Annotated in this window: 49 protein-coding genes and 2 tRNA genes (1 of these 51 cut by a window edge); 7 read left to right on the top strand and 44 right to left on the bottom strand. The window is 70.8% G+C overall.

Translation table 11 applies throughout. The features are described 5' to 3' along the window. Positions 1-84: 84 nt before the first annotated feature. From ACFYYB_RS10265 to ACFYYB_RS10275, 3 genes are all read right to left on the bottom strand, one after another. The gene (locus ACFYYB_RS10265; protein WP_389434464.1) at positions 85-1,824 is read right to left on the bottom strand and encodes a LytR C-terminal domain-containing protein; all 1,740 of its coding nucleotides are present in this window, start codon (positions 1,822-1,824) and stop codon (positions 85-87) included. 24 nt (positions 1,825-1,848) lie between these two features. Then, entirely contained in the window at positions 1,849-2,466 is a 618-nt protein-coding gene (nadD, locus tag ACFYYB_RS10270) for a nicotinate-nucleotide adenylyltransferase (RefSeq protein ID WP_243334788.1), read from the bottom strand. A gap of 89 nt (positions 2,467-2,555) precedes the next feature. Beyond that, positions 2,556-2,723 carry a hypothetical protein gene (locus ACFYYB_RS10275; protein ID WP_266877591.1) on the bottom strand — a complete coding sequence of 56 codons (168 nt, stop codon included), beginning with the start codon at positions 2,721-2,723 and terminating at the stop codon, positions 2,556-2,558. A gap of 141 nt (positions 2,724-2,864) precedes the next feature. Here ACFYYB_RS10275 and ACFYYB_RS10280 point away from each other — a divergent pair, with 141 nt between their 5' ends. Continuing rightward, a complete protein-coding gene (locus ACFYYB_RS10280; RefSeq protein WP_389434467.1) occupies positions 2,865-3,992 on the top strand; it encodes a M48 family metallopeptidase in 1,128 nt (375 codons plus the stop codon). Here ACFYYB_RS10280 and ACFYYB_RS10285 read toward each other — a convergent pair. The 7 genes from ACFYYB_RS10285 to ACFYYB_RS10315 all read right to left on the bottom strand — a co-directional run bounded on the left by ACFYYB_RS10285 (position 3,976) and on the right by ACFYYB_RS10315 (position 10,694). After that, on the bottom strand, positions 3,976-5,157 hold the full coding sequence (locus tag ACFYYB_RS10285; protein WP_389434469.1) for a hypothetical protein: 1,182 nt from the start codon (positions 5,155-5,157) through the stop codon (positions 3,976-3,978). The genes ACFYYB_RS10280 and ACFYYB_RS10285 overlap by 17 nt on opposite strands. 67 nt (positions 5,158-5,224) lie before the next feature. Next, a complete protein-coding gene (locus tag ACFYYB_RS10290; RefSeq protein WP_389434471.1) occupies positions 5,225-5,794 on the bottom strand; it encodes a hypothetical protein in 570 nt (189 codons plus the stop codon). A 77-nt stretch (positions 5,795-5,871) separates the two neighbouring features. Further along, positions 5,872-7,149 (bottom strand): glutamate-5-semialdehyde dehydrogenase, encoded by a 1,278-nt coding sequence (locus ACFYYB_RS10295; RefSeq protein WP_327306784.1) that lies wholly within the window; start codon positions 7,147-7,149, stop codon positions 5,872-5,874. A gap of 367 nt (positions 7,150-7,516) precedes the next feature. After that, positions 7,517-7,915: a hypothetical protein gene (locus ACFYYB_RS10300; protein ID WP_327309446.1), complete on the bottom strand. Its 399-nt coding sequence runs from the start codon at positions 7,913-7,915 to the stop codon at positions 7,517-7,519. 98 nt (positions 7,916-8,013) lie between these two features. Beyond that, positions 8,014-9,141, bottom strand: a complete 1,128-nt coding sequence (proB, locus tag ACFYYB_RS10305) for a glutamate 5-kinase (protein ID WP_389434474.1) — start codon at positions 9,139-9,141, stop codon at positions 8,014-8,016. Positions 9,142-9,222: 81 nt separating this feature from the next. Beyond that, on the bottom strand, positions 9,223-9,693 hold the full coding sequence (locus ACFYYB_RS10310; protein WP_389434476.1) for a GtrA family protein: 471 nt from the start codon (positions 9,691-9,693) through the stop codon (positions 9,223-9,225). Next, a complete protein-coding gene (locus ACFYYB_RS10315) occupies positions 9,693-10,694 on the bottom strand; it encodes a glycosyltransferase family 2 protein (protein WP_389434478.1) in 1,002 nt (333 codons plus the stop codon). The genes ACFYYB_RS10310 and ACFYYB_RS10315 overlap by 1 nt, the downstream gene beginning before the upstream one ends. Positions 10,695-10,850: 156 nt before the next feature. Here ACFYYB_RS10315 and ACFYYB_RS10320 point away from each other — a divergent pair, with 156 nt between their 5' ends. Then, positions 10,851-13,730 carry a CDP-glycerol glycerophosphotransferase family protein gene (locus tag ACFYYB_RS10320; protein ID WP_389434479.1) on the top strand — a complete coding sequence of 960 codons (2,880 nt, stop codon included), beginning with the start codon at positions 10,851-10,853 and terminating at the stop codon, positions 13,728-13,730. Next, positions 13,727-14,932, top strand: coding sequence for a glycosyltransferase (locus ACFYYB_RS10325; protein ID WP_389434481.1), 1,206 nt, complete (start codon positions 13,727-13,729; stop codon positions 14,930-14,932). The genes ACFYYB_RS10320 and ACFYYB_RS10325 overlap by 4 nt, the downstream gene beginning before the upstream one ends. A gap of 116 nt (positions 14,933-15,048) precedes the next feature. Here the strand turns inward: ACFYYB_RS10325 and galE are convergent, their stop codons facing one another. The 18 genes from galE to ACFYYB_RS10415 all read right to left on the bottom strand — a co-directional run bounded on the left by galE (position 15,049) and on the right by ACFYYB_RS10415 (position 39,617). Continuing rightward, entirely contained in the window at positions 15,049-16,038 is a 990-nt protein-coding gene (galE, locus tag ACFYYB_RS10330; RefSeq protein ID WP_389434482.1) for a UDP-glucose 4-epimerase GalE, read from the bottom strand. Positions 16,039-16,126: 88 nt separating this feature from the next. Continuing rightward, positions 16,127-17,749: a glycosyltransferase family 2 protein gene (locus ACFYYB_RS10335; protein ID WP_389434483.1), complete on the bottom strand. Its 1,623-nt coding sequence runs from the start codon at positions 17,747-17,749 to the stop codon at positions 16,127-16,129. A gap of 130 nt (positions 17,750-17,879) precedes the next feature. After that, positions 17,880-19,322: a GTPase ObgE gene (obgE, locus tag ACFYYB_RS10340; protein WP_351437267.1), complete on the bottom strand. Its 1,443-nt coding sequence runs from the start codon at positions 19,320-19,322 to the stop codon at positions 17,880-17,882. A gap of 180 nt (positions 19,323-19,502) precedes the next feature. Continuing rightward, the gene (rpmA, locus tag ACFYYB_RS10345) at positions 19,503-19,757 is read right to left on the bottom strand and encodes a 50S ribosomal protein L27 (protein WP_030013081.1); all 255 of its coding nucleotides are present in this window, start codon (positions 19,755-19,757) and stop codon (positions 19,503-19,505) included. A gap of 13 nt (positions 19,758-19,770) precedes the next feature. Beyond that, positions 19,771-20,091, bottom strand: coding sequence for a 50S ribosomal protein L21 (rplU, locus tag ACFYYB_RS10350; protein WP_214950890.1), 321 nt, complete (start codon positions 20,089-20,091; stop codon positions 19,771-19,773). 419 nt (positions 20,092-20,510) lie between these two features. Next, a complete protein-coding gene (locus tag ACFYYB_RS10355; RefSeq protein ID WP_389434484.1) occupies positions 20,511-24,626 on the bottom strand; it encodes a ribonuclease E/G in 4,116 nt (1,371 codons plus the stop codon). A 246-nt stretch (positions 24,627-24,872) separates the two neighbouring features. After that, on the bottom strand, positions 24,873-25,664 hold the full coding sequence (locus ACFYYB_RS10360; protein WP_327306774.1) for a TIGR03936 family radical SAM-associated protein: 792 nt from the start codon (positions 25,662-25,664) through the stop codon (positions 24,873-24,875). Between the two features lie 144 nt (positions 25,665-25,808). After that, positions 25,809-26,885 (bottom strand): hypothetical protein, encoded by a 1,077-nt coding sequence (locus tag ACFYYB_RS10365; RefSeq protein WP_389434486.1) that lies wholly within the window; start codon positions 26,883-26,885, stop codon positions 25,809-25,811. 121 nt (positions 26,886-27,006) lie between these two features. Further along, complete coding sequence (locus tag ACFYYB_RS10370; protein ID WP_389434487.1) at positions 27,007-28,932, bottom strand: TIGR03960 family B12-binding radical SAM protein; 1,926 nt, start codon at positions 28,930-28,932, stop codon at positions 27,007-27,009. Positions 28,933-29,005: 73 nt separating this feature from the next. Next, positions 29,006-30,532, bottom strand: coding sequence for a CHAD domain-containing protein (locus ACFYYB_RS10375; protein ID WP_389434489.1), 1,527 nt, complete (start codon positions 30,530-30,532; stop codon positions 29,006-29,008). A gap of 112 nt (positions 30,533-30,644) precedes the next feature. Next, the gene (gene rodA / locus ACFYYB_RS10380; protein WP_327306769.1) at positions 30,645-31,847 is read right to left on the bottom strand and encodes a rod shape-determining protein RodA; all 1,203 of its coding nucleotides are present in this window, start codon (positions 31,845-31,847) and stop codon (positions 30,645-30,647) included. A gap of 15 nt (positions 31,848-31,862) precedes the next feature. Next, on the bottom strand, positions 31,863-34,046 hold the full coding sequence (gene mrdA / locus ACFYYB_RS10385; RefSeq protein ID WP_389434490.1) for a penicillin-binding protein 2: 2,184 nt from the start codon (positions 34,044-34,046) through the stop codon (positions 31,863-31,865). A 13-nt stretch (positions 34,047-34,059) separates the two neighbouring features. Next, positions 34,060-34,764 (bottom strand): rod shape-determining protein MreD, encoded by a 705-nt coding sequence (gene mreD / locus ACFYYB_RS10390; protein WP_327306767.1) that lies wholly within the window; start codon positions 34,762-34,764, stop codon positions 34,060-34,062. A 12-nt stretch (positions 34,765-34,776) separates the two neighbouring features. Next, the gene (gene mreC, locus ACFYYB_RS10395) at positions 34,777-35,724 is read right to left on the bottom strand and encodes a rod shape-determining protein MreC (RefSeq protein WP_389434492.1); all 948 of its coding nucleotides are present in this window, start codon (positions 35,722-35,724) and stop codon (positions 34,777-34,779) included. A 226-nt stretch (positions 35,725-35,950) separates the two neighbouring features. After that, positions 35,951-36,970, bottom strand: a complete 1,020-nt coding sequence (locus ACFYYB_RS10400) for a rod shape-determining protein (RefSeq protein ID WP_069923827.1) — start codon at positions 36,968-36,970, stop codon at positions 35,951-35,953. A gap of 296 nt (positions 36,971-37,266) precedes the next feature. Then, positions 37,267-37,677, bottom strand: a complete 411-nt coding sequence (ndk, locus tag ACFYYB_RS10405; protein ID WP_327306765.1) for a nucleoside-diphosphate kinase — start codon at positions 37,675-37,677, stop codon at positions 37,267-37,269. A 62-nt stretch (positions 37,678-37,739) separates the two neighbouring features. After that, complete coding sequence (locus ACFYYB_RS10410; protein ID WP_389434495.1) at positions 37,740-38,099, bottom strand: DUF4233 domain-containing protein; 360 nt, start codon at positions 38,097-38,099, stop codon at positions 37,740-37,742. Positions 38,100-38,102: 3 nt separating this feature from the next. Next, a complete protein-coding gene (locus ACFYYB_RS10415) occupies positions 38,103-39,617 on the bottom strand; it encodes a bifunctional folylpolyglutamate synthase/dihydrofolate synthase (RefSeq protein WP_389434496.1) in 1,515 nt (504 codons plus the stop codon). Between the two features lie 117 nt (positions 39,618-39,734). Here ACFYYB_RS10415 and ACFYYB_RS10420 point away from each other — a divergent pair, with 117 nt between their 5' ends. After that, entirely contained in the window at positions 39,735-40,784 is a 1,050-nt protein-coding gene (locus tag ACFYYB_RS10420; protein WP_389434497.1) for a rod shape-determining protein, read from the top strand. Positions 40,785-40,805: 21 nt separating this feature from the next. On the opposite strand, the gene ACFYYB_RS10425 is transcribed toward ACFYYB_RS10420, so the two are convergent. Continuing rightward, complete coding sequence (locus ACFYYB_RS10425) at positions 40,806-41,957, bottom strand: sensor histidine kinase (protein ID WP_389434499.1); 1,152 nt, start codon at positions 41,955-41,957, stop codon at positions 40,806-40,808. Between the two features lie 151 nt (positions 41,958-42,108). Here ACFYYB_RS10425 and ACFYYB_RS10430 point away from each other — a divergent pair, with 151 nt between their 5' ends. Continuing rightward, positions 42,109-42,690 (top strand): vitamin K epoxide reductase family protein, encoded by a 582-nt coding sequence (locus ACFYYB_RS10430; protein ID WP_389434500.1) that lies wholly within the window; start codon positions 42,109-42,111, stop codon positions 42,688-42,690. A gap of 90 nt (positions 42,691-42,780) precedes the next feature. On the opposite strand, the gene ACFYYB_RS10435 is transcribed toward ACFYYB_RS10430, so the two are convergent. Then, complete coding sequence (locus ACFYYB_RS10435) at positions 42,781-45,402, bottom strand: valine--tRNA ligase (protein ID WP_389434502.1); 2,622 nt, start codon at positions 45,400-45,402, stop codon at positions 42,781-42,783. A 127-nt stretch (positions 45,403-45,529) separates the two neighbouring features. On the opposite strand from ACFYYB_RS10435, the gene ACFYYB_RS10440 reads away from it, so the two are divergent. Further along, the gene (locus tag ACFYYB_RS10440) at positions 45,530-46,495 is read left to right on the top strand and encodes a hypothetical protein (RefSeq protein WP_389434503.1); all 966 of its coding nucleotides are present in this window, start codon (positions 45,530-45,532) and stop codon (positions 46,493-46,495) included. Positions 46,496-46,879: 384 nt separating this feature from the next. Here ACFYYB_RS10440 and clpX read toward each other — a convergent pair whose 3' ends face one another. From clpX to ACFYYB_RS10465, 5 genes are all read right to left on the bottom strand, one after another. Continuing rightward, entirely contained in the window at positions 46,880-48,166 is a 1,287-nt protein-coding gene (clpX, locus tag ACFYYB_RS10445; RefSeq protein ID WP_389434505.1) for an ATP-dependent Clp protease ATP-binding subunit ClpX, read from the bottom strand. Positions 48,167-48,319: 153 nt separating this feature from the next. Beyond that, a complete protein-coding gene (locus ACFYYB_RS10450; RefSeq protein WP_250739479.1) occupies positions 48,320-48,970 on the bottom strand; it encodes an ATP-dependent Clp protease proteolytic subunit in 651 nt (216 codons plus the stop codon). Between the two features lie 107 nt (positions 48,971-49,077). Next, positions 49,078-49,695, bottom strand: a complete 618-nt coding sequence (locus tag ACFYYB_RS10455; protein ID WP_250739480.1) for an ATP-dependent Clp protease proteolytic subunit — start codon at positions 49,693-49,695, stop codon at positions 49,078-49,080. Positions 49,696-50,016: 321 nt separating this feature from the next. Then, positions 50,017-51,411, bottom strand: coding sequence for a trigger factor (gene tig / locus ACFYYB_RS10460; RefSeq protein ID WP_388500445.1), 1,395 nt, complete (start codon positions 51,409-51,411; stop codon positions 50,017-50,019). 189 nt (positions 51,412-51,600) lie between these two features. Beyond that, a tRNA-Pro gene (locus ACFYYB_RS10465) sits at positions 51,601-51,677 on the bottom strand. A 178-nt stretch (positions 51,678-51,855) separates the two neighbouring features. On the opposite strand from ACFYYB_RS10465, the gene ACFYYB_RS10470 reads away from it, so the two are divergent. Next, positions 51,856-51,926 (top strand) — tRNA-Gly (locus ACFYYB_RS10470). Between the two features lie 69 nt (positions 51,927-51,995). Here the strand turns inward: ACFYYB_RS10470 and ACFYYB_RS10475 are convergent. From ACFYYB_RS10475 to ACFYYB_RS10515, 9 genes are all read right to left on the bottom strand, one after another. Continuing rightward, on the bottom strand, positions 51,996-53,186 hold the full coding sequence (locus ACFYYB_RS10475) for a tyrosine-type recombinase/integrase (RefSeq protein WP_389434507.1): 1,191 nt from the start codon (positions 53,184-53,186) through the stop codon (positions 51,996-51,998). Then, positions 53,186-53,389 (bottom strand): excisionase family DNA-binding protein, encoded by a 204-nt coding sequence (locus ACFYYB_RS10480; protein ID WP_389434508.1) that lies wholly within the window; start codon positions 53,387-53,389, stop codon positions 53,186-53,188. The genes ACFYYB_RS10475 and ACFYYB_RS10480 overlap by 1 nt, the downstream gene beginning before the upstream one ends. Further along, a complete protein-coding gene (locus tag ACFYYB_RS10485; RefSeq protein ID WP_389434985.1) occupies positions 53,382-54,797 on the bottom strand; it encodes a replication initiator in 1,416 nt (471 codons plus the stop codon). The genes ACFYYB_RS10480 and ACFYYB_RS10485 overlap by 8 nt, the downstream gene beginning before the upstream one ends. A gap of 47 nt (positions 54,798-54,844) precedes the next feature. Next, positions 54,845-55,027 carry a hypothetical protein gene (locus tag ACFYYB_RS10490; protein WP_389434510.1) on the bottom strand — a complete coding sequence of 61 codons (183 nt, stop codon included), beginning with the start codon at positions 55,025-55,027 and terminating at the stop codon, positions 54,845-54,847. An 89-nt stretch (positions 55,028-55,116) separates the two neighbouring features. Further along, a complete protein-coding gene (locus ACFYYB_RS10495) occupies positions 55,117-55,437 on the bottom strand; it encodes a SpdD protein (RefSeq protein WP_389434512.1) in 321 nt (106 codons plus the stop codon). Between the two features lie 23 nt (positions 55,438-55,460). Further along, positions 55,461-55,619 carry a hypothetical protein gene (locus ACFYYB_RS10500; RefSeq protein ID WP_266908904.1) on the bottom strand — a complete coding sequence of 53 codons (159 nt, stop codon included), beginning with the start codon at positions 55,617-55,619 and terminating at the stop codon, positions 55,461-55,463. A 19-nt stretch (positions 55,620-55,638) separates the two neighbouring features. Beyond that, entirely contained in the window at positions 55,639-55,830 is a 192-nt protein-coding gene (locus ACFYYB_RS10505; RefSeq protein ID WP_052871652.1) for a mobile element transfer protein, read from the bottom strand. Positions 55,831-55,841: 11 nt separating this feature from the next. Beyond that, positions 55,842-56,477, bottom strand: a complete 636-nt coding sequence (locus tag ACFYYB_RS10510) for a DUF2637 domain-containing protein (RefSeq protein WP_389434514.1) — start codon at positions 56,475-56,477, stop codon at positions 55,842-55,844. Between the two features lie 79 nt (positions 56,478-56,556). Further along, positions 56,557-57,494, bottom strand: partial view of an FtsK/SpoIIIE domain-containing protein gene (locus tag ACFYYB_RS10515; protein ID WP_389434515.1) — the 3' portion only. It continues 424 nt past the right edge of the window; the window shows 938 of its 1,362 coding nt (coding positions 425-1,362); its start codon lies beyond the right edge, outside the window; its stop codon occupies positions 56,557-56,559.

The following is a 57,494-nucleotide window of genomic DNA, read 5'->3' on the forward strand; positions in this document are numbered from 1 at the left end:
ACCGCCCGCGCGCAGCGTGCCGCGCGGGCGGAGCCGTACCCGACGGGCCCCGCCGCCGTAGGCGGCAGTAGGCCTCGGGAGGGGTCAGGACGGTTTGTAATCCTTGCCCAGCGTCACCACGATGTCCGCGTTCACCGCGTTCTCGGCCTTCTTCACGGCCGTCTCGGGCAGTCCCAGCGTCTTGGCGACCTCGATCGCCTTGTCCCGCTGGGCGTCGTCCTGGTACGTGATCTGCGACGTGGGCACCGTCTTGTCGGCCTTGCCGCCGTCCACCAGGGTGTAGCCGCCGTTGAGCAGGGCCGCCTTCGCCGCCGTGTTCGTCTTGTCGTCGCCGGTCGCGTCCTTCAGGCCGACCCGCGGCAGGGCCCCGGCCGGGGCCTCGGTGACGGAGCCGCCGAGGACCTCCTTGACGACCTTCTTGTTGGCGTCGTCCGTGAGGCCGCCGTCCGGCTTCACCCCGAGCAGGTCGGTGCGGTACGCGCCCACCTTGGCGTGCTCGCCGAGCTTGGCGAGCAGCGCGCCCAGCGTCTGCGCGTTCAGCGCCGGGTCCAGGATCTGCCCGGTGGTCTCCACCGTCATCGCCGCCGACTTGGGATCGCTCGGCACCTTGCGCAGCAGGCCCAGCAGAACCTTGCCGAGCCGGTCCAGCTGCTTGGCCTCCGGCTCGCCCGGCGCCCGGTACGTGGCGTACGCGACGGCCATGGCCCCGCTGAGGCTCTGCTTCGGGCCCTTGCCGACGGCGGGCACCTTCGCCGCGTCGTCCGCCGGGACGGCGACGTCGGTGTCGACCTCGATGCCGCTGACCAGGTCGACGAAGGTCTCCAGGAAGGGGGTGTCCAGGCGCCAGGTGCCGCCGATGCGGGTGCCGAAGACCGAGTCGAGGGATTCCCGTACGCCCAGGCCCCCGTCCGCGACGGCCTTGCCCAGCTGGGCGGTGGTGCCGTCGTCCTTGGAGACGTTCAGGGTGTTCGGCACCAGGACGGTGGCGCCCTGCTTGGTGGTCACGTTGTCGACGAGCAGCGCCGTGGAGGTACCGCCCTTCCGGGTGTTGTGCAGGTGCACGACGATCATGTCGCGCTTCTGCGGACCCGAGGCGGTCGCGCCGGTCGACGCCTTGCCGGGGGCCTCCAGGAACGGCAGCTTGCCCGCGTACCAGAGGTAGCCGAGGCCCGCGACGACGAAGAGGGCCAGCACGACGATCAGCGCCACCACCCGGTTGCGCCCGCGTCGGCGGGCCTCCTCGCGGCGCTCGGTCCGGCTCTCGGTGAAGGCGAGCCAGTCGATGACGTCCTCGGACTCCTCGTCCTCCTGATCGATGAAGGCGAACTGCTCGGTGCGGTACGAGGGCCCCTGCTCCTGCGCGCCCGGCCCCTCGGCCCGGCGCGGCTCCGGGACCTGCGCGGCGGGACGGGACTCCGGCTCGGGCTCGGGAGCCCGCACGGGCGCCTGCGGCGGGGCCTCGGGGGTGGCCTGCTGCGGGATCCACTGCTGGGTGGCCTGGGTGTCGTACTGCGGGACGCCCTGGGTGTCGTACCCGTACTGCGGGGCCTGGGAGGCCTGCGGGTACTGCTGCTGCGGCTGCTGCGGGTAGTACTGCGGGGCCGGCTGCTGGGGCTGCGGGGCCTGCTGGCCGCCGTAGCCCTGGTAGTCGTAGCCGTAGCCCTGCTCGTACTGCTGCTGCTGTTGCTGCTCGTAGGGGGGCGCCGGGTCGGGGGCGGGCTGCGCGGGCACCTGGCCGTACACCGGCCGCCCGTACACGTCGTAGCCGACGAGCTGCTGCTCCTGGCCGGCATACGGGTCGTACGGCTCGTGTCGGTCGTTCACCGCGGGGCCCCTCTCTCCGGAAGCTCAGGCTCCCCGGTACAGCTCACGCTTGTCGATGTAACGGACCACGCCGTCGGGCACGAGGTACCAGACAGGATCCCCCTTGGCCACGCGTGCACGGCAGTCCGTGGACGAAATGGCCAGCGCCGGAACCTCCACGAGGGAGACGCCTCCCTCGGGCAGTCCGTCGTCGGTGAGCACGTGGCCCGGCCGGGTGACGCCGATGAAGTGCGCGAGGGCGAAGAGCTCCTCGGCGTTCCGCCAGGTCAGGATCTGCGCGAGGGCGTCGGCGCCGGTGATGAAGAAGAGGTCGGCGTCGTCGTTGAGGGCGCTCAGGTCCCTCAGGGTATCGATCGTGTAAGTCGGGCCGCCGCGGTCGATGTCGATGCGGCTCACCGAGAACTGCGGGTTCGAGGCGGTCGCGATGACCGTCATCAGATACCGGTCCTCGGCGGACGACACGGCCCGCTGCGACTTCTGCCACGGCTCGCCGGTCGGTACGAACATCACCTCGTCGAGGTGGAACAGCGCGGCCACCTCACTAGCGGCCACCAGGTGTCCGTGGTGGATCGGGTCGAATGTCCCGCCCATCACGCCGAGCCTGCGCTTGACCGGGCCGGTAGGCATTTCCTGCTCTCCCATGAGCGCAGAGCCTACTGGCCCGGTGACGCGGCAGGGACCCGCCTACGGGCTCGTACTCGGTGTACCGAGTGATCGGGGGTTTCGAGGCTTCAGCGGTCCCGGTTCAGGCGCGTGGTGACCCACAGCATCAGCAGCAGGATGCCGAAGGCGGCGCCACCGGTCAGGTACGGGCTCAGGCTGTCGTGGTTGCCGCCGTGCTTCTCGGCTCCCTCGGAGGCGAGGACGACCAGGTTGTGGGCGGTGGAGGCGAGGCTCATCAGGCAGGTACCTATCGAGTCGGGGAGCGGACGGAGATTTCGCTCACATCGTATGCGGGGGCCTGGGGCACGCTCACGTCGACTCAGGCGTTGGAGAGGATAGACGGGCGGGCGGCCGCACACATCAACGGGGAGGGCGCTATGACAGGGACGGGCTTCGACAAGGCACCGGCGCGGGACCGAAAGAGGTTCCCCGGTATTTCCTCACGGGCGTACGAGCATCCGGCGGACCGGTCCGCGCTCGTGGCCCTGCGCAAGCTGACCGGCTTCGACACGGTCTTCAAGGCGCTGAGCGGGCTGTTGCCCGAGCGCAGTCTGCGCCTTCTCTTCCTGTCGGACTCCGTCCGGGTGGGCGAGACGCAGTTCCCGCACCTGCACGCGATGCTCCTGGACGCCTGCTACATCCTGGACCTGGAGAAGGTCCCGCAGATGTACGTACAGCAGGACCCGAAGCCCAATGCCATGTGCATCGGGCTGGACGAGCCGATCATCGTGGTCACCACGGCCCTCGTCGAGCTCCTCGACGAGGAGGAGATGCGGGCGGTGGTGGGCCACGAGGTGGGCCACGCCCTGTCGGGGCACGCCGTGTACCGCACGATCCTGCTGTTCCTGACGACCCTGGCGCTCAAGGTCGCGTGGATCCCGCTGGGCAATGTGGCGATCATGGGGCTCGTGACGGCGCTGCGGGAATGGTTCCGCAAGTCGGAGCTGTCCGCGGACCGCGCGGGGCTGCTGGTGGGGCAGGACGTGCACGCCTCGATGCGCGGGCTGATGAAGCTCGCGGGCGGCAACCACCTCCACGAGATGAATGTCGACGCCTTCCTCGCCCAGGCCGAGGAGTACGAGCAGGGCGGCGATCTGCGCGACTCCGTGCTGAAGATCCTCAACCTGCTGCCCCGGACGCACCCCTTCACGACGGTGCGGGCGGCCGAGCTGAAGAAGTGGTCGCAGAACCGGGACCACCAGCGGATCATGGACGGCCACTATCCGCGGCGCGAGGACGACAAGGACACCTCGGTGACCGACTCCTTCCGGCAGTCCGCCTCGCACTACGCCGACACGGTGCGCACGAGCAAGGACCCGCTGATGAAGCTGGTCGGCGACATCGCCGGCGGTACGGCGGACCTCGGCGGCAAGCTGCGGGACCGGTTCACGGGCGCCGCGGGCGGCGCTGCGGGCTCGGGCGGCAGCGGCAGCGGCAGCGGCAGCGGCGAGGACCGGGGCACCGGCAAGGACACCGGCAAGGGCGGGGCTACGGAGCAGGGCTGACGCCCTCCCCCGGGGTGGCCGCCGGTTTCTCCGCCGGTGTCTCCGTCGGTTTCTCCGCCGGCGCGAGCATCCCGCACAGCCCGGCCGTGCGGCGCGGACTGCCACTGGCGTACGGGTCGGTCGCGGCCGGGCCGGTGGTGGTCGGCCCGGCGCCGGCCGTCAGCGGGCGGAAGCCTCCGGCCGGGTCGGCGGAGCAGGCCTGCGGGCCCGCCATCACATAGGCCGAGACGAGCTCCGCCCGGCGGGCCGTGAGGTCGTCGCGGTCGAAGCGCAGCCGCAGCTCGCGGCGGACGGTGAAGAGCGAGGCCCCGTCCGCCGCGGCCCGCTGGCCGGTGGCGGGGCGCACGGCGTAGACGAAGGTGTGGTCGGAGGTCACCTCCAGCGCGTTCGGGGCCACCTCCGAGGCGGCGAGGACCCCGCTGACCCGGACCCGGGTGTCGGCCACCACCGCGGTGGCCGGGTCGAAGCGGACCAGCCAGCCGGTGACGGCGTGCCGCCCGTTGCCGGACGGCGCGAGCATGCTCTGGTCGAACTGCGTCAGCTGGTCGGGGTCGAGCAGGACGCGCACCGGCCGGGAGGCCTCGCCCGACAGCACGTCGGGGTCCAGCGAGGACTGCACCAGGTAGTCCTTGGCGATGGTCAGCGCGGCCTGGACCTGCTCCTCGCTGAAGTGGCGGGTACGGCGTACGCCGGGGAAGGTGATCCCGGCCGCCCCGATGCGGTACTGCGCCGCCGGACTGTGCGCGTACAGGTCGGCGGGCCGGCCGCCCGGCACGGGCTCGGAGGGTGCGAGCGGGACGACGGTGCTGCTCATCGCCTCGGCCGGGTCCCCGGCGGGCGGCACGTAGGGGTTGCGCAGTCCCATGTAGACGGCGCCGGCGAGCGCCAGAGTGATGCACAGCACGATGATCCGGCCCTGCCGGGCCGCCCCGCCGGAGCCGCTGCGGGGTCCCGGATGGCTCGTGCCGCTCGACCAGATCGAGCGGCTCCGTACGGCGCGGGCGTGCTCGCCCATGCGCTCCTGCGCGGAGAACTCCTGGAGCCGGGCAGCCCGGACGAAGTCCTCGTCGAACACCACCGACCGGTACTCGTCGGCCCGGAACTCGTCGTCGGCCCCGCCGGCACCCTCGGGGGTACCGTTCGGCGGATCTCCTGGCATGGCCATCGCTTCTCCCCGCTGTCCCCGCTCCAGAGAAGCCCCCGCTCCGGCGATGGGGAGCGGGGTCGTACCTTCAGGGTTGGCGGCTGACGCGGTCCATAAACGCTCCGGCGCCGGCGACTTCACCCATCGGAGTGCTGGCGGGGGCCGGAGCCGGCTCCGTGTCGCTCGCCGCGCTGCGGTACACGGCGCTGAAGGCGAGCGCGATCATGCCGAGGCCCATCACGAAGGCGAGCACCCAGGCGACCGGGCGCAGCCACGGAGAACGGCCGCGGTAGGGGCGCAGGCTGCCGCCGTAGGCACCGTACGGGCCTTCCCCGGAACCGGCTCCGTGGCCGTGGTCCCAGCCGGAGTCCTCGGAGTGATAGCCGTCGGCGCCGCCGTAGGCGTACGCGTCGTAGTCCTCGTCGCCCGTCCAGCCGCCGGCGAAGGCCGCGCGGGCGGCCTCGGCCGCCTCGGCGCGCGCCCGGTCACCGGCCCGCTGGCGCTCTGCGGCGCTCGGTTCACGGATCTCGGCGTTCCGGACGAAGTCCTCGTCGAACACCACGGAGGCGAAGTCCTTGTCCGCGCCTCCGCGGTCGTCTGCATGTTCTTCGGGGGTCCCGTCGTCCGGGAACGGCTTGCCCCCCACGTCGTCCGGCACGAGACCAGCGTAGACCTGAGGGACACCTTTGGGCAGGGTGTAGGCCGAAATCCGGCCACACCGTGTTCAGAGCTCGACTACCGTACGTGACCGTCCCCGGTGACGATGTACTTGGTGGAGGTGAGCTCGGGAAGCCCCATCGGGCCCCGGGCGTGCAGCTTCTGCGTGGAGATCCCGATCTCCGCGCCGAAGCCGAACTGACCACCGTCCGTGAACCGGGTGGACGCATTCACAGCGACCGTGGTCGAGTCGACCAGCTGGGTGAAGAGGCGCGCGGCGGCCTGCGAGGTGGTGACGATCGCCTCGGTGTGGCCGGAGGTCCAGCGGCGGATGTGGGCGACGGCGTCGTCGAGGGAATCGACGACGCCCGCGGCGATGTCGTACGAGAGGTACTCGGCGGCCCAGTCCTCGTCGGTGGCGGCCAGCGCGGTGACCTTGGAGTCCTCCGCGTACGCGAGCACCCGCTCGTCGCCGTGGACGGTCACCCCGGCGTCGGCGAGCGCGTCCAGGGCCAGGGGCAGGAAGGCGTCGGCGATGTCCCGGTGGACGAGCAGGGTCTCCGCGGAGTTGCAGACGGAGGGGCGCTGGGCCTTGGAGTTGACGAGGATGTCCACGGCCATGGCCAGGTCGGCCTGGGCGTCCACGTAGACGTGGCAGTTGCCGGTACCGGTCTCGATGACCGGGACGATGGATTCCTCGACCACGGTCTTGATGAGCGAGGCACCGCCGCGCGGGATGAGGACGTCGACGAGGCCGCGGGCGCGCATCAGCTCGCGGACGGAGTCGCGGGACTCGCCGGGTACGAGCTGGATGGCGTCGGCGGGGAGACCGGCCGAGACGATGGCATCGCGCAGGATGCCGACGAGGGCGGTGTTGGAGGCGTAGGCCGAGGAGGAGCCGCGCAGGAGGACGGCGTTGCCGGACTTCAGGCAGAGGGCGGCGGCGTCGACGGTGACGTTGGGGCGGGCCTCGTAGATGATGCCGACTACGCCGAGCGGGACGCGGATCTGGCGGAGGTCGATGCCGTTGGGGAGCGTGGAGCCGCGGACGACCTCGCCGACGGGGTCGGGCAGGGCCGCGACGTCGCGGACGTCGGAGGCGATGGCCGCGATGCGGTCGGGGGTGAGGGTGAGGCGGTCGATGACCGTCTCGCTGGTCCCGGCGGCGGCCGCCTTCGCCGTGTCGACGGCGTTGGCCTCGACGATCTCGGCCGTACGGGCCTCCAGCGCGTCCGCGATGGCCAGCAGGGCCTTGTCCTTGGCGGACCGCGGGAGCGGGGCGATGGCCGCGGCGGCGGTCCGGGCGGCTTGCGCGGTGGCGATCACGGGTGAGGTCGTGGCATCGAGCGAGGTCATGCCGCCAGGGTAATCCCCGCCCAGCCCTGGGCCGATGGGGTCCCACCCCGCGAGACGCCTTCTTCCCGCGGAGCTCGCACCGCTGCGCCGGCTTCGCCCGGGCTGCACCGGGCTCCGCCCGGTGGGCGGGTGCGGGTGGGCTGCCCTGCGGGGCTGGGTCCCCTACCCGCCCTTCCACCGTTCCCCGGCTCTGCCCGGACCCCGAAACCCCTGGGGCTCCGCCCCAGACCCCGCTCCTCAAACGCCGGAGGGGCTGGATTCGGCTGACGCCGCACGCGGCAACGGGTCCGGGGCGGAGCCCCGGGGAACGGGCGAAGGGTGGGTAGGGGACATCCCCGCAGGGCCCTCCCAGCTCCGCCCGGCGCGTTCAGTAGGGGTGCACGCCTACCGGGTGGGCCGGGGGTGGGCCGTAGCCTTCGGCCACGCGTTGGTGGTAGGTGGCTCGGTCGATGACTTCGAGGCCGACGATCTCCCAGGGCGGAAGCTTCGCCGAGGACCGGTGTTCCCCCCAGAGCCGCAGTGCCACGGCCGCCGCGTCGTGGAGGTCGCGGGCTTCCTCCCAGTAGCGGATCTCGGCGTGGTCGTCGGCGTAGCGGCTGGTCAGCAGGAAGGGGTGGTCATGGGCGAGCTGCTCCAGCCCGCGGCGTACGTCGCACAGCGGCGCGGGCTTCCCGGAGACGCTCAGGGTGATGTGCCAAAGACGCGAGGCGTCCTGGTCCTCCCCGCTCCCGCCGACGTCACCGTCCCCGGTGCCGACGCTGGTCAGCGCTCGTCTCACCAGCCGCCTCCTTGTCTGCGCTACGCGTGTCCGCCCCTCACAGTTGACCAGTCCTCGGCCCACCGCGCGGCGGTTTTACGTAAACCTCAGCCCTCCAGCAGGACCAGATCGTCGCGGTGGACGACCTCCCGCTCGTACTCGGGTCCGAGTTCCCGGGCGAGCTCGCGGGTGGAGCGGCCGAGGAGCTGCGGGAGCTCCTTGGCGTCGAAGTTGACGAGGCCGCGCGCCACCGCCCGGCCGTCGGCCGAGCGCAGTTCCACGGGGTCCCCGGCGACGAAGTCGCCCTCGACCGCGGCGATCCCGGCGGGCAGCAGCGAACTGCCGCGCTCGGTCACCGCGCGGACGGCTCCGTCGTCCAGGACGAGGTGTCCCTGGGGGGTCGAAGCGTGCTGGAGCCAGAGCAGCCGGTCCGTGGAGCGGCGTCCGGTGGAGTGGAAGAGGGTGCCGGTCGCCCGTCCGGCCAGGGCGTCCGCGGCCTGGCTGGCCGAGGTCAGGACGACCGGGATGCCGGCCGCGGCGGCGATGCGCGCCGCCTCGACCTTGGTGGCCATGCCGCCGGTGCCGACGCCGGCCTTGCCCACGCTGCCGATGGTGACGTGGGCGATGTCCTCGGGGCCGCGCACCTCGTCGATGCGGCTGGTGCCGGGCTGGGACGGGTCCCCGTCGTAGAGGCCGTCCACGTCCGAGAGCAGGACGAGGAGGTCGGCGCGGACCAGGTGGGCCACGAGCGCGGCGAGGCGGTCGTTGTCGCCGAAGCGGATCTCGTCGGTGGCGACGGTGTCGTTCTCGTTGACGACGGGCAGCGCCCCCATGGCCAGGAGCTGGTCCAGGGTCCGGTAGGCGTTGCGGTAGTGCGCGCGCCGGCTCGTGTCGTCGGTGGTCAGCAGCACCTGGCCGACGCGTACGCCGTACCGCGCGAAGGAGGCCGTGTAGCGGGCGACGAGGAGGCCTTGGCCGACGCTCGCGGCAGCCTGCTGGCGGGCCAGGTCGGTGGGGCGGCGGCGCAGGCCGAGCGGGGAGAGTCCGGCGGCGATGGCTCCGCTGGAGACCAGGACGATCTCCTTCTCGCCGCCGCTGCGCGCCTTGGCCAGTACGTCGACCAGCGCGTCCACCCGGTCGGCGTCGAGTCCGCCGGCCGCCGTGGTCAGGGAGGAGGAGCCGACCTTGACCACGATCCTGCGCGCGTCGAGCACACCCTGCCTAGCCGCTGACACTTCTGTCCCCTGCCCCTTGACCCGACCTGTGAACCTGCCCGTCCAATCTACGGGGTGCCCCGGCCGGGACGCCCTCCGGTTTCAGACCGTGGACGCCCTGTGGGTCTGCTCCGGCTCCCCGGCCGCTCCGGCGGTCCCCGGAATGAGGATCTTGCGGGAGAGCACGAAGGTGAAGGGGATGGCCACGACGGCCGCGACGAGCGGCGCGATCTTGGTGTTCATGCCGGCCCAGGTCACCAGGGCGTAGAGGCCCGCGGACTGGATCACGTAGTTCGTGATGTTGGTCAGCGGGAAGAGCAGGAACTTCTTCCAGGTCGGCCGGGTCCGGTAGGTGAAGTAGGTGTTCATGAAGAACGAGCCGACCATCGCCAGCACGAAGGCGAGGGAGTACGCGGCGAAGTACGGCATCCACGGGTGCAGGGCCAGGTAGAGGAGGAAGAAGGTCCCGGTGTTGACCCCGCCGACCAGGCCGAACCGGATGATCTGGCCCAGCTTGGCCTTCCGGTCGGCGGCAGGTCGCGCGTCCACCTGCCCGTCCGTCGTGTGTGACATCAGTTGCTTCGCTCCGCGATCACGGCCTGCGCCTCGGGCCGCAGCGCGTCCCGGGCGTCCGTGGGGCCGGCCGTCCGGTCGGCGCCGTGCGCCTCCTTGACCAGGAAGTGCGGCCTGCGCTTGGTCTCGTAGTAGATGCGGCCGATGTACTCGCCGATCAGGCCCAGCATGATCATCTGAACGCCGCCCAGGCCAGCGATGAGCGCGACGATCGTGACGTAACCCGGGGACTCCACCCCGTTGGTCATCGCCATGACGGCGATGAACAGGGCGTAGAGCACCGTCAGGGCCACCAGCGACACGCCCGACCAGATGCCGATGCGCAGCGGCCGGTTGTTGAAGGAGATGAGCCCGTCCATGCCGTAGTTCAGCAGGGCGCCGAACTTCCACTTCGTCTCACCGGCCTCGCGCTGCGCGTTGCGGTAGTCGAAGTGGACCGTGTCGAAACCGATCCAGGAGAAGAGGCCCTTGGAGAAGCGGTTGTACTCGGGCAGCGACAGCAGCGCGTCCACGGCCGGGCGGGACAGCAGCCGGAAGTCGCCGACGCCGTCGGTGAGCTCCACGTCGACCCAGCGGTTGATGCCCCGGTAGTAGAGGCGGCTCAGCGCCGTGCGGACCTTCTTGTCCCCTTCACGGGTGCGGCGGGCGATGATCTGGTCATGGCCCAGCCGGTAGTAGTCGAGCATGGTGGCGATGAGCTCCGGCGGGTGCTGGAGGTCCGCGTCCATGATGACCACCGCGTCGCCGGTCGCCTCGCGCAGGCCGGCGAGCATGCCCGCCTCCTTGCCGAAGTTGCGGCTGAAGGAGACGTAGCGGGTCTGGTCGGAGTACTGCGCCGCGATCTTGCGGAGTTTGCCGAGGGTTCCGTCACGGCTACCGTCGTCGACGTAGCACACCTCGTACTCGACGGGCAGCGCGTCCAGGACCTTGCGAATCTCCGTGTCGAAGCTGTCGATGACGGCTTCTTCGTTGTAGCAAGGGACTACTACAGACAGCTTCATGCACACTTCCTGCGGTCCGAACGGGTGATTTACGGCGACCGGACCTGCCACTCACCTCTTCGTTAGAAGTATGCACGGCGGTGGCCGCCCTGCCGGGCACGAGTGCGGCACAGGGTAGCTTTGACGGGATAAACGCAATGAAACAGAGGGATCGAGGTGCACGTGCCTGACGTCTCCGTGGTCGTCATCGTCTACAACGACGCAGAGCGTCTCCCGGCAGCCGTCCAGTCGGTTTTGGACCAGACCCTGCACGGGGTCGAGGTCGTGATCGTGGACGACTGCAGCAAGGACGGGTCCTACGCGGTCGCCCAGAAGCTCGAAACCGCGCATCCGGGGAGGGTGCGCGCCTTCCGGCTGCCGGAGAACAGCGGGGGCTGCGGCGCCCCGCGCAATCACGGCATCCAGCAAGCCACCGGCACCTACGTCATGTTCCTGGACAGCGACGACGTGCTGGAACGCAATGCCTGCCGCAACATGCTGGACGCCGCCGTGCGGACCGGGTCCGACCTGGTCTCCGGCATGTGCGTCCGGGTCCACCTCGACAGCCGTTCGGGCAAGACCACCGAGTGGTACCCGTGGATCTACGCGCGCACCCGCACGCTGGAGTCGATCACCGAGTACCCGGACCTGCTGGTCTACGACACCCTCTCCACGAACAAGTGCTACCGGCGCGCGTTCCTGCTGGAGCAGGGCCTGGAGTTCCCGGTCGGCATCCACTACGAGGACCTGCTCTTCTCCGCGCAGGCCTACGTCGCCGCCGGCCGCATCACGCTCATCCCCAACCACGTCTACTACTGGAACGTGCAGGAGAGCGCCTCGGCGAAGTCGATCAGCAACCGGCGCCACGAGATCGAGAACTTCGTCCACCGGATGGAGATCCACCGCCGCGTCGACGAACTGCTGGCGTCCAAGGGCCACGCGGAGATCAAGTCCGCGAAGGACGCCAAGTTCCTCAAGCACGACCTGGTGCTCCACCTGCGCGACCTGCCGCTGCTCGACGACGCGTACCGCCAGGAGTTCGCCCGGCTCGCCAACGGCTACCTGGCCGGCATCGACCCGGCCGCGTACGACAACGTCAGCAACATCCAGGCCATCTGCGCCTACCTGCTCGGCAAGGAGGACTGGGACAACCTCCTGCTCGCCGCCGACGCCATGACCAACCACGGCCGGCTCACCTCCCCGCTCGCCGAGCGCGACGGGCGCGTGTACTGGTGCGACCGGCACATCGACGGTCCCGACGCGGACGAGGCCCGCCGGATACTGGACGTCACCAACCAGTCCTACGCCGGTGCGCCGCTCTCCTCCCTCGCGCTGGGCAACCGCCTCAGCTCGTACGAGGACGACGGCCGCGGCACGGTCACCATGTCGGGCGCCATCGTGAACCCGCTGGGGCGGATCCGCCCCGACGCGGACCTGAAGGCCACGCTGGAGTTCCGCGCCCGCCGGCAGATCGGCGTCCGTTCCTTCAGCTTCCCGGTGGCCGACGTGCGCCACGCCGGGGACACGATCGAGTGGAAGACCACGGCCGACATCCGCGGCACCATCCGCCCGCTCGGCATCATCGACGCGGTCTGGGACGTACGCCTGAAGCTGACGGTCGGCAAGGACCGGCTCACCACCCGCGTCTCCGTCGGCGGGGTCGACCTGGAGAAGGCGGCCCGGCTGCGCGTGCGCCCGAGGCTGACCCGGCTGGTCTCCGACCGCTTCGCGCCGGAGATGACCAAGAAGGGCAACCTCTCCTACGTCCTGACCGCCGAGGGCGCCGCCGCCGTGCGCACCCAGGCGCTGATCGACGGCGCGATGCACGGCAAGGCCGCCGGCGTGGTCAAGCGGAGCCTGCGCAAGGCCCTGCGGGCCCGCCGCAACATGGGCTCGGGCGAGCAGAAGGTCAAGGTCTACCACGAGGTCTTCTCGAAGCTGCCCATCAAGAAGGGCACGATCGTCTTCGAGAGCCACATGGGCAAGCAGTACAGCGACAGCCCGAAGGCGATCTACGAGGAGCTGGTGCGCTCCGGCGTGCAGTTCGAGGCGATCTGGTCGCACGCGGGCGGCAAGTCCACGGGCTTCCCCAAGGACGCCACCCTGGTGCGGCGCTGGAGCTGGGCCTACCTGCGGGCGCTGGCCCAGGCCGAGTACTGGGTCGACAACCAGGGCTTCCCGCTGGCGCTGGCCAAGCGCCCGGGGACCACGTACATCCAGACCTGGCACGGCTCGGCCCTCAAGCGGATGGGCTTCCACGAGCCCCGCACCAAGGCGCAGGACCGTGCGGGCCAGGACCGCTTCCAGGAGGCCGTCGACCGCTTCGACCACTTCCTGATCCGGTCCGAGCACGACGCCCGCACCCTCGCCAAGGGCTTCCGGCTGCGTGACGAGGTGCTGCTGCGCACGGGCTACCCGCGCAACGACGCCCTGGTCGCGGCCCACCGCTCCGAGGCGCAGAGCGGCGAGCGGGTCCGCGGACCCCTGGCCGGCGAGTTCGGGATCGACCCGGAGAAGAAGGTGCTGCTGTACGCGCCGACCTTCCGGGCGAGCGCGGACGGCACGGTGGAGGGCTTCGAGTTCCCCTTCGACGTGGAGGAGTTCGCCGACCGGCTCGGTGACCGCTTCACGCTGCTGGTGCGCACCCACTACCTCAACAGCGTCACGCTGCCGCCGTCGGTCGCGGGCCGCGTCATCGACGTGTCCAAGCACCACGACATCACTCCGCTGCTGGCGCTCGCGGACGGGCTGATCACGGACTACTCGTCCGTGATGTTCGACTACGCGGTCCTGGACCGGCCGATGCTGTTCTTCGCGTACGACTACGAGAAGTACGCGAACGACATCCGCGGCACGTACTTCGACCTCAAGGAGAAGGCACCGGGCCCGGTGGTCGCCACCGCGGACGAGCTGCTCCAGGCCCTCGCCGCCTTCGACGAGGCGGATGCCAAGTACGCCGAGGCGCGCCAGCGTTTCCTCGCCGAGTTCGGCGAGTACGACCGCGGGGACGCGGCCCGGCAGATCGTCGAGAAGTTCTTCACCAGGAGCGGCAAGTGAGCCAGCAGACTTCCACCGCCCAGGAGACGCCGGAGGCCCCGGACGGAGCCGCCGGCGGTCGTGACATCTTCCTCGTCTCCAACAGCGTGGACGAACTCGGCGGCGTGACCACTTGGTCGCACCAGATGGCCCGGCTGTTCACCGAGCGCGGTCACCGGGTCCACATCGTCGGCATCACCCCCGTCGACGAGGAGATCCGCCAGCACCTTCCGGCGGACCTCCCCTACGCGGTGACCACGCTGTACGACGCCCGTCCGCCGGCGGCGCGCAGCCTGCACGGCATCAAGGGCCGGCTCAACGCGCCCGAACGCCGCCGCCAGGCGGCCCGCCGGGCGAAGATGCAGGCCAAGGCGGACCAGCTGGGCGAGCTGCTGCGCGCGGCCCGCCCCGGCGCCGTGGTGATCGTCACCCAGATCTGGGCGATGGAGTGGGTGGCCCTCGCCGACACCAAGCAGTGCACGGTGATCGGCATGAGCCACGAGTCCTTCGAGGCGAGCAACCGATCCTCCAGGGGCCAGCGGGTCCGCCGGTACTACCGGGAGGTCGACCGCATGCTCGTGCTGACCCCCGAGGACTCGGACCTCTGGATCCGCTCGGGCATGGAGAACGTCTCCAGCATGCCGAACCCGCTGCCGTTCATGCCCGCCGCCCCCGCCCCGCGCACCGAGAAGGTCGTGGCGAGCGTCGGCCGCCTCGCCTTCGAGAAGGGCATGGACCTGCTGCTCGACGCGTGGGCCGACGTCTCCCCGCACCACCCCGACTGGGTCCTGCGGATCTACGGGGCCGGCCTGGAGGAGGCGACCCTGCGGGCGCACGCCACCGGGCTCGGCCTGGACGACTCCGTGGAGTGGATGGGCAGCACCAGCGACGTGCTGGGCGCGCTGAACGGGGCCTCCGTCTTCGCTCAGGCCTCGCGCGCCGAGGGGTTCCCGATCACGCTGCTGGAAGCCATGGCCGCCGGTGTGCCGGTGGCCGCCTTCGACTGCGCGCCGGGTGTCCGGGAGATCGTGACGCACGGCGAGGACGGGCTGCTGGCCCGGCTGGGCAACACGATAGAGCTGGCCGGACAGCTGGAACGGCTGATGGCCGACCGCGAACTGCGCGACCGGCTCGGCGACGCCGCCTTCCACAACGTGCAGCGGTACTCCAGCGTCGAGATCACCGACCGGTGGGAGGAGCTGTTCTCCTTCCTGGAGCGCTGAGTCCCGCGGACTGAGCCCGACGCTCCACGCGCGTACGAAGCCGCCCGCCCCGGAATCGACCGGGACGGGCGGCTTCTTCGTACGCTCTACGGGCCGCGCAGTGCGCGCTACGGGCCTCAGGCCTTGCGGTGGGCCTCCCAGCCCTCCCAGGCCGAGGTGATCATCTCGCGCACGTCGTGGCGCGCCTTCCAGCCCAGCTCCGACGAGATCCGGTCGGCGGAGGCGACGACCTTCGCCGGGTCGCCGGCGCGGCGCGGGGAGACCACGGGCGCGTAGGCGGGATCGGTGTGCCCGGTGGCCTCGTTGACCAGCTCGACCATCTCGCGGACGGAAACGCCCTCGCCCCGGCCGATGTTGACGGTGAGGTCCTTGTACTCGCCCTGCGCGCCCCATTCGACGAGCTTGCGGGCGGCCACCACGTGGGCCTCCGCGAGGTCGGCTACGTGGATGTAGTCACGGATGCAAGTGCCGTCCGGGGTGGCGTAGTCGTCGCCGAAGATCCGGGCCCCCTCGCCCTTGCCGAACCGCTCGAAGATCATCGGGACCAGGTTGAAGACCCCGGTGTCGGCCAGCTCGGGAGCCGCGGCGCCCGCCACGTTGAAGTAGCGCAGGCAGGCGGTGGAGATGCCGTGGGCCTTGCCCGCGGCGCGGACCAGCCATTCACCCGCCAGCTTCGTCTCGCCGTACGGGCTCAGCGGCAGGCACGGGGTGTCCTCGGTGACGAGGTCCACGTCCGGCATCCCGTACACGGAGGCGGAGGAGGAGAAGAGGAAGTTGCGCACGCCCGCGGCCGCCACGGCCTGGAGCAGGACGGTGAGGCCGCCCACGTTCTCCTCGTAGTAGTGCAGCGGCTTCTGCACCGACTCGCCGACCTGCTTCTTGCCCGCCAGGTGGACCACGCCGGTGATCCGGTGCCGGGCGAAGGTCTCGTCGAGGACCTGCCGGTCGAGCACGGATCCGACCACCAGCGGGACGCCCTCCGGGACGCGGTCGGCGTTGCCGGTGGAGAGGTCGTCCAGCACCACGACCTCCTCACCCGCAAGCAGCATCGCGCGGACGACGTGCGCCCCGATGTAACCGGCACCACCAGTGATCAGAAACGTCATGCGTGTCTCCCTAGGTCTCTTTCGTGCTTGTCGTCCGGCCATCCGTCCGGTTTCCCGTCCCGGCCGCCGGTACGGCTCGGATCTCGCGCTAGCCGCGGACTATCCGCGCCCGGTTGAACCGGTGGCGGGCCAGGCTCACGACGCCCGCGGCACCGGGCGCGAGCCGCAGCGCCAGGGATCCCCCCGTGGTGCGGTACGGCTGCGCCAACAGCACACCGTACCGGCTGCTGGGCAGCACCCGCCGGTGGAGCAGGCGGCGCAGGGGGCGCGGGGAGGTGAGCACGGAGCTCCCGTCCGCGCACTCCACGTTCAGCTTCACGTCCCACGCCTGCAGGCCCCGTCGGCCCTCGCCCCGCCCGAGGCTCGCCAGCGTGGTGAGCCGGAAGGGCAGCTCCGCGGTCCATCCGTCGCCGTCCGCGGTGGGCACGAGCGCCACCGGCTCGGCGACCAGAAGCTCGCCCAGGTCGCCCCGGGGCTGGAAGCGCAGCTGGACGGTGCGCGGGCCGGCCGCGGCGAGCCGTCCGTACAGGTCGTGCACCCGGATCCGGAGCCCGGCGAAGCCGCTGGGCTCGGCGTCGATGGTGACGGGCAGCTCCGCCGTCCGCAGCTTGTCGAGCCCGTCCAGCTCCACCGGCAGCGCGTCGCTCCACACCGGCGCCCCGGAGGGGCCGGTCGCGTACGGGGGCAGCAGGCGGGGCGGGTCGGCGGCGAAGCGGGTCAGCCGCCGCAGGTCGGCCGGGGCGGGCGGCGCCTCGGTGGCGCGCAGCACGCGGACGATCCAGCGGGCATGCGCCCCGGCGGCCTCGATGTCGGCGTCGGAGAACCCGGCGACGTAGTCACGGGTCAGCGTCCACCAGGCGGCCTGGTACTCGGGGTCCTGGCCGAGCTCGCGCAGGTACATGCGCAGGTCGTACTCCAGGAACTTGACCTGGCAGGCCCGCCCCAGCTCGGGCGAGGAAGCGGCCATGAGGCCGGAGGCCACCCGGTGGGCCTCCACACGGGCGCGCCAGTTGCCGACGTCCTTGCGGTCCAGGGAGATGGACACCTGGGCGGCGTTGCGGCGCACGTGCCACACGTAGACGCGGTCGCCGATCACCGCGATGCGGGGGCGGGCCGCCAGGACGCGGGCGGTGAACACGAAGTCCTCGTAGATGAACCGGCCGTCCGGGAAACGGATCCCGTACATGTCCAGGAAGGCCCGCTCGTACAGCTTGTTGACGCAGAGCGTGTCGCGGACCAGCTCCGGCCGGTCCGCGGGACTCTCGATGACCTCGCCCGGCGTGTACAGGCCGGGCACCCAGGGCACGTCACGGCTCTCGGGCAGTTCACGGCGGACGCAGGCGCCGACGGTGACCGGCGACCGGTGCTCCCCGGCCGCGCGCACGAGGGCGTCGATCGCCCCCGGGGGCAGGACGTCGTCGCTGTCCAGGAACATGACGTACGGGGCGGTCGCGACCGCGATGCCGTCGTTGCGGGGGGTGCCGCAGCCCCCGCTGTTCTCCGTGCGGTGCACGACATTCACGCGGGAGTGGCGGGCCGCCAGCTCGTCCAGCACCTGGGCGGTGCCGTCGCTCGACGCATCGTTGACCGCGATGACCTCGGCGACGACCGGACCCTGGGCGAGAGCCGAGGAAACGGCCTGACCGACGAGCTCGGCATCGTTGTACGCGATCACGACGACGGCAACTGTGGGGGAATGGATGCTCGTCACCCGTGGATCCTAGGCCACCTGGGTAAACATCACCTTAAGACGGGCCACTCGAACGGGGGATAAACGGAATCCTGTGACGCGCCTGTGACGGCGGCCGGAGCTCCGGCTGCCGTCACAGGTCACGGCCGGATCAGAAGGGACGGAACTCGTCGTACTCCTTCTGGGCGGAATCCCGCTCGGCTTCCTTCTCCTTGCGGCGCGTGGTCGCCGGACGCGGCGCCTCCAGACGGTGGTCCTCACCGCGGCGGCCCAGCATCTCGGCGCCGGCCATCATCGTCGGCTCCCAGTCGAAGACGACCGCGTTGTCGTCGGAACCGATGGCGACGCCGTCACCCGCACGGGCACCGGCCTTCTTCAGCGCCGCCTCGACGCCGAGGCGGTTGAGGCGGTCGGCGAGGTAGCCGACGGCCTCGTCGATGTTGAAGTCGGTCTGGCGGACCCAGCGCTCCGGCTTCTCGCCGCGCACGCGGTACACGTCCTCGGCCTCGTCGTAGGTGATGGTGAAGCCCGAGTCGTCCACGGCCTTCGGGCGGATGACGATGCGGGTCGCCTCCTCCTTCGGCTTGCGGGCGCGGAACTTCGCGATGACCTCGGCCAGGAAGTAGGACAGCTCCTTCAGGCCCGTACGGTCGACGGCGGAGACTTCGAAAACCTTGTAGCCGCGGGCCTCCAGGTCCGGCCGGACGATGTCGGCGAGGTCCTTGCCATCGGGGATGTCGACCTTGTTGAGGACGACGAGGCGCGGACGCTTCTCCAGGCCGCCGCCGTAGAGCTTCAGCTCCTCCTCGATCGCGTCGAGGTCGGCCAGCGGGTCGCGGTCGGACTCCAGGGTGGCGGTGTCCAGGACGTGCACGAGGATCGAGCAGCGCTCGACGTGGCGCAGGAACTCCAGGCCGAGGCCCTTGCCCTGGCTGGCGCCGGGGATGAGGCCCGGGACGTCGGCGATCGTGTAGACCGTCGAGCCGGCGGTGACGACGCCCAGGTTCGGGACGAGGGTGGTGAAGGGGTAGTCGGCGATCTTCGGCTTGGCCGCGGAGAGCACCGAGATCAGCGAGGACTTGCCGGCGCTCGGGAAGCCGACCAGCGCCACGTCGGCGACGGTCTTGAGCTCCAGGACGACGTCGCCGCCGGTGCCGGGTACGCCGAGGAGCGCGAAGCCGGGCGCCTTGCGGCGCGCGGAGGAGAGCGCCGCGTTGCCGAGGCCGCCGCGGCCGCCCTCGGCGGCCACGTAGGTGGTGCCCTGGCCGACGAGGTCGGCGAGGACGTTGCCCTCCTTGTCGAGGACGACGGTGCCGTCCGGCACGGGCAGGATGATGTCCTGGCCGTCCTTGCCGGAACGGTTGTCGCCCGCGCCGGGCTGGCCGTTGGTGGCCTTGCGGTGGGGGCTGTGGTGGTACTCCAGCAGGGTGGTGATCGACTGCTCGACCACCAGGATGACGTCGCCGCCACGGCCGCCGTTGCCGCCATCGGGGCCGCCGAGCGGCTTGAACTTCTCCCGGTGAACGGAGGCGCAGCCGTGGCCCCCGTTACCCGCGGCGACGTGCAGCTCGACGCGGTCCACGAAGGTGGTCATGGTTGTTCCTCCAGATACAGCGGGAATATCCCGGAAAGCCCGGGGGGTAGGCCTTGCTACCCATTAAACGTGTCTATGTGACAACGCGCCGAGGGCGGACCTCTCTTCCCGGCTGACGCCGGGAAGAGTTGAGATCCGCCCTCGGGATGCTTCGGACTACCGATTCAGCAGAAGCTGAAATCAGGCAGCCGGAACGATGTTGACGACCTTGCGGCCACGGTGCGTGCCGAACTCGACCGAACCGGCCTGCAGCGCGAACAGCGTGTCGTCGCCACCACGACCGACACCCGAACCCGGGTGGAAGTGGGTGCCGCGCTGGCGGACGAGGATCTCACCAGCGGAAACGACCTGACCGCCGAAGCGCTTCACGCCGAGCCGCTGAGCGTTGGAATCGCGCCCGTTCCGGGTGGACGATGCGCCCTTCTTGTGTGCCATGTCTCAGTCCCTCTTACTTCGCAGCCGCGGGGATACCGGTGACCTTGATCGCCGTGTACTGCTGGCGGTGACCCTGGCGACGGCGGTAGCCGGTCTTGTTCTTGTACCGAAGGATGTCGATCTTGGCACCCTTGTGGTGGTCCACGATCTCGGCCTGGACCTTGATGCCGGCCAGGACCCACGGGTCGCTGGTTACGGCTTCGCCGTCGACAACGAGCAGGGTCGAGAGCTCGACCGTGTCGCCAACCTTGGCAGTGGGAATCTTGTCAACTTCAACGATGTCGCCGACAGCAACCTTGTGCTGGCGACCACCGCTGCGCACGATGGCGTACACGCGGATCTCTCTCTCACTCGAGTTCGGGAACCCCTGAAGCCAGCCGGCCCCGCGTCAACCGCAGGCCGGCCTCCCCCGATCCAGCCGCGAGGCGGTCCGGGAGGTGAGGTGCTCAGTGGATTGGCGTGTGCATAGACACGCCAGCGACCTAGGTTACGGGGCCCGGTCGGAGGGGTCAAACCGGGGTCCCGCGGGGCCTCGGAGACGGCCGCCGGGCACGCGACGGGGCCTGCCGCGAGGGCCGTACGGTGCCGCTGACGCCCCGCACGGCTCCCGCCGGCCGATCCGGACGGCCGGGGTCCGCCGTCGCCCCGCAGGGCAGGGAGCGCGCTCCCTGCCGTCCTGACGGCCAAAAGCCCCCGCCCGGCACCAGGGGTGCCGGGCGGGGGCCGGTGGAGCGGGATCCGCGGATCGGCCGATCAGCCTTCGGTCGGAGCCGAGACGGAGGGCAGAGTCTGCTGCTCGGCCGCCGCGGTCTTCTTCGTCGCCCGCTTCGCGACCGTCTTCTTCGCGGCCGTCTTGGCGGTCGTCGTCTTCTTGGCCGCCGTCTTCTTCACGGCCGCCGCCTTCTTGGCGGGGGCCTTCTTCGCCGCGGTCGTGGCCGTCTTCTTGGCGGCCGTCTTGCGGACCGCCTTCTTGGCGGGAGCCGCCGGGGCGGCCTCCTCCACGACGGTCTCAGCCTCGACGGGCGCCTCCACCGGGGCCTCGACGACCAGTACGGCCGCCTCCGCGCCCGCCGGGGAACCGGCCGGAGCGGTGGCCTTACGGGTGGCACGGCGACGCGGACGGGCCGGCGCGGCCTCGACGGCCTCGGCCGGGGGCTCGACGACGGCCGGTGCGGCCTCGACGACGACCTCGGGCTCGGGCTCCGGCGCGGCCACGGGGGCCTCGACGACCGGCTCCGGGGCCTGGACCGCCTCGGCCGGGGCGCCCGCCGGAGCGGTCGCCTTACGGGTGGCACGGCGACGGGTGCGGCCCTTGGGGGCCTCCTCCGCGACGGCCGCCTCGACGACCTCGACGACGGCCTCGGGCTCCGGCGCCTCGACGACCTCGACGAGCTCCGCCTCGGCCTCGACCACCGGCTCGGGCTCGGCCACCGGGGCCGGAGCCGCCGGGGCGCGGTCCGTCGCCGTACCGCGCGGGGCGCCCGCCGGAGCGGTCGCCTTGCGGGTGGCGCGGCGGCGGTTGCGGCGTCCGCTCACTCCTCCGGCAGCGGCCTCGGCCTCGGCCGGGCTGCTGTAGAGCTCCTCGTCGGCGACGAAGGAGGGCTCGGGCAGTGCCACGGGAGCGGCGACCTCGGCAGCCAGCTCCGCCTCGGTCTCGATCTCGTAGACATCGCCTTCGGCGGTCTCCACGCCATCGATCTCGTGGTCGTGCTCGTGCCCGCCCTGGCCACCGCGACGCTTGGAACGCTTGCCGTTGCCACCGCCGCCGACCACGGTCGGGGTCTCCATGTGCACGATGACGCCGCGGCCGTTGCAGTGGACGCAGGTCTCGGAGAAGGACTCCAGCAGACCCTGGCCCACGCGCTTGCGGGTCATCTGGACCAGACCCAGCGAGGTCACCTCGGCGACCTGGTGCTTGGTGCGGTCACGGCCCAGGCACTCCAGCATGCGCCGCAGGACCAGGTCGCGGTTGGACTCCAGGACCATGTCGATGAAGTCGATGACCACGATGCCGCCGAGGTCGCGCAGCCGCAGCTGACGCACGATCTCCTCGGCCGCCTCCAGGTTGTTCCTGGTGACGGTCTCCTCGAGGTTGCCGCCCTGACCGGTGAACTTGCCGGTGTTGACGTCGATGACGATCATCGCTTCGGTCTTGTCGATCACGAGGGAACCGCCCGAGGGCAGCCACACCTTGCGGTCGAGCGCCTTGGCGAGCTGCTCGTCGATCCGGTACGTCGCGAAGACGTCGACCTCGGAGGTCCAGCGCTTCAGCCGGTCGGCCAGGTCCGGGGCCACGTGGTTCACGTAGCCGTGGATGGTCTCCCAGGCGGTGTCACCGCTGACGATGACCTTGGTGAAGTCCTCGTTGAAGATGTCGCGCACGACGCGGACGGTCATGTCCGGCTCGCCGTACAGGAGGCTCGGCGAAGAGGTCGAGATCTGCTTCGACTTCTTCTGGATGTCCTCCCACTGAGCCTGCAGGCGCTCGACGTCGCGACGCAGCTCGTCCTCGCTCGCACCCTCGGCGGCGGTGCGCACGATGACGCCCGCGTCCTCGGGGACGATCTTCTTGAGGATGGTCTTCAGACGCGCGCGCTCGGTGTCGGGCAGCTTGCGGCTGATGCCGGTCATCGAGCCCTCGGGCACGTAGACCAGGTAGCGGCCGGGCAGCGAGACCTGGCTGGTCAGGCGGGCGCCCTTGTGGCCGATCGGGTCCTTGGTGACCTGCACCAGGACCGACTGGCCGGACTTGAGGGCGGCCTCGATGCGGCGCGGCCCGTTGGCCATGCCGAGCGCCTCGAAGTTGACCTCACCGGCGTACAGGACCGCGTTGCGGCCCTTGCCGATGTCGATGAAGGCGGCCTCCATGGACGGCAGCACGTTCTGGACCTTGCCCAGGTAGACGTTGCCGACGTACGAGGTGGCTTCTTCCTTGTTGACGTAGTGCTCGACGAGCACGTTGTCCTCGAGGACACCGATCTGGGTGCGCTCGCCCGACTGACGGACGACCATGACGCGCTCGACGGCCTCGCGGCGGGCCAGGAACTCGGCCTCGGTGATGATCGGAACGCGGCGGCGGCCCTGCTCGCGACCCTCGCGGCGGCGCTGCTTCTTGGCCTCCAGGCGGGTCGAGCCCTTGATGGACTGGACCTCGTCGGAGGAGGTGGAGCCGGAGCCGGCGACGGACTCGGAGCGCTCGCGCGCCGGGCGCGGCTCGCGGACCTTGACGACCGTGCGCACACCGTCGTCCTCGGCCGCGTCGGCGTCCGTGCCACCGTCACCGCTGCGACGGCGACGACGCCGGCGACGACGGCTGGAGCTGGAGCCGAGGGCGCCGTTCTCCTCGTCGTCCTCGGCCTCGTCGGTGTCCTCGGCGTCCCCCTCTTCGGCGGACTCGGTCTCGGACTCTTCCTCGGCGGACTCGTCGAGGTCGGCGGCCTCACCGCGACGGCGGCGACGGCCTCCGCGGCGACGACGGCGCGACGGGCGGTCGCCCGACTCGTCGTTCTCGTCCTCGTACGCCTCGGTCTCGGCCTCTTCCTCGACCAGCTCTACGTCGGCCAGCGTGACCGGGCCGGCCGGCGCGGCGGCGGCCGGGGCCACGGGCGCCGGAGCGGCGGTCTCGGCCGCGGCGCCACGGCCACGGCGGCGGCGACGGCCGGCCGGCTGCGGGGCCGGAGCGGCCTCGACCTCGACCTCGGCTTCGACGAGGTCGAACTCCTCCTCCTCGACCTCCTCGGCCGGGGCGGCGGCAGCGGCGGCCGCGGCCATCATGGCCGCGGTCTCCGGGGTCTGGAACATCGGCTCGGCGAACACCGGGGCCTGGAACACGGCGACGGCCGGACGCCCGGCGCGGCGGCCGCGGGCCGGAGCCTCGGCGGCCGGGGCCTCGGCGGCGGGAGCCACCGGCTGCGCGGCGGCGGCCGGGGCGGTGGTGGAACGGGTGGCGCGGCGGCGGCCGCCGCGCTTCGGGGAGTCCACGGCGTCGGCCACGGTGACGGTGGCCTTGGCGGGGGCGGCGGCCGGAGCCTCGGCCACGACGGGCTCGGGGGCGACGGCGGCTTCGGCGGCGGGCGCCTCGGGAGCGGTCACGGCGCGAGTGGCACGGCGACGGGCACGCGGCGCGGGGGCAGCGGCCTCCTCGACGACCGGAGCGGCCGGAGCCGCCGGGGCGGCGACGGGAGCCTCGACGACTGGGGCGACCACGGCTTCGGCGGCGGGCGCCTCGGGAGCGGTCACGGCGCGGGTCGCACGGCGACGGGCACGCGGCGCCGGAGCGGCCGGCTCCTCGACGACCGGAGCGGTCGGAGCCGCCACGGGGGCCTCGGCCACGGCTTCGGCGGCGGGCGCCTCGGGGGCGGTCACGGCGCGGGTCGCACGGCGACGGGCACGCGGGGCCGGAGCAGCCGGCTCCTCGACGACCGGAGCGGCCGGAGCCGCCGCGACGGGCTCGGTGACCTCGGCGGCGGGCGCCTCGGGAGCGGTGGACGCACGGGTCGCACGGCGACGGGCACGCGGCGCCGGAGCGGCGGGCTCATCGGCGACGGGAGCGACCGGAGCGGCCGCGGCCGCCGGGGCTGCCGCGGGGGCCTCGACCACGGCTTCGGCGGCGGGCGCCTCGGGAGCGGTCACGGCGCGGGTCGCACGGCGACGGGTACGGGCGGGGGCGGCGGCCGGAGCGGCCTCCTCGGCGGGAACCGCGGCCACCACGGGCGCGGGAGCGGCCTCGGCGGCGGCTACGGCACCGCCGGGCGGGCCCGCCGGGCGGGACGCGGCACGCCGGCGCCTGCGCGGCGGCAGGTTGTCGCTCGGACTGCCACTGTCGGCGGCACCGTTGGTGGCGGTGGTGTCGTTTTCGTTGTTGAGCATGCGGGGTTTCTCCCGTCACGCTCCCGGGCGCCGCGGCTGACGTCCGGTCCGGCACGGCTCCGCGTAATGAGCGCGGAGCCGGCCTCCGGGGCGCGTTCGCCACACGGGAGCTCAGTTCAATGGCCGCCGGTTCCGTACGCGAAAGTCCGTACGGCCTGGCGGAAGTCTTCAAGTCTTCAGGTCTGTCTGTGCGCGGCCCGACCCAGGTGGCTCCCGAGTCCCAGGGCTGCGCGACGACGACGATCCTTACGCGGCGGGACCTTCCGGCGCCTTCGCGTCGGCGGTTACGGCCGCCGTGGGTGGGGCGGTCGTGACAGCCTCGCGGTCGGGCGCGAGCGGGTCGGTCACCGTGCCGGACTCCTCGTCGAAGAGCCCCTGCGCCAGCCTGGTCACCGCAGCGGGGACCGGCGGCGTTAGGTCGGCCACAGCTCGGAGACCGGACAGGACGTCGTCGGGTCGAACGGCAGGTGTCAAATGCCGAACAACCAGCCGCAGTATCGCACAAGCATTGTCCAGGGGCCTATCAGCCTCGGCGGTCGCCGTAACGGGAACCACTTCCAGACCGACCACGGCGCCCCGCGTGTCGAAGGTCCGCATGCCGTTCTTGGTGCGGCGCTGGACCTCCACGGCCTCGGCCGCGAGGAAGGCCTCGACCGCCTTCTCCGCGTCGCCGGGCTCCACGCCGTCGAGGCGCAGCTCCCACACGGAGGCCGTCAGCCGGTCGGCGAGACCGGAGGTGCGCGCCTCCACGGCGTCGATGATGTCGAGGCCGACCGGCATCGACTCGTCGAGCAGCTCGCGCAGGACCGCGGGGTCGCGGGGCTCGGCGAGGGCGATCTCCAGGTACTCGGCCTCGCTGCCGGTCCCGGTCGGGGCGGCGTTCGCGTACGAGACGCGGGGGTGCGGGGTGAAGCCCGCCGAGTACGCCATGGGCACCTCGGAGCGGCGCAGTGCCCGCTCGAAGGCGCGCTGGAAGTCCCGGTGGCTGGTGAACCGGAGGCGGCCGCGCTTGGTGTAGCGCAGGCGGATGCGCTGCACTACCGGTGCGGGAGGCGGGCCTTCGGGCTGTCGCTTGCCCAGTGGTTCATCTCCTTGTGCGGGGCTCCGCGGCTCGCGCGTCGCCCTGAGGTCTGTGGGGCCTGCAGACCACGCCGTGCCTGTGCCCTCCGGCTCACCCCTGCTCTACTTCTGCAGGGAGATCTCGGGGGCGGGCGCGTCGCCTGCGGCTCTGTTACTACCCAGAGTACGCGCCTGTGACCTCGCCGGTTCCCGGGGCGGCCCCCCGAACAATGCCCGCCGTACGTCGGCCCGCGCCTCGCGCACCGCGAGGCGGGAGGCCCGCCACACCTCGCCGACGGCACGGCCGGCGGGAGCGAGGGCCTGCCGGTGCACCGCCCGGGCCGCGCGACGGCCGACGTCCCACCCGGCGCGCAGGAGGTTCCCGACGGGGGTGACCACGTGCCGGCGCACCCACCCGGCGGGCCGCACCACACCCCACCGCCACAACCACACCAGCCCGCGCCCCAGCGCCCGGCTCACCCGCCCCGCGATGTGCCAGGCCCCGACGACCAGCCTCCAGAGCGGCACGAGCAGGTACGACCACACCCCCCGCCCGGCCGGCGCGAGCAGATACCGCCAGACCACGCTCACCCCGGGCCGCACGAGATACCGCCACAACGCCACCCACGGCCAGACGAACACGGCCTTCGCCAGCCAGGCCACGCCCGCCGAGAACCCCCGGGCCAGCCACCGCAGTCCGTGCCCGACGGGGGCGAGGACGTACCGGTACAGCGCACCGCCCGGCAGCACGAGCAGGTACCGGACCGCGCCCGCGAGCAGCCGGGCGATGCCCCGCCCGGCGGGCAGCAGCCCGTACTCCCAGACCGGGACCAGCAGGTACCGCCAGAGCCCCACACCGGCCGGCCGCAGCAGGTACGCGTACGCCGCCTGCCCCACCGGGAGGACGACGTAACGCCAGAGACCCACCCAGGGCCAGTAGAAGAGCAGCTTGAACAGGGCCCCGATCAGCCACCCGGTCCCCCGCAGCACCGGCAGCACCGCCCGCTCGCAGAACCAGCGCACCCCCTGCCCCAGGGGCCCGAGGACGTTCCGGTTCAGCATCCGCGCGAAGGTGACCAGCAGGTCCCAGACCACCCGCAGGGGCAGCACGACCAGCACCGCCACGACTTTCACGGGGATCCGTACGACTCCGACGAGGCAGCCTTCTCCCCCGGGTGCGCGCGCCTCTTCCAGTTCCATGCAGATAAGGACTCCGCGCGAGGCCCTGCCGTTGCGGGGAAACGGCACGGGTCCGGATACGGCGACGGCCCGCCCCGGGGATCGGGGCGGGCCGTCGTCGTAGGGACGGGGCGGGGACGCGCTACTTCACGACCGACAGGGGCAGCAGCTTCTTGCCCGTCGGGCCGATCTGGATGCTGGTGTCGAGCTGCGGGCAGACGCCGCAGTCGAAGCACGGGGTCCAGCGGCAGTCCTCGACCTCGGTTTCGTCGAGGGCGTCCTGCCAGTCCTCCCAGAGCCAGTCCTTGTCCAGACCGGAGTCGAGGTGGTCCCAGGGGAGGACTTCCTCGTAGGTGCGCTCGCGGGTCGTGTACCAGGCCACGTCGACGCCGTAGGCGGGGAGGGTCTTCTCCGCCGCCTGCATCCAGCGGTCGTAGCTGAAGTGCTCGCGCCAGCCGTCGAAGCGGCCGCCCGACTCGTAGACCGCGCGGATGACATCGCCGATGCGGCGGTCGCCGCGGGACAGGAGGCCCTCGACGATGCCCGGCTTGCCGTCGTGGTAGCGGAAGCCGATGGAGCGGCCGTACTTCTTGTCGCCGCGGAGCTTGTCGCGGAGCTTGCCGAGGCGGGCGTCCGTCTCCTCGGCCGACAGCTGCGGGGCCCACTGGAAGGGGGTGTGCGGCTTGGGGACGAAGCCGCCGATGGAGACGGTGCAGCGGATGTCGTTCTGGCCGGAGACCTCGCGGCCCTTGGCGATGACGTTGACCGCCATGTCGCCGATCTGGAGGACGTCCTCGTCGGTCTCGGTCGGCAGGCCGACCATGAAGTACAGCTTCACCTGGCGCCAGCCGTTGCCGTAGGCGGTGGCGACCGTACGGATCAGGTCCTCTTCCGAGACCATCTTGTTGATGACCTTGCGCATGCGCTCGGAGCCGCCCTCGGGGGCGAAGGTCAGACCGGAGCGGCGGCCGTTGCGGGTCAGCTCGTTGGCCAGGTCCACGTTGAAGGCGTCCACGCGGGTCGACGGGAGGGACAGGCCCACCTTGTCGTCCGTGTAGCGGTCGGCCAGGCCCTTGGCGATGTCCGCGATCTCGGTGTGGTCGGCGGAGGAGAGCGAGAGCAGGCCGACCTCCTCGAAGCCCGTGGCCTTGAGCCCGCGCTCCACCATCTCGCCGATGCCGGTGATGCTTCGCTCCCGTACGGGGCGCGTGATCATGCCGGCCTGGCAGAAGCGGCAGCCGCGGGTGCAGCCGCGGAAGATCTCCACGGACATCCGCTCGTGGACGGTCTCGGCGAGCGGGACCAGGGGCTGCTTGGGGTAGGGCCACTCGTCGAGGTCCATGACGGTGTGCTTGCTGACCCGCCACGGCACGCCGGAGCGGTTCGGGACCACGCGGCCGATGCGGCCGTCCGGCAGGTACTCGACGTCGTAGAAGCCCGGCACGTAGACGCCGCCGGTCTTCGCGAGGCGCAGGAGCACCTCTTCGCGTCCGCCCGGGCGGCCTTCGGCCTTCCACGCGCGGATGATCTCGGTCATGTCGAGGACGGCCTGCTCGCCGTCGCCGATGACCGCGCAGTCGATGAACTCCGCGATCGGCTCGGGGTTGAAGGCCGCGTGGCCGCCCGCGAGCACGATGGGGTGGTCGACCGTACGGTTCTTGGCCTCGAGCGGGATGCCCGCGAGGTCCAGCGCCGTCAGCATGTTCGTGTAGCCGAGCTCGGTGGAGAAGGAGAGCCCGAAGACGTCGAACGCCGAGACGGGGCGGTGGCTGTCCACGGTGAACTGCGGCACGTTGTGCTCGCGCATCAGTTCTTCGAGGTCCGGCCACACGCTGTACGTGCGCTCCGCGAGCACGCCCTCGCGCTCGTTCAGCACCTCGTACAGGATCATGACGCCCTGGTTGGGGAGCCCGACCTCGTACGCGTCCGGGTACATCAGCGCCCAGCGGACGTCGGCGCTCTCCCACGGCTTGACCGTGGAGTTGAGCTCACCGCCGACGTACTGGATCGGCTTCTGGACGTGCGGAAGCAGGGCCTCAAGCTGAGGGAAGACCGATTCGGTCATCACGCGACTTTCGTGAAGCGGGCAGGGGGCGACTCTCAAGCGTACCCCGGGGCCCGGAGCACCCCCGCCCGGGCGATCATCCGCGCACCATCGCCACCGGGCCCGCGGCCGCCGCCCACACCTGGGGCAGCTCCCGCTCGCGGCGCTCGGCCAGTGCCTCCTCGCGGGCGTAGAGCACGCCCCAGGTGAAGGCCGACTCCCCCGCTCCGGCCGCCTGGACGGCGAGTCCGCGCAGGGCTTCGCGGGCGACGACCCCGTCCTGGTGGTCGCCGAGCAGGCTCTGGACCGCCTTCACCGCCTTGGCCAGCTTGCGCGCGGGTTTGCCGAGGGCCGGGGCCGCCGCCTCGGCCGCGTACCGGGCGCGCTTCGCGGCCTTGCGCGCCTCGTGCAGGGCCAGGTCGCGGTCCTGGCCGGGGTCCAAGGACAGCGCGCCCGCGATCCGGCCGGCGAGGCGTTCGTAGTCCGCGAGGACCGCGGCGGGCAGGGCGGACTCGGCGGGCCTGGCGGCGGCCTTCATCAGCGGCGGGTCGGCGAGCAGGGCGTCGAGGGCGTTGAGCAGGGCCACGTACCGCCTGCTGTCGAGGGCGGCCAGTGCGGCGCGGCGCGAACCGGTGCGCCGGGCGACGTTCCAGATCTTCAGGCGGCCGCGGACGGGGCCGAGCACCAGGGTGCGCGGGAGTTCGTCGAGCCGGGTCTGGATCCGCTCCAGCAGGACTTCCTGGTCGCGGTCGACGCCGAGCTCGGCGGCGAGCCAGCGCAGTTCCTCGCCGATCGGGCCGGTCTCCGCGGGGTCCAGGACGCGGCGGAAGGTCTTGAAGGCGCCGCGCAGGCGCCGGGTGGCGATCCGCATCTGGTGGACGGAGTCGGGCAGCCCGCGGCGTACGGCGGGGTCCTGGGCGATGAGGGTGTCGCGCTGTTCGCGCAGGTAGGCGAGCAGGTGCGCGCCCACCGAGTCCTCGGCGAGGCCGGTGCCGGGGCCGGTCGTACGGGCCGGGGGTTCCCCGCCGGTCTCGGTGAGCGCCCGGGCGAGCTTCGAAGGGGCGTCGCTGACACGGAGTCCGGCCTTGCGGAAGGTCTTCTCCACGGCGTCGAGCAGCGCCGGGTCGGCGCCGTCGGCGAGTTCCACCTCCACCTCGGTCCAGGCGGCGGTGGCGTCCGCGCGCTCGGCCCGCACGGCGTCCGTGGACAGTTCCGCGAGGAGGGCGCCGTCGGCGTCGAGGAGGTGGCTGAGCTTGCGCGAGGACAGGAGCCTGACCTGTGGTTCCAGCGGGGCGCCGCGGACGCGGGAGCGCAGCAGCACGGTCAGCGCCTCGGGGACGGTGTCGCCGAGGGGGGCGGTGATCTCGTCGCGCACACCGGGGGCGACGGGCAGTTTGAGGTGCCAGCCGGCGTCCTTGCCGCCGGTGCGGCGGCGCAGGGTGAGCCCGTCGGCGGCGAGCCGCTGGTCGGGGGTGTCGTAGTAGACGGCGTCGAGCTCGGCCGTGCCCTGGTCGGTCACGGCCGCGATGGCGTCCGTGCCCGTCAGGTCGGGTACGCCGCGCCGTCCGGCCTTGGTGGTCCTGAACTCGAATTTGCGCTCGATCTCGCGCTTCGTGTCCGCCATGGTTCGAACGTAGTCCTGAACGGAACACGGCGAGAAGGAAAACGGCGGGTGCGGCGGAAAACCTGCCCGGGAACCGACGGATCGAGCCGGTCCCGGGCGGGCTCCCACCGCGTCAGGCCGACATCGGCCGCTGCACCCTGATCGACTGGAGCAGCCCGATGGCCACCCATACGGCGAACATCGAGGATCCTCCGTACGACACGAACGGCAGCGGCAGTCCGGCCACGGGCATGATCCCGAGGGTCATGCCGATGTTCTCGAAGGCCTGGAAGGCGAACCAGGCGATGATCCCGGCGCACACGATCGTGCCGTAGAGCTCGGTCGTCTCGCGGGCGATCACGCAGGCGCGCCACAGGATGACGCCGAGGAGCACCAGGATCAGCCCGGCTCCGACGAAGCCGAGCTCCTCCCCCGCGACCGTGAAGACGAAGTCGGTCTGCTGCTCCGGCACGAACTGGCCGGTGGTCTGCGAGCCCTTGAAGAGCCCGGAGCCGGTCAGTCCGCCGGAGCCGATGGCGATGCGCGCCTGGTTGGTGTTGTAGCCGACGCCGGCCGGGTCGAGCTCGGGGTTGGCGAAGGCGGCGAAGCGGTTGATCTGGTACTCGTCGAGGACGCCGAGCTGCCAGATCAGGATGGCCCCGCCGGCGCCCGAGCCGAGCAGGCCCAGCACCCAGCGGTTGGAGGCGCCGGAGGCCAGCAGGACGCCGAGCACGATGACGACCATGACCATGACGGAGCCGAGGTCGGGCATCAGCATGATGATGCCCATGGGGAAGGCGGCCAGGCAGAGCGCCTTGACGACGGTGCGGTGGTCGGGGTGGGCGAGGTCTCCCGCGTCCACCCGGGTGGCCAGCAGCATCGCCATGACCAGGATGATCGTGATCTTGACGAACTCGGAGGGCTGGAGCGAGAAGCCGCCGCCGACCACGATCCAGGCGTGGGCGCCGTTGATGGTGGCGCCGAGCGGGGTGAGCACGGCGAGGATCAGGACGACGGAGAGCCCGTAGAGGATCGGGACGGCGCCGCGCAGGGTGCGGTGGCCGAGCCAGATGGTGCCGATCATCAGCACGAGGCCGATGCCGGTGTTCATGGCGTGCCGGAAGAGGAAGTAGTACGGGTCCCCGTTGTTCAGCGAGGTCCGGTTGCGGGTCGCCGACCACACCAGCAGGGCGCCGATGAGGGAGAGGGCGAGCGCCGAGAGGAGTATCGGCCAGTCGAGCCGGCGCACCACGGAGTCGCGGGCGGTGAGCTTGGCCATCGCTCCCCGCTGCTCCGGCGCGTACCGGGCCACGGAGAATTTGTTGGCGGTCTGCATGTCGGTCCTCGGTACTCAGTCGTGCTGCGCGGGGCGTTGGGCGGCGGGCGGGCCGGCCAACACGGGCGGCGCCGGTTCTTCCGGGGACGGGGGTACGTACGGCCGGATCTCGGGGGAATCGATGCCGCCGTCGGGGCGGATCTTGGGGAGATTCTTCTCCGGGCCCAGCAGGAGCGCCTTCTTCGGGTCCTGGACGCCCGCCATGTCGAGGCCGTAGATGGCGTTGTACAGGTTGCGGACGGCGGGGCCGGCGGCTCCGGAGCCGGTGCCGCCCTGGGAGATCGTCATGACGATGACGAAGTCCTTGGTGTAGGTCGCCAGCCACGAGGTGGTCTGCTTGCCGTAGACCTGGGCGGTGCCCGTCTTGGCGTGCATCGGGATCTTGTCCATCGGCCAGCCGACGAAGCGCCAGGCGGCGGTGCCGCCGGGTTCGACGACCATGCGCAGCCCCTTGTCGAGGTCCTTGACGGTCTTGGCGTCGATGGGGAGCCTGCCGTGCGGCTTGGGCTTGATCCACTCGACGTGCTTGCCGTCGGCGCTGATCACGGCCTTGCCGACGGTGGGGTCGAAGAGGGTGCCCCCGTTGCTGATGGCGGCGTAGGCGGTGGCCATCTGGATGGGGGTGACGAGGACGTCGCCCTGGCCGATGGCGAAGTTGATGCTGTCGTAGGCCTTGAGCTGGTTGCCTTCGAGGCAGCTCTCGTAGGCAACCAGCTCGACGTAGGTGCCGCCCTTCTTGCCCTGCTTGCACCAGGCGGCTTTGTTGGCCGCCCAGAAGCTCTGCTTCCACTGGCGGTCGGGGATGCGGCCCTTGACCTCGTTCGGCAGGTCGATGCCGGTCTCGGAGCCGAGGCCGAACTCGCGGGCCGTCCGGTAGAACCAGTCGTGGGCGTCCTTCTTGGGCTTGAGGCCGCCGTCCCGCTGCCACTCCTTGTGCCCGAGGGCGTAGAAGACGGTGTTGCAGGAGAACTTGAGGGCCTCGCCGAGGGTGATGGGGCCGTGTCCCTTGGACTCGAAGTTCGCGAAGCTGCGGTTGCCCATGCTGTAGGAGGCGCCGCAGTTGTACTTGTCGTCGAAGGCGTATCCGGCCCGGACGGCCGCGCTCGCCGACACCACCTTGAAGATGGAGCCCGCGGGGGCCTGGCCCTGGATGGCCCGGTTGAGCAGCGGATAGTTGGACTTCTCGCTGGTGAGGGAGGCGTAGTCCTTGGCGGCGATGCCGCCGACCCACTTGTTGGGGTCGTAGTCGGGCTGGGAGGCCATCGCGACGACCCGGCCGGTCTTGGCCTCCATCACGACGACGGCGCCCGAGTCGGCCTCGTACTTGCGGTTGGTGATGTTGTCGGTCTCGTTGCGGACCACCTTCATCGCCGCTTGGAGCTCGTACTCTGCGACGGACTGGACCCGGGCGTCGATGCTGGTGACGAGGGTGGACCCGGGCACGCCCGCGTCGGACTCGGTCTGGTGCATGACCCGGCCGAGGTTGTCGACCTCGTAGGAGGTGACCATCGCCTTGCCGCGCAGGTACTTGTCGTAGGTGCGCTCGATCCCGGAGCGGCCGACCTGGTCGGAGCGCAGGTGGGGCGAGTCGGTGTCCTTGGCCTTCTGGATCTCGTCGTCGGTGACGGGCGAGAGGTAGCCGAGCACCTGCGAGGTGCGGGCCCCGCCGGGGGCCGGGTAGCGCCGGACGGCGACGGGCTCCGCGGTGATCCCGGGGAACTCCTCGGGGCGTTCGCGCAGCTGCAGCGCCTGCTGCGTGGTGGCGTCGAGGGTGATCGGGATCGGCTGGTACGGGGAGCCGTTCCAGCAGGGCGCGGGGGTCTGGGAGTCGCAGAGGCGGACCTTCTCCATGACCGCCTTGGGGGTCATGTCCAGGACGCCGGCGAGGCGGGTCATGACGGCCTGGCCGCGGTCCTTCATCTTCATCAGCGCCGTGCGGCTGGTGGAGACGACCAGGCGGGTCTCGTTGTCGGCGAGGGCGACGCCCCGGGCGTCGAGGATCGTCCCGCGCACGGCGGGCTGGACGACCCGCTGGACGTGATTGCTCTTGGCCTCGTGGTAGTACTCGGCGCCGTTGCGGATCTGGAGGTACCAGAGCCGGCCGCCGAGGGTGAGGAACATCGAGCAGACGAGGATCTGGATGATCACGAGCCGGATCTGCACTCGGGACGTACGGCCGTTCTCCGCAGTGTTGGTCACGTGGACTCCTCCCTCACAGCTTCTTGACGCTCTTCACACCCTTGATTCCCTTGACGCCCTTTATGCGGCCGGCCCGGTTGGCCCGGCTGCGGGCGGTCTTCATCCGCAGGCCGCCGCGCTGGCTGCCGATCCGCAGTCCGGTGCCGCCGGCCAGCCAGCCGGAGGCGACGTCCTTGCCCGCGGGCGGGCCGCCGTTGGCCTCGACGGCCATCGGGTCGTTCTCCGCGCGGCGGGCCAGGGCCATGATGAACGGCACGGTGAAGGGGGCGAGCAGCAGGTCGTAGAGGACCGCGGTGAAGAGCAGCCCGGTCATCCCCACGTGGCGGGCGGCGGTGTCGCCGACCAGGGCGCCGACGCCCGCGTAGAGCAGGGTGGAGACGAAGGCGGCGCCGACGACCGTGAGCATCGGGCCCCAGGCGGAGCGGAACCGCCCCGTGTCGGGGCGGACCAGTCCGGCGACGTAGCCGATGACGCACAGCACGAGGGCGTAGCGGCCGGCGGCGTGGTCGGCGGGCGGGGCCAGGTCGGTGAGGAGGCCGGCGGCGAAGCCGATGAGGGCGCCGCTGACGCACCCGTACACGAGCGCGAGGGCGACGACCGTGAGCAGGACCAGGTCGGGGACGGCTCCGGGGAGTTGGAGGCGGCCCAGGATGGAGACCTGGACGACCAGGGCGACCACGACGAGCGTGCCCGAGAGCAGGATCCGGTTGAAACGCATGATGATCGGCTCCTAGTCGTCGGCCGGCTTGCCGGACGCGGACGCGCCGGGCGACGGGGTGACCGTGACGGTGACCGTCGGGGTGGGCTTGGGCGCTTCGGGCTTGGGCGGCAGGACCGCGTCGCGCGGGTCCGCGCGCGGCGGCATGACCACGACGCCGACGATGTCCAGGCGGGAGAAACCGACGAAGGGGCGGACCCAGACGGTCCGGGTCAGGTCGCCGCGCGCGGGGTCGACCTTGATCACCTCGCCGATCGGGACACCGGGCACGAAGGGCTTGTTGCCGCGCGAGCCGAAGGTGACGAGCCGGTCGCCGGTGTTGATCTTGGCCTTGCCGTTGAGCATCTGCACGGAGAGCTCCCGGTCGCCCTGACCGGTGGCGAAGCCGAGTTCGCCGGTCTTCTCCAGACGGGTGCCGACGGTGAAGTCGGGGTCGTTGGCGAGGACCACGGTGGCGGTGTCGGGGCCGACGGTGGCGACGCGGCCGACGAGTCCGTCCCCGTTGAGGACGGTCATGTCGCGCTCGATGCCGTCCTTGCTGCCGGCGTCGATGGTCACGGTCCAGGAGAAGCCCTGGGCCGCTCCTATGGCGATGACCTCGGCGCCCTTGATGCCGTACTGGCCCGCGCCCGCCCGCTTGAGCATCTCGTCGAGCTCGCGGATCCGGCTGCGGGTCCGGTCGTCGCTGCCCAGCTTGGCCTTGAGGGCGGCGTTCTCGCGCTCCAGCGTCGCGATGCGGTTGTGCCGCTCGCCGGAGTCCCGTACCGCCCCTATGGCGTTGGCGACCGGGTCGACCCCTTTCGCCACGCCCTTCTCGACCGGCCCGAAGACCGCTGCGGCGGCCTGCCGGGCACCGTCGACCGGAGACTCCTCACCCGTCCTGATGTCCACCGTGATCAAAGCGAACGCGATGGCGATCAGAAGCACCAGGAGCAGCCGGCTTTCTCGTGTGTCCCTCACGTGCGGCGGCCGTGCCTTCCTCATAGATACCTGTGCGGCGAAGCCGCCCCAGTGGAGCCGGGGCTCGCACCGGGCCGTGCGGCCAGGTCCTCGGAGACGGACTGGCCGCTCCGGCGGAGCCGGGGCTCGCACCGGACCTTGCCTGTATATCAACGATCCGCCGCACGGGCCCGGTAGCACCCGTACGGCGGATCATTTGTGTTCCGCCGCCGTGCGGCGGGCCGGATCAGCGCCGCGGCTGGGCGTCCAGCACCTGCTGGAGCGCCTCGAACTCCTCTACGCACTTGCCGGATCCGAGCGCCACGGAGTCGAGCGGGTCCTCGGCGATGTGGATCGGCATGCCCGTCTCGCGGCGCAGCCGCTCGTCGAGGCCGCGGAGCAGGGCGCCGCCTCCGGTCAGGACGATGCCCCGGTCCATGATGTCGCCGGAGAGCTCCGGCGGGCACTTGTCGAGGGTGGTCTTGACCGCGTCGACGATCGCGTTGACCGGCTCCTCGATCGCCTTGCGCACCTCGGCGGCCGAGATCACGACGGTCTTGGGCAGGCCCGAGACCAGGTCGCGGCCGCGGATCTCGGTGTGCTCGTCCTTGTCGAGGTCGTAGGCCGACCCGATGGTGATCTTGATCTGCTCGGCGGTGCGCTCACCGAGGAGGAGCGAGTACTCCTTCTTGATGTGCTGGATGATCGCGTTGTCGAGCTCGTCGCCGGCCACCCGGATGGACTGTGCCGTGACGATTCCGCCGAGGGAGATGACGGCCACCTCCGTGGTGCCGCCACCGATGTCCACGACCATGTTGCCGGTGGCCTCGTGGACGGGCAGGCCCGCGCCGATGGCGGCGGCCATCGGCTCTTCGATGATGTGCACCTGGCGGGCACCGGCCTGCGTGGACGCCTCGATGACGGCGCGGCGCTCCACTCCCGTGATGCCGGAGGGCACGCAGACCACGACGCGCGGACGGGCCAGGTAGCGGCGCTTGTGGATCTTGAGGATGAAGTACCGGAGCATCCGCTCGGTGATCTCGAAGTCGGCGATGACGCCGTCCTTGAGGGGCCTCACGGCGACGATGTTGCCGGGCGTGCGCCCGATCATCTTCTTGGCTTCGGAGCCGACCGCCAGGATGCCACCGGTGTTCGTGTTGATGGCGACCACGGACGGCTCGTTCAGGACGATTCCCCGGCCCCTCACGTACACCAGCGTGTTGGCGGTCCCGAGGTCGATCGCCATGTCACGGCCGATGAACGACATGTTGTTCCCCTTGTTCCCCATGAGGAGCGTCTGGCCTTCCAGTTGATAGCGGCTGCTGTCAGGTCGGCGAGGTGGGTGTGTGGGTGGAGGCCCCATCGTAGTGCCGCAAGTACGGCCTCCGCGCGACGGGACTCCGGCAAGCCCGCCGGAACGGATACCCGCCCCCTTAGTGGTGACGTCGTGTCCTGTCGATGCGTTCCCGAATGTGCCCGGTAATACCGGAGGGCGACCGAAATTACTTCGGTCGCCCCAGGTCATGAGCGCTATTCGGCTGATGTTGCGTCAGAAAAGAGTGATCACAGCGCCGGGAAGAACAGCTTCAGTTCCCGCTCCGCGGACTCCTCGGAGTCCGAGGCGTGGATCAGGTTCTCCCGGGTGACGGTACCGAAGTCACCCCGGATGGAGCCGGGCGCGGCGGCAATCGGGTCAGTGGGTCCGGCCAACTGGCGGACACCCTCGATCACGCGCTCCCCTTCGACGACCAGGGCCACGACCGGGCCGCTCGCCATGAAGCCCATGAGGGGCTCGTAGAAGGGCTTGCCCTTGTGCTCGCCGTAGTGCGCCTCCAGGGTCTCCTGGTCCAGCGTGCGCAGCTCCAGCGCGGGAATGGTCCAGCCGGCCTTCCGCTCGATGCGGCCGACGATCTCGCCGATCAGACCGCGACGGACGGCGTCGGGCTTGAGGAGGACGAGCGTGCGCTGGGTCATATGGGTAACTCCTTGCGGCATACGGGTGCGGTCCGACGAGGCTACAGGGGGCCGGGCGAGCCCTACGCCTCGGTCGGGGTGGCGGCCTGGGCCTCCGCCTGGGCGGCCCAGCGGGCCTTGATCACGTCGATGCGGCGGCCGTAGTGGATCGAGCACCACCACAGGCCGGCGAACACCACGCCCAGGATGAACATCATCGGTACGACGAAGCCGCTCAGCACCAGCCCGATCTGCAGGGCCCAGCCGATCTGGACGGCCCCGGGGCGCGAGAGCATCCCGCACAGCAGCACCGACACCAGCATCGCGATCCCGCAGACCGTCCAGACCGTGGCCTGGCTCAGATCGCCCTTCATCGCGACCAGCCCCGCGAAGCCGATCACGAAGAACTCGCCGATCAGCGTCGAAGCACACAGCGTGCGCATCCCTCAGCCCCTCTTCAGCAGCAGGCGGGCCTCGCCCACCGTGATGACGGACCCGGTCACCAGGACCCCGGCCCCTCCGTACTCCGCCTCTTCCTCCGCCAGCGTGATCGCCGCCTCGATGGCGTCGTCCAGCCGCGGCTCCACCTGCACGCGCTCGGAGCCGAAGACCTCGACCGCGATGGCGGCCAGTTCGTCGGCGGAGATCGCCCGGTGGCTGGTGTTCTCCGTGATCACGACCTCGGCGAAGATCGGCTCGAAGGCCTCGAAGACCCCGCGCACGTCCTTGCCGTCGCTCGCGCCCACGACCCCGATCAGCCGGCTGAAGCCGAAGGCCTCGGTCACCGCCTCCGCGGTGACCTGCGCGCCGGCCGGGTTGTGCGCCGCGTCCAGGACCACCGTGGGGCTGCGCCGCACGACCTCCATGCGGCCGGGCGAGGTCACCGAGGCGAAGGCCTTGCGCACGGTCTCCACGTCCAGGACCCGCGCGTGATCGGCGCCGATCCCGAAGAAGGCCTCGACGGCCGCCAGCGCCACCGCCGCGTTGTGCGCCATGTGGGCGCCGTACAGCGGCAGGAAGATGCCGTCGTACTCGCCGCCCAGGCCGCGCAGCGTCAGCTGCTGCCCGCCCACCGCGACCTCGCGGGTGACGACGCCGAACTCCATGCCCGCGCGGGCCACGGTCGCGTCGACCTCCACGGCCTTCTTCAGCAGTACCTGCGCCGCGTCCACCGGCTGCTGCGCCAGGATCACGGTGGCGCCCTGCTTGATGATGCCGCCCTTCTCCTGCGCGATCTCGCCGGTGGTGGAGCCGAGCCGGTCCGTGTGGTCCAGGCTGATCGGGGTGACCACGGCGACGGCGCCGTCGATCACGTTGGTGGCGTCCCAGGTGCCGCCCATGCCCACCTCGATCACGGCCGCGTCCACGGGGGCGTCCGCGAAGGCCGCGTAGGCCATGCCGGTGAGGACCTCGAAGAACGACAGCCGGATCTCCTCGGCCGCGTCCACCATGTCCACGTACGGCTTGATGTCCTCGTACGTCTCGATGAACCGCTCGGCGCTGACCGGCGCCCCGTCCAGGCTGATCCGCTCGGTGATCGACTGCACGTGCGGGCTGGTGTAGCGCCCGGTGCGCAGCTCGAAGGCGTTCAGCAGCGCCTCGATCATGCGGGAGGTGCTCGTCTTGCCGTTGGTGCCGGTGACGTGGATGGAGGGGTACGCGCGCTGCGGCTCGCCCAGGACGTCCATCAGCGCGGCGATCCGCGTGACGGACGGCTCCAGCTTGGTCTCGCCCCAGCGGCCGGCCAGGTCCTGCTCCACCTCCCGCAGCGCCTTGGCCACCTCGGGGTCGGCGGGCTCCTCGGGCACCGGGTCGCCCTGGGGCGGACCGGCCTGCGCGCGCAGGGTGCGGCTGCCCGCCTCGATCACCGCCAGGTCGGGGTCGCGGTCGGACTCTTCCGCCACGATCTTGTCGAAGGCGTCGAAGCTGTCATCGTGGCTCTCGGGCTGCTGCTCACTCACGGGACCCAGTCTACGGACGAGGGGCACAGGGACTTTCGGCCCGGTCGCATCGGGACCTTCGGCTGCCGGTGCGACCGGATCGTTATGCAAGCCTTGCGGCAGGAGATTGGGGAATAAATGCCGCAGGCCAGCACGAACAAGACAGGTTCCAGCCGCGACATAGGCATCGACCTGGGAACCGCCAACACCCTCGTCTACGCACGGGGGCACGGCATCGTCCTCAATGAGCCGTCCGTGGTGGCCGTCAAGGCGGGCACCACCACCGCCCTGGCCGTCGGGACCGAGGCCAAGGAGACCATCGGCCGCACTCCCGGCTCCATCACCGCGATCCGCCCCCTCAAGGACGGTGTGATCTGCGACTACGAGGCCGCCGAGGAGATGATCCGGCACTTCGTCCGCAAGGCCGTCCCCGGCCGCCGGGTGCGCACCCGCATGGTGATCTGCGTACCGTCCGGCGTCACCCAGGTGGAGCGGCGGGCCATCATCCACGCCTCCGCCCGGGCCGGCGCCAAGACCGTGCACCTGATCGAGGAACCCATGGCCGCGGCGATCGGCGCCGGGCTCCCGGTGTCCGAACCGCGCGGGTCGATGGTCGTCGACATCGGCGGCGGCACCTCCGAGGTCGCCGTCATCTCGCTGGGCGGCATCGTCACCGCGCGGTCCCTCCGGGTCGCCGGCGACCGGATGGACGCCGCCATCACCGACTACGTCCGCAAGGAGCACTCCCTGCTCATCGGCGACCGCACCGCCGAGGACGTCAAGATCGCCATCGGCTCGGCCTGGCCGGTGCCGGACCGGCCCGAGCTGGAGACCGCCACCTTCACGGTGCGGGGCCGCGAGAAGGTCGGCGGCATGCCCCAGACGCTCGCGCTCGACGCGCGGGACGTGCGCGCCGCCCTGGACGAGCCGGTCGAGGCGATCATCGCGGCGGTCCGCACCACCCTGGAGGAGTGCCCGCCCGAACTCTCCGGCGACGTCATGGAGCACGGCATCGTCCTGACCGGCGGCGGCGCGCTGCTGCCCGGCCTGGACCTGCGGATGGCCTCCTCGACCGGGATCCCGGTCTTCGTCGCGGACGACCCGCTGGACTGCGTGGCGCTGGGATCGGGCCGCTGCGTGGAGGACATGGACGCGCTCAGCAGCCTGCTGGCGCCGGCGCGGGCGTAGGCCGCCCGGGTCGCCGCGGGCTCAGCCCTTCGGGAGGGTCGCGATGACCTCGTACGCGTCGTGCGTGCGCGTCGCCGTCAGGGTGCCGCCCAGGCTGCGCACGCGCTCCGACATGCTCGCCGTGCCCGAGCCCGCCGAGACGGGGGCCCGGGTCGGGTTGCGCTCCCCCAGCCCGTTGCGGACGGCGATCCGCAGCTGCGGACCGTCCGCCGCGATGGACACCTCGATGGTTTCGCCGCGCGCGTGCTTGGCGGCGTTGGTCAGGCATTCCTGCACCACCCGGTAGACCGCCGCCTGGCGCAGCGGCGACAGTCCGTGCACGGCCGGATCCAGGGCGAGCCGTACGGGCGAACCCGCGCGGCCGCTCTCCTCCGCGAGCACCGCCAGCCCCTCCACGCCCGGGGTCGCCGCCCGCTCCCCGCGCTGCACGATGATCTCGTTGAGCACCAGGTGGGCCCGGCGGGCGGTGTCGGCGAGCTCTTCAAAGTCCTTCGCGTACGCCGTTTCGCGCGAGCGCATCGACAGCACCTCGGAGCGCACCGTCAGCAGGGTCAGCTCGCGCCCGACGAAGTCGTGGACGTCGCGGGCGACGGAGGTCCGCTCCTGCTGGACCGCCTGGAGCACGGCCGACTCGGCGCGCCGGGTGTCGAGCTCGCGCACCAGGTCGTGCCGGTAGGCGGCGATGCCCACGGCCGAGGCGAGGACCCCGATGGGCACGACGAGGCTGAGGAAGGAGCTGAGGGTCTCGGCCCGGGCCAGCGGCCAGCCCGGCACGCAGCAGAACAGGCACAGCGCGAAGGCGACGTAGCCCAAGGTGGCGAGGACACCGGCCCGGCGCCCGCGGAAGCGGCCCACCGAGTACAGCGCGAACTGGATCAGGGTCAGCTCGTGCAGCCAGCCGATGAAGACCAGCGCGGCGAGGTACGAGACCCAGGGCAGCCGGCGCCGCACCAGCAGCGTGGCGCAGCCGATGGCCAGGACGACCGCCGCGGAGGGCCCGCTCAGCGAGTTGTCGGCGGCCGCCAGGCCCGGCAGGTCGAGCGCCATCAGGCCCAGGCAGCTCAGCGCCGCCAGCAGGTCCATCGCGCGCGGCGACCCGGCCCAGCCCTGCCCGAGCCGGCGACCGAAGGCCGTGAGCCGGTGGGGCGCCGAAAGGGCGGGCTTGACGTGCATGCCCTCCATCATCCGTGCTCGGCACCCCCGCATCCGGGCCGCCCGGACCCGAGAAGGCGTGATTTAGGGCACTTCGGACAGGCCGGAGGTCCTTCGGCCCGGAGGCGTTCCGCTCTACCCGGGCCGCCGGCGCGCTCGTAGCGTCGGGAGAATGACCACCCATAGGGGAACCACCGCCCAACGGGGACCGACCACCCCGCGGGGCACCGCCCTGCTCCTGCTCATCGGCGGCCTCGTCGGCGCCCTGGCCTCCGGCGTCCTCACCTACGACCGCATCCGCACCCTGGAGGACCCCCTCTTCACCCCGGGCTGCAACGTCAACGCGGTGCTGAGCTGCGGCGACGTGATGACCACCTGGCAGGGCAACCTCCTCGGCTTCCCCAACATGCTGCTCGGCCTGGCCGGCTTCGCGGCCCTCGCCGGACTGGGCGCGGCCCTGGTCGCCGGGGCGCTGTTCCCCCGGTGGCTGTGGCGCGGGCTGTGGGCCGGGATCGCGGCCGGGTTCGCCTTCACGGTGTGGCTGATCAGCCAGTGCCTGTACGTGATCGGGGCCCTGTGCCCGTGGTGCATGGTCGTCTGGGCGGTGATGATCCCGCTGTTCTGGTACGTCACCCGCCACCTGGCCCCGGCCGGCTCCCGGCTGCGGGCGCTCCCCCACTGGGTCGTACCGCTGGCGGCGTACGGCGTGGTCGCGGCGCTCATCCTGACGAAGTTCGGCACCCGGCTGCTGTGACGCCCGGCCCCTCGCGGGGAACAGATACGGCGAAGGCCCCCACGTCGACCGACGGCGTGGGGGCCTTCGCTTGTGTCCTTGACCGGGCCGTCAGCCCGCGGGCAGGGCGTCCAGCTGGGCCTTCAGGCGGGCGATGTCGCCTTCCGCCTTGGACAGCCGGCCCTTGATCTTGTCCACGACGTTGTCCGGGGCCTTGGCGATGAACGCCTCGTTCCCGAGCTTCGCCTCGGCCTGCTGCTTCTCCTTCTCGGCGGCGGCCAGGTCCTTGCTCAGCCGCTTGCGCTCCGCCGGGATGTCGATGGTGCCCGACAGGTCGAGCGCGACGGTGGCGCCGGCGACCGGCAGGGTCGCGGTGGCGCTGAAGGCGTCACCCTCCGGCTGGAGGCGCAGCACCTGGCGGATGGCGGCCTCGTGGGCGGCCAGCGTGGTGGCGGACAGGTCCAGGCGGGCCGGGACCTTCTGCTTGTCGTCGAGGCCCTGCTCCTTGCGGAACCGGCGGACCTCGCGGACCAGGGTCTGGATGCCCTCGATCTCGGCCTCGGCGCCGGCGTCGCGGAAGCCGCTGTCCTTGGGCCATTCGGCGATCACCAGGGACTCGCCGCCGGTCAGCGTGGTCCACAGGGTCTCGGTGACGAAGGGGACCACCGGGTGCAGCAGGCGCAGCATGACGTCGAGGACCTCGCCGAGGACCCGGGCGGAGGCCTTGGCCGGCTCGCCGCCCGCGAAGAACGTCGTCTTCGACAGCTCGACGTACCAGTCGAAGACCTCGTCCCACGCGAAGTGGTAGAGGGCCTCGCTGAGCTTGGAGAACTGGTAGTCCTCGTAGAAGGCGTCGGCCTGCGCGACCGTCTCGTTCAGCCGGGACAGGATCCAGCGGTCGGTCGCCGACATCTCCTCGACCGAGGGCAGGTCGCCCTCGATCGTGGCGCCGTTCATCATCGCGAAGCGGGTGGCGTTCCAGATCTTGTTGGCGAACTTGCTGGAGGCCTGGACCCAGTCCTCGCCGATCGGGACGTCGACACCCGGGTTGGCGCCGCGCGCCAGGGTGAAGCGGACCGCGTCGGAGCCGTACTTGTCCATCCAGTCCAGCGGGTTGACCGCGTTGCCGAAGGACTTCGACATCTTCTTGCCGCGCTCGTCGCGGACCATGCCGTGCAGGGCGATGGTGTGGAACGGCGGGGTGCCGTCCATCGCGTACAGGCCGAACATCATCATCCGGGCGACCCAGAAGAAGAGGATGTCGTAGCCGGTGACCAGGACGGCGTTCGGGTAGAACTTCGCCAGGCTGTCGGTCTGCTGCGGCCAGCCGAGCGTGGAGAACGGCCACAGGCCGGAGGAGAACCAGGTGTCCAGGACGTCCGTGTCCTGGGTCCAGCCCTCGCCGGTCGGCGGCTGCTCGTCGGGGCCGACGCAGACGATCTCGCCGTTCGGGCCGTACCAGACGGGGATGCGGTGGCCCCACCACAGCTGGCGCGAGATGCACCAGTCGTGGAGGTTGTCGACCCAGTCGAAGTAGCGCTTCTCCATCTCCTGCGGGTGGATCTTGACCTGGCCGTCGCGGACCGCGTCACCGGCGGCCTTGGCGAGCGGGCCGACCTTGACCCACCACTGGAGCGAGAGGCGCGGCTCGATGGTGGTCTTGCAGCGCGAGCAGTGGCCGACGGAGTGCGTGTACGGACGCTTCTCGGCGACGATCCGGCCCTCGGCGCGCAGCGCGGCGACGATGGCGGAACGGGCCTCCAGCCGGTCCAGGCCCAGGAAGGGGCCGTGGACGGTGATGACGGCGTGCTCGTCCATGACGGCGAGGTTGGGCAGGCCGTGGCGCTGACCGATCTCGAAGTCGTTGGGGTCGTGCGCCGGGGTCACCTTGACGGCGCCGGTGCCGAACTCGGGGTCGACGTGCTCGTCGGCGACGACCGGGATGCGGCGGCCGGTGAGCGGCAGCTCGATCTCGGTGCCGACGAGGTGCTTGTAGCGCTCGTCCTCGGGGTGGACGGCGACGGCCGTGTCACCGAGCATCGTCTCGGCGCGGGTCGTCGCGACGACGATGGAGGCGTCGCCCTCGCCGTACCGGATGGAGACGAGCTCGCCCTCGTCGTCCTGGTACTCGACCTCGATGTCGGAGATCGCGGTGAGGCAGCGGGGGCACCAGTTGATGATGCGCTCGGCGCGGTAGATCAGCTCGTCGTCGTAGAGCTTCTTGAAGATGGTCTGGACGGACTCGGACAGGCCCTCGTCCATGGTGAAGCGCTCGCGCGACCAGTCGACGCCGTCGCCGAGGCGGCGCATCTGGCCGGAGATCTGCCCGCCGGACTCGCCCTTCCACTGCCAGACGCGGTCGACGAAGGCCTCGCGGCCCAGGTCGTGGCGGGACTTGCCCTCCTTGGCGAGCTCGCGCTCGACGACGTTCTGGGTGGCGATGCCCGCGTGGTCCATGCCGGGCTGCCACAGGGTCTCGTAGCCCTGCATGCGCTTGCGACGGGTGATGGCGTCGATCAGCGTGTGCTCGAAGGCGTGCCCCAGGTGGAGGCTTCCGGTGACGTTCGGCGGCGGGATGACGATGGCGAAGGGAGGCTTGTCGCTCTTCTCGTCCGCCTCGAAGTACCCACGCTCTACCCAGCGCTCGTAGAGCTTCCCCTCTACATCGGCCGGCGCGTAGGAGGTCGGCAGTTCGGAGTAGGGGCTGCTGGGTGTCTGCGTGTTCTCGGTCACGAGGCACAGTTTAGGGCCGTAACAGTCCAGTCATGAAACCGGGTTTCCGGGGGCCCGGGGCCTTTTGTCGCCTCGGCTTCCGCCAGGATGTGTGGGACGCATAAACAACCTCATGGGGGGACGCGGGATGAGCTACAACCAGCCGGGGCCGTACGGAGGCCAGCAGCCGCAGCAGCCGGGGCCCTACGGACAGCAGCCGCAGCAGCCGAACCCGTACGGCGGCCAGCAGCCCGGCCCCTACGGCCAGCAGCCCGGCTACGGCTACCCGCAGCAGGCCCCCCAGGGAGTCCCCCAGCAGGGCTACCCGCAGCAGCCGCAGCAGCAGCCCGGCTTCCCCCAGCAACAGCAGCAGCCCCCGTACGGCGGCTACCCGCAGCAGCCTCCGTACGGCGGCGGCACGCCCCCGAAGAAGTCGAAGGCCGGCGTGATCATCGCGGTGGTCCTGGCGGTGGCCGTGATCGGCGGCGCCGGCTGGTACTTCACGCAGGGCGGCGGCTCCTCGGCGTCGATCTCCGCGGACACCAAGGGCTACAAGCTGGTGGCTCCGGCGGCGGTGGACGAGTACAAGAAGAACCCGAAGAGCTCGAAGGAAGAGTTCTCCGACAAGGACCGCAAGGAAGTCGAGGCGGTCGGCGTGAAGAACCCGACCCAGGTCTCCGAGTCCTACCAGTCCGGCGACCCGAAGAACCCGCTGGCCGCGAAGGCACTCAACTTCCAGGGCGTGTACGGCGAGATCGCCGACCCGGAGAAGGCCGTGGACGCCTACTTCGCCATGGCCAAGGCCAATTCGATGAAGGACGACAAGGACGGGGAGGCGGAGCTCGTCGGCTCCCCCAAGGTGATGAACCCCGCCGGCTTCAAGGGCGCCGTGATGAAGTGCCAGGAGCTCAAGATGACTCCGAAGAAGTCCGCGGACAACCCGCTCACGAAGCCCTTCACCATTCCGGTCTGCATCTGGGGCGACTACAGCACCCTGTCCGTCGTGAGCATGGCGGACTTCGCCTCCGTCATGGGCGGCACCCAGGGCTTCACCCTGGAGCAGACCGCGGGCTACACCGCGAAGCTCTACAACACCTCGCGCACCAAGCTGTGAGGTGAGGCCGCCGCATGGGGCGGCCCGGAAGGCGCTGTCACGGCGGTCCGCCGCGTCAGCGCCTTCTCCCGTGCGCCGGTTGGTTTCACGCCGGACGTGAGGCCTGGTAGCACGCTTCCTGGATGTGACCCGCGTGCTTCACCCCTGCCGGCACCAGCATGCCCTGACAGGCAGGCTGGGCCGTGGCGGACCCGAAGCCCCTCGCCGCGCCCCGGTCGCAGGCGGACATCACCTGCGACCCCACGCGGCCCCTCCCGGGGTCCGCGGAGATCGCACCTTTGACCGACCGTGCACCCCGTGGGCGCCCTGTGGCCGGCCTCGGGCACGAGTGAGGGGCGCCACCCGTAGCGGGTGGCGCCCCTCAGTCGTGTCTGCTGCCTGCGGCTACGCCGACTTCTCGTGCGGTCCCTGGTCCTTCGGGACGATCCGCGGGACCAGCGTCGGGTTGACGTTGGAGCGGACCACGTCCGAGGTGATGACCACGCGGGCCACGTCCTTGCGGGACGGGACCTCGTACATCACCGACATCAGGACCTCTTCCATGATGGCGCGCAGGCCGCGCGCGCCGGTCTGGCGGAGGATCGCCTGGTCGGCGATGGCCTCGAGGGCCTCGCGCTCGAAGTCCAGCTCGACGCCGTCGAGTTCGAACAGCCGCTGGTACTGCTTGACCAGCGCGTTGCGCGGCTCGATGAGGATCTGGAGCAGGGCCTCGCGGTCCAGGTTGTGCACCGAGGTGATGACGGGGAGACGGCCGATGAACTCGGGGATCATCCCGAACTTCACCAGGTCCTCCGGCATGACCTCCTGGAACTGGTTGCTCGCCTCGATCTCGCGCTTCGAGCGGATGGTCGCCCCGAAGCCGATGCCCTTCGCGCCGGCGCGGGATTCGATGATCCGCTCCAGCCCGGAGAAGGCGCCGCCCACGATGAACAGCACGTTCGTCGTGTCGATCTGGATGAACTCCTGGTGCGGGTGCTTGCGGCCGCCCTGCGGCGGTACGGAAGCGGTCGTGCCTTCCAGGATCTTCAGGAGGGCCTGCTGCACGCCCTCGCCGCTCACGTCGCGCGTGATCGACGGGTTCTCGCTCTTGCGGGCGACCTTGTCGATCTCGTCGATGTAGATGATCCCGGTTTCGGCCTTCTTGACGTCGTAGTCAGCGGCCTGGATCAGCTTGAGCAGGATGTTCTCGACGTCCTCGCCGACGTACCCGGCCTCCGTCAGCGCCGTCGCGTCCGCGATGGCGAACGGAACGTTGAGCATCCGGGCGAGCGTCTGGGCCAGCAGCGTCTTGCCCGAGCCCGTGGGGCCGAGCAGGAGGATGTTGGACTTCGCGAGCTCGATCGCGTCGTCACGGTTCGTCCCGCCGCCGTTCTCGCCGGCCTGGACGCGCTTGTAGTGGTTGTACACCGCGACGGAGAGCGCCTTCTTCGCCGGCTCCTGGCCGACGACGTAGCTCTCCAGGAACTCGTAGATCTCACGAGGCTTGGGGAGTTCCTCCCACCTGACCTCGGAAGTCTCGGCCAGTTCCTCTTCGATGATCTCGTTGCAGAGGTCGATGCACTCGTCGCAGATGTACACACCGGGTCCCGCGATGAGCTTCTTCACCTGCTTCTGGCTCTTTCCGCAGAACGAGCACTTGAGCAGGTCGCCGCCGTCACCGATGCGTGCCACGAGGTGCTTCCCCTTCGCCTGGGAGACGCCTGGTTCAGCGCTCCTGGTGCCTCATATCCGACGGTACCTTGCCGGGGGCCCCGTGCGGGGCCCCCTTGACGTGGTTCACATCGCCGAATCCGGCGATGTGCCCGCGCCAACTGGCGGCAAGGATCAGTTCGAAGTCTTACGGGTGGCCACGACCTGGTCGATCAGGCCGTACGCCAGGGCGTCCTGGGCCGTGAGGATCTTGTCGCGCTCGATGTCGTCGCGGATCTTCTCGATCGGGGTCGAGGAGTGCGTGGCCAGCATGGTCTCCAGCTGGTCGCGCATGCGCAGGATCTCGTTGGCCGCGATCTCCAGGTCGGAGAGCTGCTCACGGCCGGTGCCGCCCGAGGGCTGGTGGATCAGCACGCGGGCGTTCGGCAGCGCCATGCGCTTGCCGGGGGCGCCGGCGGCCAGCAGGACCGCGGCGGCGGAGGCCGCCTGGCCCATGCAGACCGTCGAGATGTCCGGCTTCACGAACTGCATCGTGTCGTAGATCGCCGTCAGCGCGGTGAAGGAGCCACCGGGGCTGTTGATGTACAGGTAGATGTCGCGGTCCGGGTCCATCGACTCCAGGCACAGGAGCTGCGCCATGACGTCGTTGGCGGAGGCGTCGTCGATCTGCACGCCGAGGAAGATGATGCGCTCCTCGAAGAGCTTCGCGTACGGGTCGTACTCGCGGACGCCCTGCGAGGTGCGCTCCACGAAGCGCGGCACGACGTAGCGGTTGTCCACCGGCGCGCCGGTGTAGAGGCCGCTCGCGGGAGAAAGGTTGTTCATGTGCATCTGGGTGTTCACCGTCCTGGTGGCGTTCTGCGGGCTGAGGCTTGCCTGGTGCGGGCGGGCGCGGGGATCCCCGTACGGGACCCCCTGCGCCGGGGCCGGGATCAGGCCCCGGTGCCGCCGCCGCCCGGGACCAGCGACGCGGCGGAGATGATCTCGTCGATGAGGCCGTAGGCCTTGGCCTCTTCCGCCGTGTACCAGCGGTCGCGGTCACCGTCGCGGATGATCGTCTCCACGGTCTGGCCGGAGTGGTGCGCGGTGATCTCAGCCATGCGCTGCTTCGTGCGCAGCAGGTACTGGGCCTGGATCTTGATGTCCGAGGCGGTGCCACCGATGCCGGCGGAACCCTGGTGCATCAGGATGTCGGTGTTCGGGAGGGCGAAGCGCTTGCCCGGGGTACCGCCGGTGAGCAGGAACTGGCCCATGGAGGCCGCCATGCCCATACCGATGGTGACCACGTCGTTCGGGATGTACTGCATGGTGTCGTAGACCGCCATGCCCGCCGTCACCGAGCCACCGGGGCTGTTGATGTACAGGTAGATGTCCTTCTCCGGCTCGGCGGCCAGGAGCAGGAGCTGCGCGGTGATCTTGTTGGCGATGTCGTCGTCGACCTGCTGGCCGAGGAAGATGATGCGCTCGCCGAGCAGCCGGTTGTAGACATGGTCGCCGAGGCCGCCACCGATGGACGGCTCACCCGCGGCGTAAGGCTTCAGATTCGTCACGTATCCACCTGCTCGTCTCCGACGGCCATGTGCCGTCTCAGCGTCTCGTTCTGGGGCGCGGACCTGCCGTGCGGACGATGTCCGCCGGCGTCGGGTACTCCCGTGCCCTCGTATTCATGGACCCTAACGCGCAGCTACGACAACGCCATCCCGCTTCCCGAACTGTTCGCTCGGAGCGCAAGGTCAGGACCCCGTCACCGAGGGCCTTCGGAAGGCATTGCGGAGGTCCTTCCCGAGGGAAGGCCGAAGGGCCCGGACGCGATGGCGTACGGGCCCTCCGGGCCGTGCTCTGGTACTGCTCAGCGGGGGTGAGCCCGGGTGTTACTTGGCCTCGTCGGCCGCGATCTCGCCGTCGGCCTCGACGACGTTCTCGACGGTCTCGGCGGCCGTCTCGAGCTCGTCCTCGTCGTCGGAGAGGTCGACGACCTCACCGTTGGTGTCGGTGACCTTGGCGGCCTCGACGACGGCCGCGAGGGCCTTGCCGCGGGCGACCTCGCCGACGAGCATCGGAACCTGGCCACCCTCGACGACGGCCTGGGCGAACTGGTCGGGGGACATGCCGGAGGAGGCGGCGCGACGCATGAGGTGCTCGGTGAGCTCCTCCTGGTTCACGTTCAGCTTCTCCTTGTTGACCAGCTCGTCGAGGACGAACTGGGTCTTGATGCCCTTGATCGCCTGCTCGGCGGTCTCGGCGTCGAACTCCTCGACCGTCTTGCCCTGGATCTCCAGGTACTTCTCGATGGTGAGACCCATCTGGCCGAGCTGGTGGTGCTCCAGGTTGTGCTTGCGGGTCTGGACCTCGTCCGCGAGGAGCTTCTCGGGGATCGGGACCTCGACGAGCTCCAGCAGCTTCTCCAGGACGCGCTCCTGGGCCTGCGTGGCCTGGTCGTACTGCTTCATGTTCTCGAGGCGCTTGCGGCTGTCGGCCTTCAGCTCCTCGAGGGTGTCGAACTCGCTCGCCATGCCGGCGAACTCGTCGTCCAGCTCCGGCAGCTCGCGGGCGGAGACCTTGGTGACCTTGACGGTGACCTCGGCGTCCTTGCCCTCGGCGGAGCCGCCCTTCAGCTGGGAGGTGAAGGTGGCCTCGCCACCGGCCTCCAGGCCCTTGACGGCCTCGTCGATGCCTTCGAGAAGCTCACCAGAGCCGATGGTGTAGGAGACGTCCTGGGCGACACCGTCCTCCAGCACCTCGCCGTCGACCTTGGCCTCGAGGTCGATGGTGACGACGTCGCCGTCCTCGGCCGCGCGCTCGACGTCCTTGGTGGACGCGAAACGGCCGCGCAGCTGCTCGACCGACTTCTCGACGTCCTCGTCCGAGACCTCGACGGCGTCCACGGTGACCTCGATGCCGGAGTAGTCCGGGATCTCGATCGCGGGACGGATGTCGACCTCGGCGGTGAAGGCCAGCAGTTCGCCGTCCTTCAGCTCCGTGATGTCGACGTCGGGCTGGCCCAGCGGGTTCAGGTCGGCCTCGTTGACGGCCTCGGTGTAGAACTTCGGGAGGGCGTCGTTGACGGCCTCCTCCAGCACCGCACCGCGGCCGAAGCGCTGGTCGATGACGCGGGCCGGGATCTTGCCCTTGCGGAAGCCCTTCACCGTGACCTGCTGGTTGATCTTCTTGTAGGCCGCGTCGAGGCTGTCCTTGAGCTCCTCGAAGGGCACCTCAACAGTGAGCCGAACCCGAGTCGGGTTCAGGGTCTCCACGGCGCTCTTCACGGTTCGGTCTCCTTGTGGCTGACTGCTGGGGGTCTCTGCTCATCGCCGCGGTCTAGCGGTTCTCAGCGGATCGGGCCCGGTACATCAGACACACGGGCACGCAGCTTGCATAGTAGCCGCAAGCGGCAATCAGCCCACAACGCGATCATCGACGCGGTCTCGTAGAGGGGGATCGCGCGATCTTCCTGCTGGTCGGGGTGGCCGGATTCGAACCGACGACCTTCCGCTCCCAAAGCGGACGCGCTACCAAGCTGCGCCACACCCCGTCGGTGCGACACGTAGGGTACATGCCCGAAGACCCTCCGCCGTGCGGAGTTTCGGCGAATGCGCCACGGCAGAGGTGACGCGACTCTCCGCGGGCGCGCAATGTGGTGTGCGATCCCCTGCGGGAACCCGCTAGGATGCTCTTCGTGCCGCGGTCCCCGGACCTGCGACGCGCATGCTGCGGGTGTAGCTCAATGGTAGAGCACTAGTCTTCCAAACTAGCTACGCGGGTTCGATTCCCGTCACCCGCTCAGAGACACAAAGGGCCAGGTCAGAGGACGTTTCCTCTGCCTGGCCCTTCGTCGTTCCGGGGGCTGCGATCAGCTCGGCGTGCCCCCTGCGTGCCCCTTCCGCTGTGGATCTTCCTTCGTGCCCTCGGCGGCCCTTGCGGACTTCGCGGGCTTGTCGACTTTGCGGCCCTTCTTGACGAGCCCGCTCAGTGCGTCGGCGATCAGCCGGTCCCGATCGGCGCTCGCATGCTGGTAGATCAGCGCGGCGCGGGCGGTGCTGTGGCCCATGCGCGTCATCAACTCCCTCGTGCTGGCACCCGTTGACGCGGCCAGCGTGTTGCCCGTGTGCCGGAGATCGTGGAAGTGCAGCCCCTTCACTCCCGCTTCCCGACACGCCTTGTGCCAGAGCCGGTTGAAGTGATTCCGGCGGGGAGTTGCCCCCTTCGCCCCGACGAAGACACGCCCATCGGCGCCGGCCTCCGCGTACCGCTTCAGGTGCTCGTGGAGATCCGCGAGGATCACGCCGGGGATGGAGACCGTCCTCTTGCCCGCGGCACTCTTCGGCGCTTTGATCTCCCGTTGTCCGTTGCTCAGTTCGGCGACGGCCCGCCGGACACGCACGGTGCGGTGCTCCAAGTCCACGTCCCGCCGGTGGAGCCCGATCAGCTCGCCCCAGCGCAGACCAAGGAATCCAGCCATGAGCACGAGCGCTCGATAGCGCGGCTGCACCGCTTCGGCCAGCGCGTAGACCTCCTTGACCGTGGCCGTCGGCCGCTCCGGGGTGTGCACGCTGCTGGCTCCCTTGACCTGGCAGGGATTCCGCCGGATCAGCTCGTCGGAGACAGCCGTCCCCAGGATGGCGCGGAGCAGGGCGTAAGCCTTGGCCACGGTGGTGGGCCCGGTGCCGGCTGCGAGCTTGTCGGCACGCCAGCTCCGTACGAGGGGCGGCGAGATCTCTGCCAGGTTGACGGCTCCGAGGGCGGGCTCCAGGTGGTGCTTGAGGAGCGAGGAATAGAGCTGTCTGGTGGTGCTGGTCAGCTCGCGCTCTTTGATCCACGCGGCGGCGTACGGGCCGAAGGCGACCTTCCCGGCGTCTGGATCCCGCCAGTCACCTCGCCGCATTTCGGTCTGCATGTCGGCGAGCCAGTCGTCCGCGTCCTTCTTCGTGCGGAACGTCTCAGGCGCGGGTCGGAGCTCCCCGTCCGGTCCGAGGTACCGGGCCTGGTACCGGCCGGAGGGCAGTTTGCGGACCCGGCCGAACTGTCGGCGCTTCCCTGCCATCAGGCAGCCACCCCCAGACGGCGGCGGCGCGGCTCGACGGTGTTCGCGGCGAGGTACTCCTGGACGGCGCTCTCCGGGATGCGCACGTGCCGACCGACCTTCACGTAGGTGATCCGACGCTCCTCGATGAGGCGGCGAGGGAATCGCACGGTGGTACCGAGCAGCTCGGCGACCTGGACGACGCTGAGGTAGCGCTCATTCATGCTGCTCTCCTTGCAGGGCTTCGCGGGCGGTCTGGCGGTTCAGCTGGATGTCGCGGGCGATGGTCTCGGCGAGGACCGACTCCCCCGGACTGTGGCCGTGGCCGGCGTACTCCCAGGAGGCGAGGACGAGCACGGTCTCCGGCTCGAAGTCGTCGAGGCCGCGGGCTTCGCGTTCCTGGGCGGCGCGGTAGTCGGCGCGGGTCTGGCGGAGGGCACCGAGGGTGGTGGAGTACTGGCGCGACTTGGTGGAGAAGTGCCCCCGGAAACCGAGCATGTGGGCCCAGCGGGTGAGCGCGCGGTCCGGGTAGAGAGGCTGCAGCGCCGCACAGGCCTCCATCAGGCGGCGGGCGTGCTCGGACACGGGTAGCCGGGCGAGGTCTTCGCCGAGGCCGGTTCCGCGGCAGCGGGAGCAGAGGCTCAGTGCGGAGCCGGGGCGGTGATAGCGGTCGGAGTGGCCAGTCCCCCGGCACTTGCGGCAGTGCACGGCCGTGTCGGTGGCTCCAGTGGTCTCGGCGGCCTTGGTCGCGTACTTCGCGACGTACGAGGCGACGGCCTGTTCAGTGACGTCAGAGCCGTCCCCGAAGGCCTTGATCGGGCGTACGTCGAGCTGAGTGCCCCAGCGGAGGGCGCGGGCGGGCTGACCAGCGACGGGAGGGACCCGCACCGACGTGTAGGAGTGGGCTACGGCAGAGCGGATCGATCGTTCCAGGAGTTCCGTGCTGGCCCAGTACGGCGGCGGGCTGGCGGGGCCGACAGGCCCGTCGATGCGGATCACGGCGTGGAAGTGGATGGCGCCGCGCTTCTGGAACTCGGCGACCTTGCCGTAGGAGATCCGGGCTTCCTCCGTCAGCTCGCGTTGGGTGAGGCCGGCGGAGGCGGCGATCTCTCGGCGCAGGCGGGTCGTGAAGCGCTGCCAGAGCTGTCCGGCGTGGTTGTTGAAGAGGACGGCGGCGGCGTAGTCGTACGTGGTCGGGTCGAGGGCGCTGCCGAGTTCTGCGTCGTCGTCGGGGTGGTGGGTGCCGCAGCGGCAGCGCCCGGAGGCGGGCCGGTTGTGGACCGGGCCGAAGGACGGGGCGGTGAGGGTGGCGAAGACGCGGGGGTGTTCGCGGACGGTGGCGGGGATGTCTCGGCGGTCGTCGCCGGCCAGTCCGGCCCGGATCAGGTGGTACGTGTCGCCCGCGTACGTCCAGGCGCAGGCCGGGCAGCGAGAGGCCCGGCGGTTCCCGCAGGCGATGCGGAGGCGGGCACCGGGTTCGTCCGCGGTGGAGTAGCAGTGCAGGATCTCGCCGGAGGTCTTGTCTTTGGCGACGGTCCAGCCGGTGATGTGGATCGGGTCGGAGCAGCCGCCCGTACGGCGGACCTGGTCCTCCCAGCGTGCGTATCCGGGATCCCCAGCCACCTTCAGCATGTCGCCGAGGGTGGCCGGGTCCAGGCCCGCGAGGGTCGCGGTGTTGGTCACGCGGTCACCGTCCAGTGGGGACGGCGGGTGGGGCGGCGGGTCCCGGTGCCGTGGCAGGTGAAGCAGTGGGCGGTGATCGTACGGAGGTGGCCGTTGTGGTCGCGGCCGCCGAGGGTGATGGCGACGGAGGCGTGTCCGTCGCAGTTCGGGCAGAGCTCTCCCGGGGTGTTCTGCTTCATGATGGTGATTCCGTCCGGTTCATTGGATCGGGCAGGAACGCGGCGCCGGGACGGCGGAGACTTGGCGGTTGAGGCCGTCCCGGGGCCGGTCAACGGCTCTTGAACTCCTGGCGCAGGGCGCGGACGAGGAAGAGCATGACCACGGCGCTGATCGACAGGGCGACGGCGGTGACCGCGACGGCCAGGAGCAGCGAGACGGCGACCGAGGCCAACGCGAGGACACCGGCGACTCCGCCGGCGGCGAGGGCCAGCGCGGTACCGGGCGAACTCTGGACCAGGCCGCCGAAGGCGCTCGGAGACTTCGCGGGGACGGGTGCCGGACCGGGCTCCGAGTACTCGGCGGGTGCCGCGGTCGGGCGGATGGTCGCCGGGGTGTAGGTGTCGGGGCTGGGGTACTTGGGCTTGAACATGGTCGTTCTCCTTCCGGGGCGGGCTACTTGTTGATCGCGGTGTCGATGGCCGGGGCGAGGAAGCTGTCCGCGAGGAGGAAGCCGCCGACGAGGATCACGGCGACGAGCCAGAGCGGCGGGCGGACGAGCTTGTAGCCGAGGACACCGACGACCAGCAGGGCGAACCAGAGCGGGACGTCCATAGCGGTTGTCCTTCCGGGGTCAGCTGACGCGGCAGCGGTGGGAGCGGGCGGCGAGCTGGGCGGCGGTCGAGGAGCTGTAGTCCGAGGACCAGCCGCAGCCGTCGGTGGTGCAGACGGCGGTGTCCTTGTTGCGGCCGCGGTTGTCGCGGTAGGTCCCTATCTGGACGGGGCCGATCTTCATAAGCGAGCGGAAGTTGATCCGGGCGGGCATGGGATCTCCTGTCAGGCGAGCTGGGCAGCGATGGCTTCAGCCATCGGGGACGGGACGCCGAGTCGGGCGCGCAGGGTCTCGGTGTCGATGTCCGCACCGGTGCGGGTGCGGTGGTCGTCGGCGATCTTCTGGGCGTGCGCGACGAGGGCCGGCGGGACCGTGGGCGCCGGGACAGCAGCGGGGAGGACCGGGAGCTCGTCGGCCTGCTCGCCGGGTTCCCGCTCGACGACGGGCCGGGTCGCCGGGTCAGGAACGGACTCCGGCTCACTGGGCGCCGTAGGCCGGTGGACCAGGAGCGTGCCGCCGAGGAAGGCGAGTGCTGGCCATCCGGCGACAAGGATGCGAAGCCAGTCCGGGACGCCGCGGAGGTCGAGTAGGCCGGCGGTGGCGATGTTCGCACCGAGCGAGGCCGCCAGGGCGACGGCGAACCAGGACCAAGCCGACCGCGAGGGCTCCCCCGCATCCCGCAGGGAGCGGAGGCGGTGCCAGGCGGCGACGAGGAGCAGGTCCACGCTGACCGGGTAGGCCCAGGCCTTCCAGCCGTCCTGGCCTGCGGCTTCGGCGAGGTCGTGGAGGTGGGCGAAGGAGAGGGCTCCAGCGATGACGGCCTGGACGAGGACGGCATCCGGGCGGACCAGGCGGGTCATGGTGTTCACCTCGTTTCAGGCATGGGTGGGGTAGGGACTTGGCGCGATGAGGCCGCGCCGACCGGGTGGGGCCAAGTGCTTAGAAGGCACCTGCTGTGGCGGCCTTGGGCTGGACCTTGCCGACGAGGACACGTACCGGGAGCGCGGGCCGGAAGGGCTCCAGCTCCGGGATGCTCGGGGTGCGGTGCGCTTGGGCGTTGCAGGTGTTCACGGCCTGGCGGAGCGTGGTGTGCGGGGCCCGGATGCGGGACCAGCCGCCGGAGGAGTCGCCGGCCACGGCGGTGCCGGGACGGTCTTTGTCGATCTGGACGGCGGCGAGGACGGCGTCCGGGGAGATGTCCCCGAAGGCCATGTTCGCCGAGGTCTCGTCGTTGACACGGTGGGCCGTACGACCGGTGAGTTGGGCACGGAGCATCGTGATGCCCTTGCCGAGTTCGGAGCCGAAGCGCTGGCCGCAGATTTCCAGGTGGATGCCGGCGGCGCGGCCGAGCTGGGCGAGACGAACCAGGTCGGTGACGATCTGGTCCCGTCGAGCCTCCTCTGCCTTACCCGCGGCGAGAGCGAGCTCCGCAACCTCATCCAGCAGCAGCACGACCGGTACGGGGCGAAGGTGCGCGGGCAGATCCCAGATATCGGCGGTGATCTCCGCATCCGGCAGGTCGATGCTGATCCGCTGCTCGGCCCGGATGGCCTGGTAGACGCGACCCATGTACTGGACGAGCGCAGCCAGCAGTTCCGCTGCATCGTCCGGGTTGTCGGCGAGGGCTGTGAACCGCCGGGCCATCGGCGAGAGTTCCACGCCGTTCTTGCAGTCGATACCGACGAGGGCGACGTTCTGCGAGGCCAGGCCGGAGACGAGCGTGCGTTGGTAGACGGACTTCCCAGACTTGGTCGCACCGACGTTCAAGGCGTGCGGGACCTGCCGGTAGTCACGGTGATGAACTTGCCCGTCCTCGCGCAGGGCCACCGGCACACGGAGCGGCTGATCGGGCGCGGCCACGGCCGGCATGCGTACCC

Source organism: Streptomyces sp. NPDC002886 (genome assembly GCF_042888445.1).
Classification (GTDB): domain Bacteria; phylum Actinomycetota; class Actinomycetes; order Streptomycetales; family Streptomycetaceae; genus Streptomyces.

What these genes read in the sequence shown, in the direction of transcription:
- nadD (WP_243334788.1), bottom strand. Translation starts at nt 2,466, where the DNA reads ATGGGAGAGCAGGAAATGCCTACCGGCCCGGTCAAGCGCAGGCTCGGC.
- ACFYYB_RS10275 (WP_266877591.1), bottom strand. Translation starts at nt 2,723, where the DNA reads ATGAGCCTCGCCTCCACCGCCCACAACCTGGTCGTCCTCGCCTCCGAG.
- ACFYYB_RS10280 (WP_389434467.1), top strand. Translation starts at nt 2,865, where the DNA reads ATGACAGGGACGGGCTTCGACAAGGCACCGGCGCGGGACCGAAAGAGG.
- ACFYYB_RS10285 (WP_389434469.1), bottom strand. Translation starts at nt 5,157, where the DNA reads ATGGCCATGCCAGGAGATCCGCCGAACGGTACCCCCGAGGGTGCCGGC.
- ACFYYB_RS10295 (WP_327306784.1), bottom strand. Translation starts at nt 7,149, where the DNA reads ATGACCTCGCTCGATGCCACGACCTCACCCGTGATCGCCACCGCGCAA.
- ACFYYB_RS10310 (WP_389434476.1), bottom strand. Translation starts at nt 9,693, where the DNA reads ATGTCACACACGACGGACGGGCAGGTGGACGCGCGACCTGCCGCCGAC.
- ACFYYB_RS10315 (WP_389434478.1), bottom strand. Translation starts at nt 10,694, where the DNA reads ATGAAGCTGTCTGTAGTAGTCCCTTGCTACAACGAAGAAGCCGTCATC.
- galE (WP_389434482.1), bottom strand. Translation starts at nt 16,038, where the DNA reads ATGACGTTTCTGATCACTGGTGGTGCCGGTTACATCGGGGCGCACGTC.
- obgE (WP_351437267.1), bottom strand. Translation starts at nt 19,322, where the DNA reads ATGACCACCTTCGTGGACCGCGTCGAGCTGCACGTCGCCGCGGGTAAC.
- rpmA (WP_030013081.1), bottom strand. Translation starts at nt 19,757, where the DNA reads ATGGCACACAAGAAGGGCGCATCGTCCACCCGGAACGGGCGCGATTCC.
- ACFYYB_RS10355 (WP_389434484.1), bottom strand. Translation starts at nt 24,626, where the DNA reads ATGCTCAACAACGAAAACGACACCACCGCCACCAACGGTGCCGCCGAC.
- ACFYYB_RS10365 (WP_389434486.1), bottom strand. Translation starts at nt 26,885, where the DNA reads ATGGAACTGGAAGAGGCGCGCGCACCCGGGGGAGAAGGCTGCCTCGTC.
- ACFYYB_RS10375 (WP_389434489.1), bottom strand. Translation starts at nt 30,532, where the DNA reads ATGGCGGACACGAAGCGCGAGATCGAGCGCAAATTCGAGTTCAGGACC.
- rodA (WP_327306769.1), bottom strand. Translation starts at nt 31,847, where the DNA reads ATGCAGACCGCCAACAAATTCTCCGTGGCCCGGTACGCGCCGGAGCAG.
- mreD (WP_327306767.1), bottom strand. Translation starts at nt 34,764, where the DNA reads ATGCGTTTCAACCGGATCCTGCTCTCGGGCACGCTCGTCGTGGTCGCC.
- ACFYYB_RS10400 (WP_069923827.1), bottom strand. Translation starts at nt 36,970, where the DNA reads ATGTCGTTCATCGGCCGTGACATGGCGATCGACCTCGGGACCGCCAAC.
- ndk (WP_327306765.1), bottom strand. Translation starts at nt 37,677, where the DNA reads ATGACCCAGCGCACGCTCGTCCTCCTCAAGCCCGACGCCGTCCGTCGC.
- ACFYYB_RS10410 (WP_389434495.1), bottom strand. Translation starts at nt 38,099, where the DNA reads ATGCGCACGCTGTGTGCTTCGACGCTGATCGGCGAGTTCTTCGTGATC.
- ACFYYB_RS10420 (WP_389434497.1), top strand. Translation starts at nt 39,735, where the DNA reads ATGCCGCAGGCCAGCACGAACAAGACAGGTTCCAGCCGCGACATAGGC.
- ACFYYB_RS10425 (WP_389434499.1), bottom strand. Translation starts at nt 41,957, where the DNA reads ATGCACGTCAAGCCCGCCCTTTCGGCGCCCCACCGGCTCACGGCCTTC.
- ACFYYB_RS10430 (WP_389434500.1), top strand. Translation starts at nt 42,109, where the DNA reads ATGACCACCCATAGGGGAACCACCGCCCAACGGGGACCGACCACCCCG.
- ACFYYB_RS10440 (WP_389434503.1), top strand. Translation starts at nt 45,530, where the DNA reads ATGAGCTACAACCAGCCGGGGCCGTACGGAGGCCAGCAGCCGCAGCAG.
- ACFYYB_RS10450 (WP_250739479.1), bottom strand. Translation starts at nt 48,970, where the DNA reads ATGAACAACCTTTCTCCCGCGAGCGGCCTCTACACCGGCGCGCCGGTG.
- ACFYYB_RS10475 (WP_389434507.1), bottom strand. Translation starts at nt 53,186, where the DNA reads ATGGCAGGGAAGCGCCGACAGTTCGGCCGGGTCCGCAAACTGCCCTCC.
- ACFYYB_RS10480 (WP_389434508.1), bottom strand. Translation starts at nt 53,389, where the DNA reads ATGAATGAGCGCTACCTCAGCGTCGTCCAGGTCGCCGAGCTGCTCGGT.
- ACFYYB_RS10485 (WP_389434985.1), bottom strand. Translation starts at nt 54,797, where the DNA reads ATGCTGAAGGTGGCTGGGGATCCCGGATACGCACGCTGGGAGGACCAG.
- ACFYYB_RS10490 (WP_389434510.1), bottom strand. Translation starts at nt 55,027, where the DNA reads ATGAAGCAGAACACCCCGGGAGAGCTCTGCCCGAACTGCGACGGACAC.
- ACFYYB_RS10495 (WP_389434512.1), bottom strand. Translation starts at nt 55,437, where the DNA reads ATGTTCAAGCCCAAGTACCCCAGCCCCGACACCTACACCCCGGCGACC.
- ACFYYB_RS10500 (WP_266908904.1), bottom strand. Translation starts at nt 55,619, where the DNA reads ATGGACGTCCCGCTCTGGTTCGCCCTGCTGGTCGTCGGTGTCCTCGGC.
- ACFYYB_RS10505 (WP_052871652.1), bottom strand. Translation starts at nt 55,830, where the DNA reads ATGCCCGCCCGGATCAACTTCCGCTCGCTTATGAAGATCGGCCCCGTC.
- ACFYYB_RS10510 (WP_389434514.1), bottom strand. Translation starts at nt 56,477, where the DNA reads ATGACCCGCCTGGTCCGCCCGGATGCCGTCCTCGTCCAGGCCGTCATC.